Origin of the sequence: Pseudomonas sp. YQ_5, assembly GCF_043103305.1 — a bacterium.
Classification (GTDB): Bacteria; Pseudomonadota; Gammaproteobacteria; order Pseudomonadales; family Pseudomonadaceae; genus Aquipseudomonas; species Aquipseudomonas putida_Y.
Genome location: NZ_JBICJS010000083.1, coordinates 1 through 41696, shown reverse-complemented (window position 1 = coordinate 41696; position 41696 = coordinate 1). Strand labels below are relative to the sequence as shown.

The following is a 41696-nucleotide window of genomic DNA, read 5'->3' as shown; positions in this document are numbered from 1 at the left end:
GCAAGGCGGTCGCGCGCGCCTGCCACAGGCGTTACTGGCCAAAAACAAACGTAGGAGCGAGCGCAGCTCGCGATGCGCCGCGCGGGCGGCGCTCGATCTCACCATCAACACCGCTCTACCGCCATACCCTACCTCTACCATCAACACCACTCTACCGCCATACCCTACCTCTACCATCAACACCACTCTACCGTCATACCCTACCTCTACCATCATACCCTACGCGGCCCAAGAATCATCAAGGCCAACACCCCCGCCACAATCCCCCAGAACGCCGAACCAATCGAGAACAAGGTCAGCCCCGAAGCAGTCACCATGAAGGTGATCACCGCTGCCTCCCGCTCGCGCGCTTCGCTCATGGCCACGGTCAAACCGTTCATGATCGAACCAAACAGCGCCAGTGCCGCAATCGACAGCACCAGCTCTTTCGGCAATGCCGCGAACAGTGCCGCCAAGGTGGCTCCGAACACCCCGGCAATGCCGTAGAAAATCCCGCACCACACTGCTGCGGTGTAACGTTTGTTCGGGTCTTCATGGGCATGCGGTCCGGTGCAGATCGCCGCGCTGATCGCAGCCAGGTTGACCCCATGCGAGCCGAACGGCGCCAGCACCAGCGAGGCAAAGCCGGTGGCCGAGATCAGCGGCGAGGCCGGCACCTGGTAGCCGTCGGCACGCAGGACGGCCACGCCGGGCATGTTCTGTGAGGTCATGGCCACCACGAACAGCGGAATGCCGATGCTGATGGTTGCTGCCAGCGAGAAGCTTGGCGTGGTCCACACCGGCTTGGCCACTTCCAGGTGGAAGCCGCTGAAGTCCAGCAGGCCCAGTGCACCAGACAACGCAGTGCCCACCAGCAGTGCCGCCAGCACGCAATAACGCGGCGACAGGCGCTTGACCAGCAGGTAGCTGAAGAACATGCCCAGCACCAGCAGCGTGCGATGCTGCGCGGCCACGAAGATTTCGCTGCCAATCTTGAACAGGATGCCCGCCAGCAAGGCCGAGGCCAGCGAGGCCGGGATGCGTTTGACCAGGCGCTCGAAGCTGCCGGTCAGGCCGCACACCAGCACCAGCAAGGCGCAGGTAATGTAGGCACCAATGGCCTCGCCATAGCTGACCCCGCCCAGGCTGGTGATCAGCAGCGCCGCGCCAGGGGTGGACCAGGCGATGGTGATCGGTGTGCGGTAGCGTAGCGACAGGCCGATGCTGCACACCGCCATGCCAATCGACAGCGCCCAGATCCATGACGAAATCTGCGCGGTGGTCAGCCCGGCCGCCTGACCGGCCTGAAACATCAGCACCAGCGAACTGGTATAGCCGGTGAGCATGGCAATGAAGCCGGCGACCACCGCCGACGGGGAGGTGTCTGCCAGGGGCCGCAGGCGTGCGGAAGTGGCATCGGTCATGAACAAAATCCTTGTAAAGGTGTAAGCAGTTTTTTCAGACTACAGCGAGCAAGGTTGATCCTTGCCATACAGCGGCCATTGCTTTTAGCCGTACAGTCGCCAAATATTGGGCGCAATTGCGAAACTGCTTTGCAGGGAGGGTCGATGTACAAGGTCTATGGCGACTACCAGTCGGGTAACTGTTACAAGGTCAAGCTGATGTTGAGCCTGCTGGGCCGGCCATATGAATGGCACCCGGTGGACATTCTCAAGGGCGAGACCGAAACGCCCGAGTTTCTGGCGATGAACCCCAACGGCAAGGTACCGGTGCTGGAACTGGAAGACGGTAGCTACCTGTGGGAGTCCAACGCCATTCTCAACTACCTGGCCGATGGCAGCGAGTTCCTGCCCAGCGAGCCGCGTCTGCGTACCCAGGTGCTGCAGTGGCAGTTTTTCGAACAGTACAGCCATGAGCCGTACATTGCCGTGGCGCGGTTCATCCAGTTCTACCTGGGGCTGCCGGACGAGCGCCTGGACGAGTACCGCAAGTTGCACAAGGGCGGCTACAAGGCGCTGAGGGTGATGGAGCGACAGTTGCAGATGACGCCTTACCTGGTGGGTGAGCAGTACTCGATTGCCGATGTGGCGTTGTATGCCTACACCCATGTGGCGCAGCAGGGCGGGTTCGACCTGGCAGAGTACCCGGCGGTAAGGGCCTGGCTGGAGCGGGTCAGCAGCCACCCTCGGCATGTGCCGATGGTGGGTTGATCTTCATCCTGTAACGGCCCCTTCGCGGGCAAGCCCGCTCCCACAGGGATCGCGTATCGCAGGGACCGCGTTTTCCATGCGCTTGCGCAACCCTTGTGGGAGCGGGCGTGCCCGCGAACACGGGCGCAGCCCGTGCCAACCACCGCGGTGTCTGCTTCGCGGGCTCGCCCGCTCCCACAGGGATCTGCTGCGTCAGTCAGATGGCGGCAAACCGCTCATCCAGGTAAGCAATGATTGCCTTGGACTCATACATCCAGGTCACCTTACCGGCTTCTTCAATGCGCAGGCATGGCACTTTCACCCGGCCGCCACCTTCTTGCAGGGCCTGGCGGTGCAGCGGGTCGTTCTTGGCATCGCGCAGCGCCACCGGCACGTTCAACCGGTGCAGGGTGCGGCGGGTTTTGACGCAGAATGGGCAGGCGTGGAACTGGTACAGCGCCAGCCCCTTGGCTGCTTGCTCGATGCGGGCCTGGGCGGCGGCGTCGCGCTTGCGCTTGGCCGGGCGGCTGATCCAGTCACCGAACACGATGAGCTGGCCGAGGCCAACCCGCAGGGCTTTGACGATCATGGACAACTCCTGAAATGCAAAAGCCGACCCTGAGGGGTCGGCTTGGGGCCAGCAACCAATCACTTGATCAGGCTGAGGAACTCGCTACGGGTGGCGGCGTTATCGCGGAACTCACCCAGCATCACCGAGGTGATCATGGTGGAATTCTGCTTCTCGACACCGCGCATCATCATGCACATGTGCTTGGCTTCGACCACCACGGCCACGCCTGCGGCACCGGTTACCTGCTGCACGGCTTCGGCGATCTGGCGGCTGAGGTTTTCCTGGATCTGCAGGCGGCGGGCGTACATGTCGACGATACGTGCCACCTTCGACAGGCCCAGTACCTTGCCCTTTGGCAGGTAGGCAACGTGTGCCTTGCCAATGAACGGCAGCATGTGGTGTTCGCACATCGAATACAGTTCGATGTCCCGGACCAGCACCATTTCGCTGTTGTCAGAGCTGAACAAAGCGTTGTTGGTGACTTCTTCCAGTGTTTGCTCATAACCGCGGCAAAGGTACTTCATCGCCTTTGCAGCCCGCTTGGGCGTGTCGAGCAGGCCCTCACGGGAGACGTCCTCGCCAATCTGGCTGAGGATCTCGGTGTAGTTCTGTTCCAGGGACATGGATCTACCTGTGGGAAAAAATCGCAAAAACGAAGGGTACGGCGGTGAGGGCGGCGCTGCAAGCGCGGCGTTACTCGTCGCGCCCTTCGAGCATGGTTCGCTTCAGCATCACATACACAGCGCCAGTGCCGCCGTGGCGGGCACTGCACGAGGCAAAACCGAGCACTTGCGGGTGCTGGCGCAGCCAGGTGTTGACGTGGCTTTTGATCATTGGGCGCTTGCCGTCCAGGCGCGCGGCCTTGCCGTGGGTCACCCGCACGCAGCGCACCTCCAGTTTGGTGGCTTCGGCGATGAAGTCCCACAAGGTTTCGCGGGCCTTTTCCACCGTCATGCCGTGCAGGTCGAGGCTGCCCTCGAATGGAATCTGCCCCAGCTTCAGCTTGCGCAGCTGGCCTTCCTGCACGCCATCGCGGCGCCACATCAGCTCGTCTTCGGCGCCGACGTCGATGACGAACTGGTCGGACATGCCATCGATGACCAAAGCCTTGTCACTGCGCACGGTCGCTGCCTGGCGCAGGCCGGCCAGCTTCTGGCGGTCGGCCTTGGGCTTGCCGACGTCGGCACGGTCGTGGCTGATCGGCTTTACGCCGCGCACTTCGGCCTTGAACAGGGAAAAATCGTCGTCTTGCATGATGCCTCCACGTAGGCGACGTAGTTTACGCGACTGTGGGGCCGTGTGCAGCCTGTGCGGGCCTCTTCGCGGGTGAACCCGCTCCTGCAGGGATATCACAGAGCCTGAAGGCGGCCGGGCACCTGTAGGAGCGGGTTTACCCGCGATGAGGCCCGCACAGGTTACGCAAAACCATCAATCGTGCTTCTTCATCAGGTGCGGCGAAAGGTTCAGCTCCCGCCCGCGGCGCAAGCGGATACGGCTGCGCCGCCAGAAACGCACGCCCAGCCACAGCAGCAACAAGCCAGCCACGGTGAGGATGCTGGACAGTGGCTTGTTGGTGTTGAGTTCCTGCAGGGCAGGGTAGTTGCCCAGCAGGCCGGCGGCGCCGGCCATGGCCAGCAACACGCCCAGCGTCGCCAGCAGGGCCGACAGGCCGGCCGCCAGGCGGGCGCCCCAGTTACGCGGTTCGCGCGGGCGCAGGCGCTTGGCGTCGAAACTGCCTTTAAGCTTCATTCCGCTCTCCTCGGTGGATATCCGGAATTCGACCTGCTGCTGCCCATCGGGTTCCGCCCGGCTGCCGGGCGGTCCTGCAAGCCGCTCAGATGAGGCTGGCGGTGGGGGCCACGCAAGCGAAGTTGTCAGCCATCACGGCCATTTCGCACTGGTGAATCTGTGCGGCCGGAATGACACCGTCCTTGAATGCCAGGTCGCGGGTTGCCGACGCGTCTTCTACCAGGGTGCACCGATAACCATAGTCCTTGGCGCGGCGAACGGTGGTGCTGACGCTGGAGTGGCTCATGAAACCACAGACGATCAGGTCAAGGTGGCCCAGCTCCTGCAATGTTTCATGCAGCTTGGTGTTCTTGAACGCGTTGGGCATGCGCTTTTCGATGACGATTTCACCTTCCAGCGGCTCCAGCCCCGGAATGAACTCGCCAGCCGGCCCCTGGGGGTCGAAGCGGCCCCCGACAGTGCCCAGGTGGCGAACATGGATGATCGGACGGCCGCTTTTACGTGCGGCGTCGAGCAACCTGGCGATGTTGGCCACAGCCTCGTCCATGCCCGACAGCTTCAGGGGACCACTGAGGTACTCCTTTTGTGCATCGATGATGATCAGGCTGGCGTGGCTCAGCTTGGCCGGCGGATAGTCGCGGCCAGTGAGGCGAAACATCGTGGTTGGAACGGACATCAAGGGCTCCTTGGATAGGGCTTTTGTATACCTATTCTCCCCTGCCTTGGCGCCAATGGGAATGGTTGACAACGCAAGCGGCATGGTTACTGGCCTGTGGCTAGCCTTTGGGCAAGGCAAAGGAACAAATGTGCGGGTGGGGCTGTTAGACTTTTGTCCGGTCTGAAAATAGGAGTACCCCGTGATCACATCCCGTCTGCGCACGCTGCGCGACTACATCCGCTGGGCGGTCAGCCGCTTCCACGAGCATGACCTGTTCTTCGGTCACGGTGCCGACAACGCCTGGGACGAGGCCCGCATGCTGGTGCTCGGTGCCGTGCACTTGCCATGGGAGGTGGCCGACAGCTACCTGGACTGCATGCTCGAGGACGACGAGCGGGTACGCCTGCAGCACCTGCTCAAACGCCGTATCGAAGAGCGTGTGCCGGCCGCCTACCTGCTGGGCGAGGCCTGGTTCTGCGGCATGTCGTTCATCGTCGACGAACGGGTGTTGGTGCCGCGTTCGCCCATTGGCGAGCTGATCGAAAAACGTTTCGAGCCGTGGCTGGCCAGCGACCCGGCGCGCATTTTGGACCTGTGCACGGGGTCGGGCTGCATCGGCATCGTCGCCGCCGACGTGTTCCCCGAGGCCGAGGTGGTGTTGGCCGACCTGTCGTTCCAGGCCCTTGAAGTGGCCAACCAGAACATCGAGCGCCATGGCCTGGACGGTCGTGTGTACACCGTGCAGGGCGACGGCTTTGGCGGTTTGCCGGGGCAACGTTTCGACCTGATCCTGTCCAACCCGCCGTATGTCGATGCCGAAGACTTCGACGACATGCCGGCCGAGTACCACCATGAGCCCGAACTGGGCCTGGCCTGCGGCAGCGACGGCCTGGACCTGGTACGGCGGATGCTGGCCGAAGCGGCTGACCACCTGACCGAGAAAGGTTTGCTGATTGTCGAAGTGGGCAACAGCCAGGTGCATGTCGAGGCGTTGTACCCCGAGGTGGACTTTGCCTGGCTGGAATTCGAGCGTGGCGGGCACGGGGTGTTCATGCTCACGGCCGAGCAGTGCCGCCAGCATCAGGAATTGTTCAAGGCCCGCGTTTAGGCTATTTGCGGCTGCTTTGCAGCCCATCGCGACACAAGCGTGATCCCGTGTGGGAGCGGGTTTACCCGCGAAGAAGACACCGCGGTGGATGGCACGGGCTTTGCCCGTGTTCGCGGGCAAGCCCGCTCCCACAAGGATCGCGCCAGCTTTGGAAATTGAGCAATACCTCGTGGGGCCTTGTGTCGCGATGGGCCGCCAAGCGGCCCCAAACTCCACCGGCTGATGCGGTCTTAGCGGGTTGCAATCCAGATCAACAGCCCTGCCTGGAACACGGCAAACGCCACCAGGCAGGTAATGGTGAAACGCAATCCGCCGTCTTCGCGCTGGTATTTGGCCACGCGCTCATCGCGCTCGCGCAGTTGCCCTTCCTTTTCCTGCAGTTGCTGGTCCGCCTGCTGCAGCAGGTTGGCGGCATCCAGAATCTCTACCCGCTGCAGGCGCTCGCTGTTCCAGACAGCCTTGAGCTGGGCCACCGTCATGTCCGCGGTACGGCCTTTCAGATGCTGGTTTTCCTCGTACTCCACCTCGATACCGACCCCGCGCAAGCAGTGGTCACGGCGCAGGCGTGAGTCCTCGTTCAGGGCGTCCTTGCTAGGCAGCGCCATACCTTCCACCCGGTAGTGCGACCACTTGCGCTGCAACCACTGGGCGGCCTGGGCCAGCATGAAACGGCCGATACCGCGGTTCACGGGCTCCACTTGCAGGCCATGTTCATTGCCAATACGCACCAGACGCTCGGCATGGTCGACGCGGATGTCCAGGCGGTTCTGCTCTTTGTGCACCTTCTGGCCGGGCAACTGGATTTCCATGCGCAGCAGGCTGTGTGCCTTGTCATGGCGCTCGGCATAGCCGAACTGCACAAAACGCAGCGGCCGCGCGCCGGTGCTGCGGTCGGTCGGCAGTGCTGCCAGGCGTAGCAGCTGGAAATGTTCGGCGGTCAGCTCGGCCCAAGGCAGGGCGGGGATTTCCTGGGGTTCTTCGGCCGGCTCGACGGCGGTGGGGGCGGTGGTCATCAGGGCTTGTCCTCAGCTATGCCTGCTGTATCGGCAGGCATGCCCGAGACCTGAGCCTGTTTGACTTACGCCGCAGGCAAATGCTGGATGAATGTCACAATTCGCTCACCCAGTTCGCGCGCCAGCGGTAGCTCGGGGTTGAGGTAGCTGTCGCGCTGCTGGCTCATGCCCTTGGGGCTGATGCGCAGCATGTGGTTCATGCCATCGATCAGGACCAGTTGCGCATCTGGCTTGGCCGCTTTCAGCCGCTGGGCGTCGGCCACGTCCACCTGCACGTCATTGCGCCCCTGCACGATCAGTGCCGGCATGGGCAGGCGGGCAAAGGCGGCTGCCGGGTTTTGCTGGAACAGCGAAATCAGGTATGGCTGCACGCTGGGGCGAAACACCTGGCGCAGCGGCGCTGGCACATCCAGGCTGGTCTGCCCGGCCTGCAGGCGGTCGAGCAGGGCACTGCCACCGGCCAGTTGCGCCGGCGGCAGGCGCTTGGCCAGTTGTTCGCGCAGTACCTCGGCCAGCGGCCGGCCGCTGCCGGCCAGGGTGATGACCGCGCTGGCCCCTGCCTGCTCGGCGGCCAGGCTGGCAATCAGCGCGCCTTCGCTGTGGCCAATCAGGATCAGTGGGCCGAAGCGCGGGTCGGCTTTGAGCTTGCGGCTCCAGGCGACCACATCGGCCACATAGCGCTCCACGCTGAGGTCACGCTCGTCAGGCGTGGCCGGCTGGCTGGCGGCCACGCCGCGTTTGTCGTAACGCACGCTGGCAATGTGCTCGTTGGCCAGCAACAGGGCCAGGCGCTTGAGGTTGTCGACCTTGCCGGAGGCCGGGTTGTTGCCGTCGCGGTCGGTGGGGCCGGAGCCGGCAATGATCAGCACCACTGGCGGCGGGGTGGCCTGTTGCGGCAGCAGCAGGCTGCCATGCAGCACGCCCTGGCCGGTGTCCAGGTCGATCGGGCGTTGCAGCACAGTGGGGGCGGCGGCCTGGGCCAGGCCGGTGCACAGCAGGAAGAGCAAGGCGACGAGGCGCGACATCATGCGGTACTACCTGGGGAGATGTGGGTTTGACCCAATGTTTGCAGGAAGGTTCTGGGGGGCGAATTGCAGGTTCGGCCCTTTCGCGGGCACGCCCGCTCCCACAGGTATTTCACAGCATTTGGATCTGTGGTGATCCTGTGGGGGCGGGCGTGCCCGCGAAGAGGCCCGCACAGGCGATCAAACCATCTGTATACTGCTGCTTTCGTCCATTTCAGGCAGAACTCGCGGAGCGTCCATGTCCGGCAATACCTACGGCAAGCTGTTCACTGTCACCACCGCTGGCGAGAGCCATGGCCCGGCGTTGGTCGCCATTGTCGATGGATGCCCACCGGGCCTGGAAATCTCCCTCGCCGACCTGCAGCACGACCTTGACCGGCGCAAGCCCGGCACCAGCCGGCACACCACCCAGCGCCAGGAAGCCGACGAGGTAGAAATCCTTTCCGGCGTGTTCGAAGGCCGCACCACCGGCTGCTCGATCGGCCTGCTGATCCGCAACACCGACCAGAAGTCCAAGGACTACTCGGCCATCAAGGACCTGTTCCGCCCGGCCCACGCCGACTACACCTACCACCACAAGTATGGTATCCGCGACTACCGCGGCGGCGGCCGCAGCTCGGCCCGTGAAACCGCCATGCGCGTGGCTGCCGGTGCTATCGCCAAGAAGTTCCTGGCCACCCAGGGCATCACCGTGCGTGGCTACATGAGCCAGTTGGGCCCGATCGAAATCCCGTTCAAATCTTGGGAGTCGGTGGAGCAGAACGCCTTCTTCAGCCCCGACCCGGACAAACTACCTGAGCTGGAGGCCTACATGGACCAGCTGCGCCGCGACCAGGACTCGGTGGGCGCCAAGATCACCGTGGTTGCGGAAGGCGTGATGCCCGGCCTGGGCGAGCCGATCTTCGACCGCCTGGATGCAGAGCTGGCTCATGCGCTGATGAGCATCAACGCGGTCAAGGGCGTGGAGATCGGCGCCGGCTTCGCCAGTGTGGCCCAGCGCGGCACCGAGCACCGGGACGAACTGACCCCGGACGGCTTCCTCAGCAACAATGCAGGCGGCATTCTGGGCGGTATTTCCTCGGGCCAGCCGATCGTTGCCCACCTGGCACTGAAGCCCACTTCCAGCATCACCACCCCGGGCCGCTCGATTGATGTCGATGGCAACCCGGTGGACGTCATCACCAAAGGCCGCCACGACCCGTGCGTGGGCATCCGCGCCACACCGATTGCCGAGGCGATGATGGCCATCGCGTTGATGGACCACCTGCTGCGCCACCGCGCGCAGAATGCCGAGGTGAAGGTCGCTACCCCGGTGCTGGGCCAGCTCTGATTTGCCTGCGCCGGCCACTTCGCGGCTAAACCCGCGAAGCGGCCGGCACAGGTCCCACAAGGCCATCCCATGCAACCCATTCCCTACTGGCGCCTGTCCAGCTTCTACCTGTTCTACTTCGCCCTGCTGGGCTCCACCGCACCTTTCCTGGCGCTGTACTTCGACCACCTGGGCTTCTCCCCGGCGCGCATCGGCGAGCTGGTGGCCATTCCCATGCTGATGCGCTGCGTGGCCCCCAACCTGTGGGGCTGGCTGGGCGACCGCACGGGCCAGCGCCTGTTGATCGTACGCCTTGGCGCGCTGTGCACCCTGGCCACCTTCGCCCTGATTTTCTTCGGCAAAAGTTACGCCTGGCTGGCGCTGGTGATGGCCCTGCACGCGTTCTTCTGGCATGCGGTGCTGCCGCAGTTCGAGGTCATTACCCTGGCCCACCTGCACGGGCAGACGTCGCGCTACAGCCAGGTACGTCTGTGGGGTTCGATCGGTTTCATCCTCACCGTGGTCGGCCTGGGCCGCTTGTTCGAGTGGTTGAGCCTGGACATCTACCCCGTGGCACTGGTCACGATCATGGCCGGTATCGTCGCCGCCAGCCTGTGGGTGCCCAATGCGCAGCCGGTGGAAAAGGGCGGGCGCAGCGGCGCGGGGGGCTTCCTGCAGCAGTTGCGCGCCCCGGGGGTGATCGCGTTCTACGTGTGCGTGGCACTGATGCAGCTCAGCCACGGGCCGTACTACACCTTCCTTACCTTGCACCTGGAGCACTTGGGCTACACGCGCGGTGCCATCGGCCTGCTCTGGGCGCTTGGGGTGGTGGCCGAGGTGCTGATGTTCATGGTCATGAGCCGCCTGTTCGCCCGTTTCAGCGTGCAGCGTGTACTGTTGGTCAGCTTCCTGCTGGCAACATTGCGCTGGCTGCTGCTGGGCAACCTGGCCCAGGAGCCGACAGTACTGATCTTCGCCCAGCTGCTGCATGCGGCCACCTTCGGCTGCTTCCATGCCGCCAGCATCGCATTCGTCCAGGCCAGCTTCGGCGCCCGCCAGCAGGGCCAGGGCCAGGCGCTTTACGCAGCGCTGTCGGGTACCGGCGGTGCGCTGGGGGCGCTGTACTCAGGCTACAGCTGGAAGCTGCTGGGCCCCACCTTCACCTTTGGTATGGCCAGTGCCGCAGCCCTGGCCGCAGCCGTTATCATTGCCCTTTGTTCGCAACCGACCAGGACCCGCCCCTGATGAGCATTCTCAGCGTTTTCCACCCCGCCAGCCCGGAACTGCCGAACAAGGTGCTGACTCACCACGACGATATCGCTGCCACCTTGGCTGAACAGGGCGTGCGCTTTGTGCACGCCGAACCTGGCCTGCGGGTGCGCCCGGGCGCGGCCCAGGACGAGGTGCTGGATGCTTGCCGCGTGTATCTGGATGAGTTGATGACGGCGCATGGCAGCAAGGCCTTCGCGTTGCTCAACCGCGACGGTGAAGACCCGGCACAGGTCGATGTGCGTGATGAACATGTGCACGAGGCCGACGAGCTGTTCGCCGTGGTCAGCGGGCGGGCGCAGATTGGCCTGCGGTTGGGCGACTGGGTGTATTCGGTGCTGTGCGAGAAAGGTGACCAGCTGCTGGTGCCGGCCGGGACGCGGCGCTGGGTTGAGCTGGGGGATGCACCGTTTTGCCTGGCGTTTCGCTTGTACGGCAGCGAGCAGGGCATGCAGGCGCGGTTTACCGGGGATGTAACGGCGCGGGCGTTTCTGGGGATCGACGAGTTGTAATGGCATTGCCGGCCTCTTCGCGGGTGAACCCGCTCCTACAGCGGTGGCGCCGCCCTTAGGCATCGCACAGTCAATGTTGCGCCGCCCTTAGGCATCGCGCAGTCAATGTAGGAGCGGGTTCACCCGCGAAGAGGCCAGTTCAGGCAATACACCCCTCAGCGGTAAGTCGGCAAGGCAAACCGCTGCTGGCTCTGCAGCATCGAGATCACCGGCAACTCGCTGGCCTCTTCAGCCAGGTCACGACGGATGGCACTGATCGCCCAGGACAGCTGTTCGGCACTGTGCAGTTGCCCATAGGTCAGCACCCGGCGGGTAACCTTGCCATCCGCTGCGCGCAAGGTAAGCAGTACACCGCCATCGGGCCGGGCTTGGGTATTCACCTGATAGGCCGAAAATACCGAGGCGAACTTTTGCTGGATGAGGTCCATATCAACTCCTGGCTGGTGTGTGGCAGACATGAGTTGATGGTTGCAGTGACCGTGCCAGAATCCTGTTTGGCGAAAAATCCAATAAATACGGGCTGTTACGGAGAATTTGCAGAAGCGGTATCGTGCAAGCTGCATGGTCGTGCATTTTGCACAGTGCATTTTGCACGGGTCAGCCAGTGCCTATCGGCCCGATAGAATCTGAACCTTTGACCGCCCTGGCATGCCTGACGAACACTTGGTCCATCAATTATGCCAGGAGGTTCCCTATGCCCAGCCAGACCGCACCCGCTACCATGACCGATGACGAAACCGCCGCGTTCGCCGAGCAGGTGTTCGAGCGTGCCCGCCAGGGCGATGCCGACATGCTCGGGCGCCTGCTTGCCAGCGGCCTGCCGGCCAACCTGCGTAACCACAAGGGCGATACCTTGCTGATGCTGGCCAGCTACCACGGCCACCACGAGGCGGTGCGCGTGCTGCTGGCGCAAGGTGCCGACCCGCTGATTGCCAACGACAATGGCCAGTTGCCGATTGCCGGTGCCGCATTCAAAGGGGACCTGGCGATGATTCGCCTGTTGGTGGAGCATGGCGTGCCGGTGGATGCCGCCGCGCAGGACGGTCGCACCGCGCTGATGTTGGCGGCCATGTTCAATCGCAGCGAAATCCTCGACTACCTGCTGGCACAAGGGGCCAACCCGGCGCACCAGGATGCCCGCGGCATCACCGCCCTGATGGCGGCGCAAACCATGGGTGCAGCAGACACCGCCGCGCGCCTGCAAACGCTGGCCGGCTAACCGCCAGGGGGCATTTGCGGCTATCCTTGGCGACTTTTCACCCGTCGCAGGCCCCCATTCATGAAAACTCAGTTGCTCGAATTCATCAGCCTCATTGGCGCCGGCTGCATGCGTGAGGCAGACATCGAGCGTATTGCCGACGAGGCCGCCCAGGCCTACGCCGACCCTGTCGCCTTCCTGGCCGCCAACCCCGACATCAACTACGACGACACTTTCCCGATTCCCTTGGGCGAATGGGTGGTGCTCGGCAGCCTGCCGGATACCGTGGTGTTCCAGGCCGACAGCTACCAGGACCTGTTCCAGCAGATCAGCGACTCGTTCGACAACAGCGTGCCGTTTACCCTCAAGCCCAAGCAGTTGGCCCGTACCGAACCACTGACTGCGCTCAACCGCATTCAGGTGCAGATGGGCGCGCTGAACAAGGAGGCGGGTGGTTATGTGCTGCTCAACTTCAGCCAGTTGCTGGATGACGAACTGCAGATGGTCATGGTGGGGCAGCAGGACCTGGCGCGGGTAATGGAGCTGGGCGCAGAGCTGGGCATCAAGGTCGAGCCGGCGCTGGAGGCTTTGAAAGTCGCCGTCCACATCTGATACCAGTAATTGCTTGTTCGCGGGCATGCCCGCTCCCACAGGTACTCCACCGCATCAGGCCCTGTGATAACCCTGTGGGAGCGGGCGAGCCCGCGAAGAGGCCGGCTCACGAAACATCAATCTTCAGCCCAGCGCAGTGTCGAGAAACATCATCACCGCAAACCCGCCCATCAACCCCAGGGTCGCCGCTGTCTGGTGCCCATTGCGGTGGGTTTCGGGGATCACCTCGTGGCTGACCACAAAGATCATCGCCCCTGCCGCCAGCCCCATGCTGATCGGGTAGGCGAGGGCAAAGCCGGTAGAAATCCCCAGCCCGATCACCGCCCCTAGCGGCTCCATCAGGCCCGACCCAATCGCCACCAACGCCGCCTTGAGGTTCGAAAGCCCCGTGGCGCGCAAGGCCAGCGCCACGGCCAGCCCTTCGGGGATGTCCTGAATGGCGATGGCACTGGTCAGAGGCAGGCCGATGTTCATGTCGCCATTGGCAAAGCTCACGCCAATCGCCATGCCTTCAGGCAGGTTGTGCAGGGTTATCGCCAGCACGAACAACCACACCCGGCTGATGCGCTCGGCTTCGGGCCCGCACGGGCCGGTGCTTTCGTGTTCATGCGGGGTGAAGCGGTCCAGGCCCAGCATCAGCAGCACACCCAGGCCCATGCCCAGCACCACGGTAAACGCGGCGGCCGGGCCGTTGCCCGTGATCTCGCGGGCAGCCTCCAGGCCCGGCAGAATCAGCGAAAACGAGCTGGCGGCCAGCATCATGCCGGCAGCAAAGCCCAGCATCACGTCCTGGGTGCGCGCGTTGACATCGCGCAGCACCACTGCCAGCACCGCGCCCAGCGCAGTGGCGCCAAAGCCGGACAACCCGCCCAGCATGGCCAGGTGCAGGTTGTCGGCATGGTCGCCGTTCACCGCGTTCCAGAGGCTGGCGGCCAGCAGCACGCACACCGCCAGCAGGCTCAGCCCCAGGCCGGCGCTGAGCCAGGGGGTATCGGTGACCTGCTGGCGCCAGGCCTGCAGCAGTGAGGATGGGGCGGCGCTTTGGCTGTGGGCAGGGAGCATGCGAACCTCGAATCAATGAATGCAGTCAGTCTAACGAAGGACCCGCGACATCCGCCAAGGATTCCCTTCTATCGGCGCGATAGCTGACTATGCTGTGCAGCAAAGCCTCTGACAGGAATTCAGACATGGGATCTACCTTCAACAGCCTGGTCGGGCTGATCATTCTGGCACTGGATATCTGGGCCATTCTCAACGTGATCAAGAGTGGCAGCGAGGTGGGCATCAAGGTGTTGTGGATCTTGTTGATCGCACTGCTGCCGGTGGTGGGGTTGGTGATCTGGGCGATTGCCGGGCCGCGGGGGAATGTGCGGCTCTAGGCGCGTTACTGACATAGCCAGAAATAGGGCCGTGACAAAATTTTCACATGGGTTTAAACAGAATCCGCACCCGCATAATGCTGCGTTGGTCTAGCGCCATCGCCTCTTCGCAAACCGCAATCCTAGGACCTTCCCATTCATGGCTAACACGGACGCCTTGAAGCACCAGGGCGCGCGAACGTCGTTTTCGCCGACCCTGAAATCCCACCTGGCCTACACGCTGCTCAGCGGCCTGGTGATCATGCTGATGCTCAGCCTCGTGCGCCTGGCGCTGCTGGCCTACAACAACGACATGGTCGGCGATACCCCTTATGCGACTGTCGCCGAAGGCTTCCTCAACGGCTTGCGCTTCGACCTGCGGGTGGTGGTGTACATCAGCATCCCACTGCTGCTGGCCATGCTCAGCCCCTGGGCCATGGCCCGGCGTGGTGTGTTCCGTTTCTGGCTGACCCTCGCTTCGAGCGTGGTGATGTTCCTCGGCCTGATGGAAATGGACTTTTACCGCGAGTTCCACCAGCGCCTCAATGGCCTGGTGTTCCAGTACATCCAGGAAGACCCTAAAACCGTCATGAGCATGCTCTGGTACGGTTTCCCGGTGGTGCGCTACCTGCTGGCCTGGGCCCTCGGTACCTGGCTGCTGAGCCTGCTGTTCAAAGGTATCGATCGCGCTACCCGAGCCGAAGGCCTGTACCGCGTTGCCCCGTGGTACAAGCGCCTGGCGGTATTCATGGTGATCTTGCTGGTGGCCGTGGTCGCTGCCCGTGGCACCCTGCGCCAGGGCCCGCCGATGCGCTGGGGTGATGCCTTTACCACTGACTCCAACTTCGTCAACCAGCTGGGCCTGAACGGTACCCTGACCCTGATCGACGCCGCCAAGAGCCGCTTCAGCGAGGACCGTGCCAACATCTGGAAGCCAGTGCTGGAGCAGGACGTGGCCACGCAAAGTGTGCGTGAGCAACTGCTGACGGCCAACGACACACTGGTCGATGCCGACGAAGCCGCTATCCGTCGCGACTTTGTGCCGCCGGCTGACCGGACGCTGCCGATCAAGAACGTGGTGGTGATCCTGATGGAAAGCTTCGCCGGCCACTCGGTAGGTGCGCTGGGCAGCCCCAACAACATCACCCCGTACTTCGACAAGCTGGCCAAAGAAGGCCTGCTGTTCGACCGCTTCTTCTCCAACGGCACCCATACCCACCAGGGCATGTTCGCCACCATGGCCTGCTTCCCCAACCTGCCAGGTTTCGAATACCTGATGCAGACCCCGGAAGGCGGCCATAAGCTGTCGGGCCTGCCAGCCCTGCTCGGCGCCCGTGACTACGACGACGTGTATGTCTACAACGGCGACTTTGCCTGGGATAACCAGTCCGGGTTCTTTGGCAACCAGGGGATGACCACCTTCATCGGCCGTAATGACTTCGTCAACCCGGTGTTCTCCGACCCGACCTGGGGTGTGTCCGACCAGGACATGTTCGACCGCGGCAACGAAGAGTTGGCCAAACATGATGGCAAGAAGCCGATCTACGCGCTGCTGCAGACGCTGTCCAACCACACGCCATATGCGCTGCCGAAGGACTTGCCGGTAGAGAAGGTTACCGGCCAGGGCCGTCTGGACGAGCACCTGACCGCCATGCGTTATTCGGACTGGGCGCTGGGCCAGTTCTTCGAGAAGGCGCGTAAAGAGCCTTACTTCAAGGACACCCTGTTCGTCATCGTCGGTGACCATGGCTTTGGCAACCACCAGCAGGTTACCGAGCTGGACCTGGGCCGTTTCAACGTGCCGTTGCTGCTGATTGCCCCGGGCATTCAGGAGAAGTTCGGGGCGGTGAACCACACCGTGGGTACCCAGGTTGACATCGTGCCGACCATCATGGGGCGCCTGGGCGGCAAGACGCGCCATCAGTGCTGGGGGCGCGACCTGCTCAACCTGCCTGAGGGTGACCAGGGCGTGGGCATGATCAAGCCGTCGGGCAGCGAGCAGATCGTCGGGCTGGTGCAGGGTGACCGTATCCTGATCGAGTCCAAGGACATGAGCCCGCGGATGTACCGCTACCAGCTGGGCAGCGAGTTCAAGGCTGAGCTGATCGAAAGCCCGGACCAGCCGGAAATGCTCAAGAGGCTGGAAGCGTATATCCAGACTGCGACCAAGAGCCTGCTGGATAACACCGCTGGCGCAGTGCACAGCACGCAGAAGTAAACCGGGGCCGCGTTGCGGCCCCTTCGCAGGCTTGCCCGCTCTCACAGGCATTGCTCAGGGTTCGAACCTTGTGCTGGCCCTGTGGGAGTGGGCAAGCCCGCGAATGGGCCCCGCACAATCTTCCCGGACTGAACATTCTCCCCGCCCCAAGGTCAGTTATTCAGGCATCACACACCTGGTGTTCGTTGACTGAGAGGGTCCGTTCAATGAAAGAGTGGGAAGTCATCTTTGCTGACCAGAAGGGCGAACCGTCCGCATTGCTGTTGCATGCCGAGCATTGCCCCAGCGAGGAAGACGCTGCGCGGGCCATTCGCTCACACCTGTTTCCGGTGATGGACGAGCTGGACCTCAACGACTTCCAGGACCGTATCATCTCCCCGACTGCTCGCTGGCTCAAAGAGCACAGTGGTGTGACCATCACCAGCATTCACGAAGCACCCTGAACCACACGTTTGCGTGCTGCCTTGGCAGGCGCTACGCTGGTGGAGGGCCTGCCTGTTCTGCGGGTTGGCGCCGCCTCAATAATTCGCGTCTTGCATCAGCTCGAACTGCCCGGCCAATGCCGGCAGGTGCGTAGTGCACGGAAAGTCTATCCATTGCTTTATTCAGGAGGACGATTCATGAGCAGCCAGAACGACGATATCAGCAGCAACGTCCTGCGCCAGATGAAAGCAGGCGGTTTCGACTTCACCCAAATCCACCCCATCGAGTTCTATGCCGTATTCCCGGACGAAGCAGGGGCCCGTCGTGCCGCCGGGCAGTTTCGCGGGGAATCGCTCAATGCCCAGGTGAAGGAGCTGGGCGACGGTGCCTGGCACCTGGAACTGAGCAAGGTCATGTACGCCACCCATGGGGGGATTGGCGACTTTGAAGAGGCCTTCGAGCAGTTGGTGACACCGTATGGGGGTGAGGTGGAAGGGTGGGGCGTCAAGCACGAACGGCTCACGGCCTGACAGTTTTGTGTAGGCCCCTTCGCGGGTTTACCCGCGAAGAGGCCGTCAAGGCTTACGCGTTGCCATGTGCCCCAAATAGGCCAGCAGCGCATCCAGTTCCTGCTCATTCAACACACTTTCGGCAAACCCCGGCATCTTCGCCTGCGGCCACTGCCGCAGGCTCTGCGGGTCCCGTATCAACTTGCGCAAATAAACCGGCTGAAAATACTCGGTCGGGTTATGCGGCACATTCAAGTCCGGTCCCACCTGCCCATCTCCCGCACCGTTCAACCGGTGGCACACCAGGCAGTTCTGCTGGAACAGGGCAAAGCCCTGGTGCACCGGGCTGTCGGCCGGCAGCTTCGGGTCGGGCAGCAGTGCGGGAAACCGCTGGTGCACCGGGGCCAGCTTGCGAAGGGTGGCGATCTGGAAGGGCCACTGTTCAGGGCGGATGCCGCTGGCCTGCGGCGCAGTCCACACCAGGTAGAACGGCCCGGCACTTGGCTTGCCTTTACCCAGTGGCGGCCACGGTTTGCCTGAGTCTTCCACGGCCAACCAGGCCCTTGCCGGCCCTGGCTGCAGCAATGCCGCAGCGGGCATTTCGGCGGCAAAGCCATCCAGCGCCACGGCCTGCAGGTGATCGCTCGCGCTCACACCTTCCAGCAGCGTGGCCAGCGGCACCGCCCGGTAGCGCATAGGGCGTTTGTAGGAAACGTCCTGTTCGATGCTGATATCCTGGGCCTCAGGATGGCCAAGCAGTTCGGCGCTGCTCCACTGGCGCGGTGTAGCGCCCAGTTCAAGGTGCAGTTGCGCCGCCGACAATGGCAGGCTCAGGAGCAACGCTAGCAAGGCAAGGCAGTGGCGCATAGGCAATCTCCGACCATCAAGGCCAGCAGGTTACCTGTGCGTTGCCCCTTGGCGCCACTGCCGCCGTCAGCCAAACAAACGTGTAAGGTTCGGCAAGATCAATAGCAATGTAGTGGCGAATAGAATGAGCCCAGCTTGGCGAATTTTCGATTGTCTGAACATGGCGGACCGCCTTCTTGTTGTTATTCCTGAATACCCGTTGGCTTCCTTGTCGCGTTTCGGGTCGATCACAGTGGCGTTGCGTGGCGCCTGACTGCTTGCCTCTTGAAAGTGGATATACATCCAACAGTAGGGTGTGCGTTATCCATGCTTGAGAACCCTTTGTTCTAAATGCTTGGTAAAAACATTTCTTTTGGCTATGAGGCCAAGTGCCAGCCAGCTGGCATGCTCTATCTAGACACTGGCGCAAGTGCCAGGCACGCACCGACGAAATGTGACCGTTCGTCAGCGCAGCCTACTTGCTTGTACGTGCCTTTCGCGGCAGTCTCTACAGCAGATTCCCACCCATGTCGTTCAGGACTACCCCTATGTCGTTACGCATCTGCATCCTTGAAACCGATGTCCTGCGACCGGAGTTGACGGCGCAATATCAGGGCTACGGCAGGATGTTCGAGCAGCTCTTTTCGCGTCAGCCGATTGCCGCCGAATTTTGTGTTTACAACGTGATGCACGGCGACTATCCCGCCGACAGTGAAAAGTTCGATGCCTACCTTGTGACGGGCAGCAAGGCCGATTCGTTCGGTACCGATCCGTGGATCCAGACCCTCAAGGCCTACCTGCTCAAGTTGTACGAGCGTGGTGAGAAGCTGCTGGGCGTGTGTTTTGGCCATCAGTTGCTGGCCTTGACCCTGGGTGGCAAGGCCGAGCGGGCCGAGCAAGGCTGGGGCGTGGGTATCCATCGCTACTCGTTGGCGGCGCATGCGCCGTGGATGGACCCGGAGGTGTCGGAGCTGACCTTGCTGATCAGTCACCAGGACCAGGTGACCGAGCTGCCGGAAGGCGCCACGGTGATCGCCTCCAGCGATTTCTGCCCGAATGCGGCGTACCACATTCGCGACCAGGTGCTGTGCTTCCAGGGCCACCCGGAGTTCGTGCACGACTACTCCCGCGCACTGCTCGATGCGCGCCAGGAATACCTGGGTGACGAGGTGTACCACAAGGCCATAGCCAGCCTGGCCACCGAGCACCAGGGCGATCTGGTAGGGGAGTGGATGTTGCGGTTTATCCAGCAGCCGTCAAAGGCCGGCGACAGCGCCGCATAATCGGTTGCAACCCTTCGCGGGCACCCCCGCTCCCACAGGTTGCGCACAATGCTGAAAATTGTGAGCAACCTGTGGGAGCGGGCGCGCCCGCGAAGAGGCCATCAAAGCCAACCCGATTTCTTGAAGCTGGCATACAACCCGGCGCACCCCGTCGCAATCACCCCCAGTACCGCGAAGTAACCGTAGTGCCAGCTCAGCTCTGGCATGTTCTGGAAGTTCATACCGTACACCCCGGCAATCGCCGTAGGGAACGCCAGAATCGCCGCCCAGGCCGCGAATTTGCGCTGCACGATGCTTTGCCGTGACGACTCCAGCAGCATGCCGATCTCGATGGTCTGGCTGGCAATGTCGCGGATGCCGGCCAGGTCTTCCATCTGCCGTGTCACGTGAATCTGCACATCACGAAAGTACGGGCGCATGTTCTTGTCGATGAACGGGAAGCTCAGGCGCTGCAGTTCTTCGCTCACTTCAACCATGGGCGCCACGTAGCGGCGCAGGCGCAGGATGTCGCGGCGCAGGCTGTGCAGGCGGCGGATGTCGTCTTCCTGCAGCGAGCCGCCCAGTACGCTTTCCTCCAGCTCTTCGATCTCGCCATGAATGGCCTCGCTGACCGGCTGGTAGTTCTCGGTGACGAAGTCGAGCAGGGCGTACAGCACGAAGTCTTCGCCATGTTCCAGCAGCAGGGGCCGGGCCTCGCAGCGCTGGCGGACCATGGCGTAGGACTTGGAGTGGCCGTTGCGGCAGGTGATGATGTAGCCGTTGCCCGCGAAGATATGGGTTTCGATGAATTCCAGCTTGCCTTCGTGGCGCACGGGCGAGTAGGTGACGATGAACAACGCGTCACCGAAGGTTTCCAGCTTGGGCCGGCTGTGTTTTTCCAGGGCATCTTCGATGGCCAGTTCGTGCAGGTTGAACTGGGACTGCAGGTTGGCCAGTTCCTCGGCATTGGGCTCTTCCAGGCCGATCCACACGAAATGCCCCGGCTTGCGCGCCCACTCGCTGCCTTCGTCGATGCTGATGTTGGTGACCTTTCTGCCGGCGCTGTACACCGCCGATGCCACGACTCGACCCATGGTTGTCCGCTTATTCGGTTGAACACGGATACAGCTTGGGCTGTACCCGGCGCCAGAGCAACCCGGATCAGGCCAGTTCTTTTTCCATGCGGTCAATGCACTGCTGCATTTGCCCCCGGCACTGCTCGATCAGCGCTGGCAGATCCTGCGGCGTCATGCCCGTCGTGGCAATGGGTGGCAGCGAGCGCACTATCACCGTGCGCTGACGCCAGCTGTTCAGGCTCAGGCGCCTGGCATAGCGGCTGACGCAGACCGGCACGATCGGCACACCGGCTTCGATCGCCATATGAAATGCGCCTTTCTTGAACGCCAGCAAATGCTCGCCGGCATTGCGGGTGCCTTCGGGGAAAATCCAGATCGAGGTGTCGTCCTGCAGAACCCGGGTGGTCTTCTGTATGGCCTTGCGCGCCTGATAGGCATTCTTGCGGTCGACCAGCACGTTGCCCCCCAGCCAGAACAATTGGCCGAACAGCGGGATCCAGCCCAGGCTCTTCTTGCCGATGGCGACGGTGCGTTGTGGCACCACTTGGCCCAGCACGAACAGGTCGAAGTTGGACTGGTGGTTGGCCACGATCACACAGCCGGGCGGGTGGTCCCACAATGGGCCGACTTCGGCCTTGACCTTGATGCGCATCAGCCAGGTGGCCGGCAAGCTGTAGAGCCGGGCGAAAACGCGGCTGTTGTCAGGGTTGAAGGGGCGGCACAGGCCAATGATCAGGCCCACGACGCCAACGGCAAGAAAATGCAGCCCCAGCAGGAACATACGCAATGAATAAAGCATGGTACGACTCACACCAGACAGTCGCCGGGCAGTGTACGGGTGTGCACTGGTTGGGGCAAACCTTGGTGCAGGCCTGTTCCGGCCCTTTCGCGGGCAAGCCCGCTCCTGCACAGGTTGCGTATGCCCGTTGAATTACGGATTTCCCCGCGTAGAGGGCGGATGTGCAGGCGCGGGCTTGCCCGCGAAGGGGCCGTGCCGCTAGCCCATATGCTGCTGGTCCAGCTCGATCGCCTTGTCCAGCGCCTCCAGCAGCCCTTTGCGCACTTTCAGCTTAGTGTTCTTGTGCGCCAGCATGTTCAGCTTCTTCAGCTCCCGCGCTGCGGTCATTGCCGCTTCCTGCAACTGCTCGGCCGGTACCACCTTGTCGAGGAAGCCGGCATCCACTGCACCCTGCGGGTCAAACACTTCGGCGTTGATCACCGAGCGGTGGAAGGCCGAGCGTCGCAGGCGGTCGCGGGCCAGTTCAATACCGGCGTGGTGCATGGTCATGCCGATTTGCACTTCGTTCAGGCATACCTTGTACGGCCCTTCGACGCCAATGCGGTAGTCGGCCGACAGCAGCAGGAAGGCGCCCTTGGCCACGGCATTGCCCGGGCAGGCGACCACCACCGGGAACGGGTGCGACAGCAGCCGGCGGGCGAGGGTGGAGCCGGCGGTGACCAGGCTGATGGCCTCTTTGGGGCCGCTGGTCATTACCTTGAGGTCGTAACCGCCCGACAGAATGCCCGGCTGCCCGGTGATGATCACTACTGCACGCTCCTCGGTAGCGCGGTCCAGCGCTGCATTGAAGGCAGTGATGACGTCCGGCGAGATGGCATTGACCTTGCCGTTGTTCAGGGTAAGGGTGGCGATGCCGTCTTCGGCGTGGTAGGTAATCAGCTCGCTCATGGCAGAGTCCTTTTGTTGGCGTGGCGACGACGTTACCCAGCGCCAGGGGCGAGGTAAAGCAGCAAGGCTGACTGGTCGGTCAGCGCTCACGGCAGCCCAAGTGCAAATACATGAAAAAATTGAAAAAAATGCTTGCCAAAGGGAAAGTCTTTCACTAAATTAGCGCACCTCGACGGGCCGCAAGGCTTGAAGAGAAACGGTGAAGTGTCCGAGTGGTCGAAGGAGCACGCCTGGAAAGTGTGTATACGAGAAATCGTATCAAGGGTTCAAATCCCTTCTTCACCGCCACATTCTACGAAAAGCCTCCGCGCTGAAAAGCACGGGGGCTTTTTGTTTTCAAGGCCATTGGGGCTGCTGCGCAGCCCATCGCGACACAAGGCCGCTCCCACAGGCGTACCCGATTTCCTGTGGGGGCGGCCCCGGTAATCTAGAAGCTGATCGAAGCCGAAAGCCGAGCGGTACGCGGTGCCCCCTGGAACAGGTAGTTGTCCCCCAGGTAATCGCCCACATCGCGCCAGTATCGCTTGTCCAGCACGTTATCCACCGTCAGCCGCAGCACCGTGTCATACCCGGCAACACGGGTACTGTAGCGGCTGCCAAGGTCGAACACGGTATACCCGCCAACCTCCACATTGCCCGCCTGGCTCGCATACTTGCTGGCGCTATACCGCGCCCCGCCAAGCAGCGCCAGCCCCGGAACCGGCAGGGCATATTCCGCATGCAGCGCCGCCCGGAATTTAGGCACGTTGATCGCCTGGTGCCCTTCGTAGGCTTCGGTGCCGCTGTTCTGCACCCGCGCCCGAATGGCTGCCGCACTGGCCTGTACCTGCAGGTTCGGGGTCACCCGGCCGCTGGCACCCAGTTCCAGGCCGGTATTTTTCTGCTGGCCTTGCTGCACGTAGGTGAAGTTGCCGGTGCCGTCCGGGCGCGCGTACTGGTAAGCCTGGCGGATCTGGAACAGGGCGGCACTCAGGCTCAGGCCTTGCCAGTCGTGCTTGAGGCCAAGTTCAAGTTGGCGGGAGGTGGTGGGTGCAAGGATCTCGAATCTGTTCTCAGTGGAAAATGGTGCGGTACCGCCTGCAGACAGCCCTTTGGCGTAGCTCGCATATACAGTGGTGTTCGGCTGCAGCTTATAGATAACTGCAGCATTGGGCAGCAGCTCGTATTGGCGGGTATGGCGCCCGGCTATGCCGTTCTCGTCCCAGGTCTTTTCATCCAGGCGCACTTCACGGGCACCCAGCACGGTCTGCCATTTCTCGTTGAAGCTGATTCGATCGCTGACGAACAAGCCGTACTGACGGCTGTCCAGTCGGCGCTCGCTGGCGCCTACGGGTTTGTCGGACGGGTCGAATGCAGGGGCGCCGGTGTTGATGTTGCCGGTGCCGACCCATTCCATATAGCTGGGGCGCTGATCCAGTGTGCGTCGCTGCGCACTGGTACCCACGGTCAGCTCGTGCCCTACGCCCAGCGCATCGAAGTGCCCGTTGAGCATGGCCTGTGCCTCGTCGGTACGGCGGGTATCGTCGGGGCTGCGAAAGTCATAGATGTCGTAGTCACCATTGCTGCCGAAAAACGCCCCCTCGCTCGAACCCCAGGCAAACGCGCTGTAGTCGTCGATCACCACTTTGCTGCGGGAGGCGCTCAAGGTGCCGGTCCAGGTATCGTTGAAGCGGTATTCGAAGCGCCCGCCCAGGTTCAGCGAGTCGTTCTGCACGGGCTTTGCCCAATGCTGGTAGGCCAGGCGGTCTTTCGGGTCGATGCCGTGGGGCACTTCAGTGCCTCCGAGCAGCTGGTAACCCGGCACCGACGCCTGTTCGCGGTGCTGGTACTCGGCATCCAGCTGCAGCGTGGCATCCGGGTTGATCTGCCAGTCGAACGCCAGCGAGGCGAAGTCGCGCTTGCCGTCAGCGTGGTCGACGTAGGCGCGGATGTCTTCATGGGCCAGGTTGGCGCGCAGGCCGAACTGCTTTTCGCTGCCGAACCAGCCGCCAAGGTCGGTGGCCAGATAGCGTTCGCCCTGTTCGTTGGTCGATACCGTGACGCTGCGTATGTCTTCGGCGCGCTTGGTCACATAGTTGATCAAGCCGCCCGGCTCCGACATACCGCTCTGCAGCCCGGACAGGCCCTTGAGCAATTCCACCTGCTGCTTGTTCTCCAGGGCTACGTTCTGCTCTCCGGCAATGGTCTGGCCATTGATGCGATAGCTACTGGCGGCGTTCAGCTCGAAGCCGCGCACATTGAAGTTTTCGTAGTAGCCGATGGGCGCATAGCTTTCGCCGACCGAGGCATCGCTTTGCAACACTTCGCTAAGCGTGCGGACCTGGCGGTCTTCCAGTAGCTGCTGGCTGAACACGCTGACAGAGGCGGGGGTGTCGAGCAGCGGCGCGGGCTGGAAACCGCCCACAGCCGCCTGGCGTGCCTGGTAGCCATCACTGGCGAAGGTGTCGGAGACCTGCAAGGGGGCAAGCACCACGCTGTCTTCGGCAAGCACAGGCGGGCACTGCAGGGCCAGGCCCAGACTGAGCAGGCTCAGGGGCAGGCGGGGGTGATGCGGGGGCATGCGGTGGGGCTCCTGGATGCGCGATACCTGTACTGGCCCTTTCGCGGGTAAACCCGCTCCTACACCGGTTGGCGATACACCGGGTGGGGATACCCCAGGTGGTGATATCCCTGTAGGAGCGGGTTTACCCGCGAAGAGGCCGGTACAGGCCATGAAAAAGGCGGCATCTTACCAGCCGCCCTCTACATAAAACGATCCAGGCCCGGCGTATTCAGTCAGCCTGTCCTGATCGGCCGCTTGTGCTGCCGCCAGTTATCGTCGATCTTCGACCAGGTCTTGCCATCGGTAATGGCCATCAGCTTGCGTCCATCCTTGAATGTGGCCAGGAAGGTGGCTTCTTCTTCCTTGCCGCCCAGCCACAGCCCGGCCAGCAGCCCCACTGGCCCTGCCACCAGGGCGCCGGCCACGCCCCAGCCCAAGGCGCTGCCCAGGCTGCGGTTGGTTTCCAGGCTGGCCAGCCGCAAGTCGCTGATGCGTGCCAGGGAAATCCGTTCACCGGGTGAGGGGCTGCGCGCGGTCTTGAGTGTGAGCGATCCATTGCGATACTCGCCTTCACCTTGCAAGAAATCGCCGGATTGCACCGTGAGTCTTGTCATAAATTCATCCTGTGAGGGAAAGGGCATTCCAGCGCTTAATGAGCGCTGCCCCGGCAGGCAAGTCAACGGCATTGCGACGGAGGGTAGTGCGGTACTTTGTCGCCGTGGCTAATGGCCTCTTCGCGGGCGCTTCACAAACCTCAGGACCGTGATACGCCTGTGGGAGCGGGCGCGCCCGCGAAGAATCCAGTGGTCATTTATCAGGCCACCTGCAAGGTGTTCTTGCGCTTACGCTCGGCCAGGCCCCACACCAGCAATCCCAGCCCGCCAATCACCAGCCCGGCCACCACAATCCCCATCCAGCCCTGGCGCTGGAACAGCTGCGTGCCCAGCAACGACCCAAGCGCCCCGCCAATGAAATAGCAGGTGATATAACCGGCATTCAGCCGCGTACGTGCCTCCGGCCGCAGGGCGATCACCGCGTTCTGGTTGCTCACATGCACCAGCTGTACCGCCAGGTCGAGCATCAGCACGCCCAGCAGCAAGGCGAGCAGCGACTGTTCGGCAAACCCCAGCGGCACCCACGACAGCAGCAACACCACCAGGCCCACGGTGGTGCCCAGCGACCCCTTGCCACGGTCCGCCAGGCGTCCGGCCCAGTTGGCCGACAACGCACCCGCCGCACCGGCCAGGCCGAACAGGCCGATCACCGCATCCGAATAGTGATAGGGGCCTTTCGCCAGCAGAAACGCCAGGGGTGTCCAGAACAGGGCGAACAGGCTGAATGCCAACAGACCGAGCAGCGAGCGCAGGCGCAGCACGGGTTCTTCGATGAACAGGCGGAACACGGAGCCGATCAGTGCAGGGTATTTCAGCCCGGCGTGGCTGTGGTGCTGCGGCAGGCTGCGGTATAGCGCCAGCGCGGTAAGTGCCATCAGCACGGCGGCCAGCACGTAGATACTGCGCCAGCCACCCAGCTCGGCCATGAAGCCGGCAGCAGTACGCGCCAGCAGGATGCCCAGCAGCAGGCCGCTCATCAGCGTGCCGATCGCGCGCCCGCGCTGATGCGGCTCGCTCAGGGTCGCTGCCATCGGCACGAGGATCTGTGCCACCACCGAGAACAGCCCGGTCAGCGCCGTGCCGAGCAGCAGCCAGGGCAGGCTGGGTGCACAGGCGCTGATGACCAGGCCCAGGGTGGAGACAACGGTCATCACGGTAATCAGCCGGCGCTGCTCGAACAGGTCGCCCAGCGGTGCTAGCAGCAACAGGCCGGCGCCATAGCTGAGTTGCGCGGCAATCACGATGCTGCCGGCACTGGCGGTGCTCAAGCCAAATTGCTGGGCGATGCTGTGCAACAGCGGTTGGGCGTAGTAGTTGCTGGCCACGGCCAGGCCTGTGGCGGTAGCCATCAGCAGGATCAGGGCGCGGCTGAGAGTGGGGGTGTGCATGCAATTCTCGTGGGGGCAGTCGTGTGTGGTGATGATTATCAGCAAGTGTCAGGCATGACACCAATGTATAGTTTTCAACCTATTCATCTTGAAAGCAGATAGATCGATGAACCTCAAGCAGCTCGAATACGCCCTTGCCGTGGCCGACACCGGCAGTTTTACCCGCGCGGCGGAGCGTTGCCATGTGGTGCAGTCGGCCCTTAGCCATCAGGTGGCGCGGCTGGAGGCGCAACTGGGGGTGAGCCTGTTCGAGCGTAGTTCGCGACGGGTGCGCCTGACACCTGCGGGGGAAGCTTTTGTGCTCAGTGCACGGCCCGCGGTGGAGGCGGCCCGGCGCATTGCCGATGACGTTGCGGCGGCCTGCGGCCAGGTGCGCGGGCGGCTGGCGATTGGTGAAATCAGTTCGCTCACCGCGCTGGACCTGGTCGACCTGTTGGCGGTATTCCATGGTCGTTATCCGGATGTGGATGTGCGCTGGCTCACGGCCAAGAGCGAATTGCTGATCGCTGACGTACTCGAGCGGCGCCTGGACGTGGGCTTTATCGGGCTGTGGCAGGGCGAGGTGGTGCAGGGGGTGCAGCATCGGTTGCTGGCGAGGGAAGAACTGGTGGCTGTGTTGCCATTGGCGCACCGCCTGGCGGGCATGGCACAGCTGGCGCTGGCTGACCTGGCAGGCGAAGTGTTGGTGGATTTCCCCGAAGGCACTGGGGCGCGACGACAGACCGACGAGGCGTTTCAGGCGGTGGGGTTGCAGCGTCGGGTGCAGTTCGAGATAGGGCATGTTCGTCTGGTGGAGAAATTCGTGCAGCGGGGCATGGCCGTTGGCCTGGTGCCTGAGCGGGTAGCTCAGGGCATTGAAGGGGTGGCAGTGGCGCGGTTGGTGGATGCGCCGGTGCGGCACTTGTATGCGGTGTGGTCGTCCAGCCCCACACCGGCTGCCCGGGCTTTTCTGGACGTGATGGAACAGTGCCTGGGGGCAAAGAAAGGCTAAGCCTGTGCCGGCGCTGTCGCGGCACAGGCAACCTTTCAATCAGGCTGCAAACCCACCGTCCACCGTCAGGCTGGCCCCGGTGATATACCCGGCTTCAGGCCCTGCCAGGTAAGCCACGAAGCTGGCAATCTCCTCCGGTTCGCCATACCGCCCAATGGCCATCAGCGGAATCAGGCTCTCGGCGAACTCGCCACTGGCCGGGTTCATGTCGGTGTCCACCGGCCCGGGCTGCACGTTGTTCACGGTAATGCCCTGCGGCCCGAGGTCGCGTGCCATGCCGCGGGTCAGGCCAACCAGTGCCGACTTGCTCATGGCGTACGGTGCACCGCCGGCAAACGGCATGCGCTCGGCGTTGGTGCTGCCAATGTTGATGATACGACCCCCCTGGCCCATGTAGCGTGCCGCGGCCTGGCTGGCTACAAATACGCTGCGTACGTTTACGGCCAGCATGTGATCGAAGTCGGCCAGGTCGAACTCGGTCACCGGGGCCACTGCCAGCACACCGGCGTTGTTGACCAGGATATCCAGCCGGCCGAAGGCCTTCACGGTGTCATCCACCGCCAGTTGCACAGCTGCCGCATCAGCGCTGTCAGCCCGCAGGGCCAAGGCTTTGCCGCCGTTCTCGGTAATTTCCCGAGCCAGTTCTTCAGCCGGGCCGGCAGAGCTGACATAGGTGAAGGCCACTTGCGCGCCTTCGCGGGCCAGGCGCCGCACGATGGCTGCGCCAATGCCTCGGGAGCCGCCCTGAACCAGGGCTACCTTGCCTTCGAGTGTAAGTTGCTTGGACATGCTGTTCTCCTGCTGGAAGCCAGGCCGAAATGCCTTGGATGGGGCACAGTATCGGCGCTCGATTACCTACTGATAAGATGGCAATCACTATCAGCAGAGTAAACCTTTGGTTGTTAATCATGGCCATGGAATCGTTCAGCGCGTTGGAATGCTTTATCCGCAGTGCCGAGGTTGGCAGTTTTGCCGAAGCCGCCAGGCGCCTGAGCCTTACCCCGGCTGCTGTGGGCAAGCACGTTGCGCAGCTGGAAGCGCGCCTGGGTGTGCGGTTGTTCCAGCGTAGTACCCGCAAGCTGACCTTGACCGAAGCGGGGCAGCGTTTTCTCGGCGAGGTCAGTGACAGCTTTCGCACCATTCAGTACGCCGTGGCCAACCTGGCCAGTGCCGAAGGCCAGCCAGCCGGGTCGTTACGGGTGAGCATGGGCACGGTGTTCGGGCGTTTGTATGTGCTGCCGTTGCTGGGGGAATTCTTGCGCCGCTACCCGGCGATTACCCCGGATTGGCATTTCGACAACCGCCAGGTCGACCTGATCGGCCAGGGCTTCGATGCAGCGATTGGTGGTGGTTTTGAACTGCCACCGGGGGTGGTGGCGCGCAAGCTGACCCCGGCGCACCGGGTGTTGGTGGCGGCGCCGGCCTATCTGCAGCAGCACGCGCCGATAGAAGATCCGCAGGTGCTGCAACGCCATGACGGTATCCTGGTCCGGTCACCGCAGACCGGTCGGGTGCGCTCGTGGCCGCTGACCAGCCGTTGGCAGGTGCAGCAGCCGCTGCAATTGCGCCAGGCGATGACCATGAGCGATTCGGACGCGGCATGCGCGGTGGCCGAGCAGGGGCTGGGCATTGCCCTGGTGAGCCTGCCGTTTGCCGTGCCCTACCTGCTGGCCGGGCGGCTGCTGCGGGTGTTACCGGACTGGTATGTGGACGATGGGCATATCAGCCTGTATTTCGCCGAGCACAAGCTGTTGCCGGGCAAGACCCGGGCGTTCGTCGATTTTGTGGTGGAGCAGTTTGCCGAGCAGGGGCTGGCGGGGCGGTTCGATGCCTTGCAGGCCCTTTAGAGAATTATTGCCTGTGCCGGCCCTTTCGCGGGCCCGCCCGCTCCCACAGGGATATCACAGCCCTGAAGACAGTGGGCCCCTTGTGGGAGCGGCCGGTTCAGACAACATCGACAATGAACGATACCTGCGCCCCCAGGCTCACCTCGTCATCCACCCGCTTGCCCAGCAACAGCTGCCCCAGCGGCGAACGCGGGGTAATCACCGTCACCAACCCGCTGCCTTCGCCAATCTTCAAACCCGCTGCCTCAGGCCCCAGAAACAGCCGGCGCTGCCCGCCATCTTCATCCTCCAGGGTCACCAGGTTGCTTACCTGTACGCCGCGCGCCGGGTCGTAGTCACGCAGCAGCAACTGCTGGTAGATCACCAGCGCCTGGCGGATCTCGGCACTGCGGCGGGCCTGGCCGGTGGCCAGGTACGAGGCCTCCAGGCCCAGCGTGTCATACTTGTTCTCGGCAATGTTCTCTTCGGCGGTGGCGGCCTCGTAGGCGGTTTGCGCCGCGCGGGTCAGCACGTCCAGGTCATGCTCGAGGGTGGCGACAATCAGCGCCAGCAGGTGGGGCTTGTCCATGGTCAGTAACAGAACTCCAGCACGTTGGCCTGGCTTTTTTCGGTGGGCGCGGTACGGTTTTGCTGTAGCCAGAACTGGCACTTGGGGCTGTTGAGGTTGCGCGGATTGCCCTGTGCGGCATCGGCGGCCTGTTGCAGCTCCTGTTTGTGCAGGATGTCCTTGTAGCGTTCGAACATCTCGGCCTGGCCATCCTGGGCAGTGGTCGGCGCGGGTGTTGAAGTGGGTCGGTAGGCGTGGGGGGCCACAATCTGGGCCAGCGGTTGCACCTGCTGTGGCCACAACTGCTGGGCCAGCCACAGGCTCACGGCAATGGCCATGGCGCCCAGCCATAGGCCCAAGGCTACGCACATGATCAACGGCAACGGCTTGAGGGTGATCTTCAGTTCACGGTGGCGCGGCATGTCAGCCTCCTGGCAGCGTGGTAGAGGGGCATTGTCGCATGCGCTTGGGCATTTTTCTGCGCAGGTGCTTTTGTCAGCGCCAATTTATGCGCAGAATTCGCGGTTTTTGCACCAGCACGGGAGGGGCGCATGAAAGCCACCTGGGACATCTTCTGCAGCGTCGTCGACAACTACGGCGATATCGGCGTGACCTGGCGCCTGTCCCGGCAGTTGGTGGCCGAGCACGGCCTGGCGGTGCGCCTGTGGGTGGATGACCTCAACGCTTTCACGCCCATGTGCCCTGGCGCCGATGCCACGGCGGCGCAACAGTGGCAGCACGGTGTGGATGTGCGTCACTGGCCGGCAGCGTGGTTGCCGGTGGCCCCCGCCGACGTGGTGATCGGCGCGTTCGCCTGCCAGTTGCCGGCGGCGTATGTCGAGGCCATGCGTGCCCGTCCGCAGCCGCCGCTCTGGCTCAACCTCGAGTACCTGAGTGCCGAGGACTGGGTGGAGGGTTGCCATGGGTTGCCTTCGCCGCAGCCCAATGGTTTGCGCAAGGTTTTTTTCTTCCCGGGCTTTACCGACAAAACGGGCGGTTTGCTGCGCGAGGGTTCGCTGCTGGCCCGGCGTGATGCGTTCCAGCAGTCGGCGGATGCGCGCCGTGCCTTCTTGCTGGGGCTTGGTGTAGACCCTGTGCCGGGTGCGCTGCTGATCTCGCTGTTCGCCTATGAAAACCCACAGCTGGGCAACTGGCTTGATGCCCTGGCCACGGCTGACCAGGCCTGCCACCTGTTGGTCCCGCAGGGGCGCATCGTCGCGGGGCTCAGCCAGTGGCTGGGCGAGGGGCCGCTGCACGTGGGTGATGTGCGCACGCGTGGGGCGCTGACCGTTCAGGTGCTGCCATTCGTCAGCCAGGATGACTTCGACCGGCTGTTATGGAGCTGCGATTTCAATGCCGTGCGTGGCGAAGACTCGTTCGTGCGTGCGCAGTGGGCGGGGCAGCCGATGCTGTGGCACATCTATGTGCAGGACGAGAATGCCCATTGGGAAAAACTCGAAGCGTTCCTCGCGCATTATCGCTGCGGCCTGTCAGACGATGCCGATGCAGCCCTGCTGGGCCTGTGGCGTGCCTGGAACATGGATTTCGACATGGGCCAGGCCTGGCGGGCGGCCCGCCAGCATTGGCCGGAACTGCAGCAGCATGCCCGCCGTTGGGGGGCGCGACAGGCCGCTCAGCCGGACCTTGCCGAAGCGCTAGTACACTTTTACCGAAATTCGCTATGATACGCGGCCTCGATTTTTATAAATCCATCCAGATTCGGATACTTCGTAATGAAAACTGGTAAAGAACTGAAACCCGGTACCGTACTGCGGATCGACAACGACCCGTGGCTGGTTCAAAAAGCTGAGTTCACCAAGTCGGGCCGTAACAGCGCGATCATGAAGACCAAGCTGAAGAACCTGCTGACCGGCTACAAGACCGAAACCGTATACGGTGCGGACGACAAGCTGGACGACGTGATCCTGGATCGCAAAGAAGCGACCCTGTCGTTCATCAATGGTGACGAGTACACCTTCATGGACACCACCGACTACACCATGTACGAGCTGAACGCCGAAGACATCGAAGCCGTTCTGCCGTACATCGAAGAAGGCATGGAAGACGTCTGCGAAGCCGTGTTCTTCGAAGGCCGTCTGGTGTCGGTTGAACTGCCGACCACCATCAGCCGTAAAGTTGTCTACACCGAGAACGCTGCTCGCGGTGACACCTCCGGCAAAGTCATGAAGCCTGCCAAGCTGGCGAACGGTACCGAGATCTCGGTTGCCGACTTCATCCAGATCGACGAGTGGATCGACATCGACACTCGCGACAACAGCTTCAAAGGCCGTTCCAAGAAGTAATGCTTCTTGCGAGACGCAAAAAACCCGGCGCAAGCCGGGTTTTTTTATGCCTGTGTGCTCGTGCTTTTGTGGGTGCAACTGTCGTGCTCAATTTTTAAAAGCTGGCGCAGATCCGTGTGGGAGCGGGCTTGCCCGCGAACACGGGCGAAGCCTGTGCCATCCACCGCGGTGTTTTCTTCACGGGTAAACCCGCTCCTACAGGGCATTGCGCAAGCCTTTGCGCCTTAGACGGTTACGTGCAGGCGCACATCCACATTACCACGGGTGGCATTGGAGTACGGGCACACCTGATGCGCCTTTTCCACCAGCCCTTCGGCATCGGCCTGGGCCAGGCCCGGCAGGCTGATATGCAGGTCGATGTCCAGGCCGAAACCGCCCGGGATCTGGCCGATGCCCACCTTGGCGGTGATCGAGGTATCTGCCGGCAGGGCTTTCTTCTCTTGCCCGGCCACGAATTTCAAGGCGCCGATGAAGCAGGCCGAGTAACCGGCGGCGAACATCTGCTCGGGGTTGGTGCCGTCACCGCCCGCGCCGCCCAGTTCCTTGGGGGTGCTCAGGCTGACGACGAGCTTGCCGTCGCTGGAGCGGGATTTGCCGTCGCGCCCACCGGTGGAGGTAGCTTCTGCGATGTACAGCGGAGTGACCTTTTGCATCTTGAGCCTCGCTAATGTGCTGTGCACTCCCGTTTGCAGGAGGGCGGGGTTGGTGTGGGATTTAAATTAGCGCGCAATTAATTAGCGCGCAAGATAAATCATCACCGTTCATCGGAACGGCCATTTCACAGCATAGCGTTCAGAGGTTTTTTTGCAGGTTGTCGCGCAGGTTCAGCAGGTCGGCTTGCAGTTGCTGCAGCTGCTCCAGGCTGCGCCCGCTGGCCTTGAGAATGCACTGCGGCACCGCTTTGGCCTGCTGTTGCAGGGCGCGGCCCTTGTCGGTCAGTTGCACCATCACTACCCGTTCATCTTCGCGGCTGCGGTTGCGCTGCAACAGGCCTTCGCTTTCCAGGCGTTTGAGCAGCGGGGTCAACGAGCCTGGGTCGGTCAGCAGGTGCTGGCTGATTTCGCCCACGGTCAGGCCGTCACGCTCCCAGAGCACCAGCATGGCAAGGTATTGCGGGTAGGTCAGGCCCAGCGCCTGCAGCAGCGGTTTGTAGACCTTGGTCATCAGCAACGAGGTGGAGTGCAGGGCGAAACAGACCTGGTTGTCCAGCAGCAGCTCGTCACAGGAGGCTTGGGTGTCGGCGTTCATGCAGGTCCTTGAAAGTGATCAATGGAAAATTCTGGCACGCTGATCATCAGTGCGCGAATTAATCGCGCAATTCACTGCGCAAGGCCAGGTCCCAGGGTGGAATCGGGCTGAAGCGGCTCTTGAGGAATTCGAGCAGCAAACGGCTGCGAGAGTTCGTTTCATGTGCCAGGCGTAGCGCGTAAATGCCGCTGGTCTCAGCTTCAGGCAAGCCACCGTCGCAGAACAACGGGATAAGCTCGCCGCGCAGCAGGTATTCACTGATCAGCCAAGTGGGAAGGTGGGCTATCCCCAGGCCGGCGAGGGCACCGAACAGCAGGGTTTCGGCATTGTTGGCGGCCATGCGCATGCGCGCGGGGCGGTACAGGCGGGTGTGCCCGGCCACACTGAAGCGCCAGGCGAACGGCGGCGCCAGGCCATCCCAGTCCAGCCCGTCATGCCCGGGCAGTTCGCTGGGGCAGGTGGGGATGCCGCGGCTGGCCAGGTAGGCGGGGCTGGCGCAGGCGATGCGCACCATGTAGGCGAGTGGTGTGGCGACCAGACGGGTGTCGGCCAGGGGGCCGGCGCGCAGCACCAGGTCGACCTCGCCCAGGTGGCTGCCCTGCAGGTCGACGAAGCTGTCGATCAACCGCAGTTGCACGTCCAGGCCCGGGTAGGCCACCAGGAAGTCGGCAATGGCCGGGGCCAGGTGGCGGCGGCCAAACGCGGCAGGTGCGTCGATGCGGATCAGGCCTTCCGGGGCATTGCTCAGTGACACCGCTTCGGCCCGGGCCAGGCGCAACTCCTCGATGATGCGCTTGGCCCGCTCGGCAAAGGCGTTGCCTGCAGGCGTGGCCCGCACCGCGTGGGTGCTGCGGGTGAACAGGCGGCTGCCGACGGCGCTTTCCAGGTTGTCGATGCGCCGTGCTACCGCAGACGGGGTCAGCGGGTGGCGACGGGCGGCGGCAGAAAAGCTGCCGGTTTCCAGCACATCAAGGAACAGGCTCAATTGGTCGGTCAGGGTATCGGGGCTCATGGCTGCCTTGCTTTTGCGAAAAACGCACAGCCATTGTGCGCTGCTGTGCGTTTCCCCGCCAGCGCACAATCGTTAGCATGCTCGCATTATTGGTACAGGCGGACGAGGCCCTGATGATCGAGTGGTTGTTGTATATCGTGCTGGGCGCTGCCCTGGGCACCATGGGGGGCTTGTTTGGCATTGGTGGCGGGCTGATCGCGATTCCGGCGTTGGGTGTGCTGTTTGGCCTGGACCAGCAGTTGGCGCAGGGGACCGCGTTGGTGATGGTGGTGCCGAACGTGCTGCTGGCGCTGTGGCGGTATCACCAGCGCAACCGCATCGCGTTGCGCCATGCACTGCCGCTGTCGGCGTGCAGCTTCCTGTTCGCCTGGTTGGGGTCGATCTGGGCGGTGGGGCTTGATGCGCATTCCATGCGCCTGGGTTTTGTCGGCTTCCTGGTAGCGCTGGCGGCGTGGAACGTGGTGCGGATGTTCATGAAGGTGTCGCCGCCGAGTGCCGAGCTGCGTCATGCCTGGCCGTGGCTGGGTGTGCTGGGCAGCTTTGCCGGCACCATGGGCGGCTTGTTCGGGGTGGGTGGGGCCGTGGTGGCCACGCCGGTCCTGACCAGTGTGTTCGGCGCCACCCAGGTGGTGGCGCAGGGGCTGTCACTGGCGCTGGCGGCGCCGAGTACCTTGGTCACACTGGTGACCTATGGCGTGCACCATAGCGTTGACTGGGGGGTTGGGATTCCCTTGGCGGTGGGTGGCTTGCTCAGCATCAGCTGGGGCGTGAAGCTGGCCCACGCGTTGCCGGAGAAGGTATTGCGGGCAATGTTCTGTGTGTTTCTGGTGGTCTGTGCGGTGATGCTGGGGTTTGAGCTTTGAGATGTTGGGGCCGTTTTTCGGCCCCCGATCACTTGAAACCCTCAATGATGTAGTCGGCCATGCAGTCGGTGATTGGCGAGGGGGTCTGCGTACTGCGCACCAGCATTACATTGGCCATGGGCAACTGTGGCAGCCCTTCGCTTTCACCCAGTATGCGGATGTTGCCCCCGATCAGGCTCTGCAGCTGCGCGGTCACTGCCAGCCCGGCGGTGACGATGGCAAAGATCGCTGCCAGGCTCGGGCTGGTGTAGGCAATACGGTAATCGATGCCCTGTGCCTCCAGCGCATTGCAGGTCCAGGCGCGACAGAAACAGTCGGTGTTGAACAGCGCCACCGGCATCGGCCGCTGTTCGTGCGGGCAAAAGCCTTCTGCCGCGGCCCACACCAGGCGTTCCTGGCGCAGCAACTGGCCAATCTCGTTGCCGGGCTCGCGGGTGACGATGGTCAGGTCCAGATCCTGGCGCAGCATCAAGTGCTTGGACGAATCGCAATGCACTTCCACCTGCACCAGCGGGTAGGCCTGGGCAAAGCTCGACAGGATGGTCGGCAGGAAGCGCATGGCGTAGTCGTCCGGTGTGCCAATGCGCACCAGGCCAACCATGTGCGGCATGCGCAGGGTGTTGAACACTTCGCCATGCAACTTGAGAATGCGTCGGGCATATCCCAGCAGGACCTGACCTTCGGCGGTCAGCCGCACCTGACGGCCATCACGTTCGAAGAGCTGGCGCTGCAGAACGTCTTCTTCCAGGCGTTTCATCTGCATACTGACTGCTGACTGGGTGCGGTTGACCACTTCGCCTGCTCGGGTAAAGCCGCCTTGCTCGGCAATGGCTACGAAGGTGCGCAGGACGTCCGCGTCGAGGCTTTGGTACTGGGACATTGCATCAATCTCCGAGATGCATCGCATCAGAAACATTCGTTGGATTGATCTTATGCCTGGCGTGAGACTGAGGCCATCAACACGGAGGGCTTCACGATGAAAGGTCATGTCAGCAGCATCCAGCAACCAGCCTTTTCCCTGAGCTACCTGTGGCACGCGGCTCTGCAGCGTCCGGCGCGTTGGCTGGAGCTGTACCGTCAGCGTCAGGAGTTGGCCAGTCTCAGTGATGCAACCTTGCGCGACTTGGGGTTGAGTCGGGCGGATATCCAGCAAGAGGCCGAGCGGCATTTCTGGGATGATCCACTGAGGAAGTGAGTTGGGTCCAAGCGCCTGGCTTCAGCTTTTCAGCGTCCGGGAGATCGAGCGCCGCCCGCGCGGCGCATCGCGAGCAAAGCTCGCTCCTACATTTGTTTCGGGCCAGTTACGCCTGTGACAGGCGCGCGCGACCGCCTTGTTAGTTCGACGTGATGTCGCGCCATGCGCCAAGGCGTTCGCGCACAAATGCCACAGGAAAAATTGGCCCGAAACAGATGTAGGAGCGAGCTTTGCTCGCGATGCGCCGCGCGGGCGGCGCTCGATCTCCCAGGCGCCACAAAACTCAAGGCATGCGCCCCAGCCTCACCGCCGCACCTGCTTGAGGGTTTCGGCAATCAGGAACGCCAACTCCAGCGACTGATCGGCATTCATCCGCGGATCACAATGGGTGTGATACCGGTCAGACAACGCATCCTCGGTGATCGGCCGGGCACCGCCAATGCATTCGGTGACGTTCTGCCCGGTCATCTCAATATGGATACCGCCAGCATGGCTGCCCTCGGCCTGGTGTACCTGGAAGAACTGCTTCACCTCATCCAGAATCTGCGCAAAATCGCGGGTCTTGTAACCGCTGCTGGCCTTGATGGTATTGCCGTGCATCGGATCTGAACTCCACAGCACCTTGCGCCCCTCGCGCTCGACCGTGCGGATCAGCCCCGGCAAGTGGTCGCCAACCTTGCTCGCGCCCATGCGCACGATCAGGTTCAGACGCCCCGGGTCGTTGGCCGGGTTGAGCGTGTCGATCAGGCGGATCAGCTCTTCGGGGTTCATGCTTGGGCCAACCTTGACCCCGATGGGGTTGTGCACGCCACGCAGGAACTCGACATGGGCCCCATCGAGCTGGCGGGTGCGGTCGCCGATCCACAGCATGTGCGCCGAGCAGTCGTAGTAGTCGCCGGTCAGGCTGTCCTGGCGCACGAAGGCTTCTTCATAGTTCAACAGCAGCGCCTCGTGGGCCGTGAAGAAGCTGGTTTCGCGCAGTTGCGGCGCACTGTCCAGGCCACAGGCACGCATGAACGCCAGGGTTTCATCGATGCGATTGGCCAACTGGTGGTACTTGTCGGCCAGCGCCGAGTTGGCGATGAAGTCCAGGTTCCACTTGTGCACCTGGTGCAGGTCGGCAAACCCGCCCTGGGCGAACGCGCGCAGCAGGTTGAGGCTGGCGGTGGCCTGGTGGTAGGCCTGCAGCAGGCGCTCCGGGTCCGGAATACGGCTTTTGGCGTCGAAGCTGATGCCGTTGACGATGTCGCCGCGGTAGGCGGGGAGGGTGACGTCGCCGATGGTTTCATCGCCAGATGAGCGCGGTTTGGCGAACTGCCCGGCCATACGCCCCACTTTCACCACCGGGCAGCCAGCGGCAAAGGTCATGACAATGGCCATTTGCAGCAACACCTTGAAGGTGTCGCGGATTTTTGCGGCCGAGAACTCGGCGAAGCTCTCGGCGCAATCGCCGCCCTGAAGCAGGAAGGCACGGCCTTCAGTGACTTCGGCAAACTGCCGACGCAGCTCGCGCGCCTCACCCGCGAACACCAGCGGCGGGTAGCTGGCCAGGGTCTGTTCAACCTTCAGCAGGCGCGCGGCATCGGGGTAGGTCGGTTGCTGCTGGATCGGCAGGGCGCGCCAGCTGTCGGGGCTCCACGGTTGGTTCATCTTGGGCTCGGTCTTGTCGGTTGTAGGCTATGGGCCATGGTAACAGTTGGCGCTGCGCTTGTTGCATCCAGGGTGTTGGCGGACAATGCGCGTTTTTGCGCAGGCGGGTGGTGGACATGACGGCGGAACGGCAAGAGCGGCTGCTGGCACGGGTGGAAGATGCGTTTGGCGTCATCAGCGTGTACGAAGTAGACGACTACCGCTTTCTGGAATTCGGCGATGCGATCGAGCAAAGCTGCGTGTTCACCGCCGACCCCAGCTGGCTGGAGTACGACTACACCCGCGCCATGCTGGTGGGGGCGCTGTGCCACGAACTGCCTGAGAGTGCACTGTTTCTGGGCCTGGGCGCCGGCACGCTGACCCAGGCCTGCATGAAGTTCCTGCCGCTGGAAGACATCGAGGCCATCGAGCTGCGCCCGGATGTGCCGCGCCTGGCCATGGATTACCTGGGCCTGGACGACGACCCGCGGCTGTATGTGCGCATCGGCGATGCCCTGGAGCTGCTGCCCACGGCAGAGAAGGCCGACCTGCTGTTCGTTGACTTGTACACCGATCATGGCCCTGGGGTCGGGCACCTGGCGTGGAACTTTCTGGAGAACTGCCAGCAACACCTGAACCCAGGCGGCTGGTTGGTGATCAACCAGTGGGCCACCGATGATGGCAGGCCGCTGGGCGCGGCGTTGCTGCGCGGGTTGTACCACCGGCATTACTGGGAACTGCCTGTGAAGGAGGGCAATGTGATTCTGCTGGTGCCGGCAGACCTGGAGCAGTCGCTGGACCTGGACGGTTTGAGAGCCCGGGCCGAGGCGCTGGCGCCGCGTTTGGGGTACAGCCTCGATGGGCTGATCCGCGAGATTCGGCCGGCTACCTGAATGGCTGACGCGCGCCGACACCGAGCAAGTAAGGCTTCAGGGGATTATCGATTCAGCCTGTCGTGCGCGATGGCCCGATACTGGCCCTGCCTCCATGAAAATTTTCCTCACGTACGCGACTATTTCAGGTATAGTACGCGCCGGTCTTTTAGCGGACCTCAAAATCAGGTGGTGCAAATCCTCCGAGTCCAGCTTCGGCTGCGCGTCCGCTAGGCGGACCTTCCCAAGTTTTCTTTTTCAATCGTTTTCGCAAATCCCCGCCGCCAAAGCTGCCTGGGTGACCTTACGGTCTTTCAAGGCATGTGCAGCTTTGGAGCATGGGTCTTTGCGGATGCACCTAGAGGCAGACCCATGACCCAGGAAACCGGCGGCTTCGCCGCTCTCGATCTTAATCCGAACATTGTTGCTGCCGTTGTGGCTACCGGCTACGAAGAGCCGTCCGCCATTCAGCAACAATCGATCCCGATCATCCTCGCCGGTCACGACATGATCGGCCAGGCGCAGACTGGCACCGGCAAAACCGCTGCCTTCGCCCTGCCGATCCTGAACAAGATCGATGTGAGCAAGCGCGAACCGCAAGCCCTGATCCTGGCGCCAACCCGTGAGTTGGCGCTGCAAGTTGCTACCGCTTTCGAAACCTACGCCAAGCAGATGCCGGGCGTGAACGTTGTCGCCGTCTACGGTGGTGCCCCGATGGGCCCACAGCTGCGTGCGATCCGCAACGGCGCGCAAATCGTCGTGGCCACCCCGGGCCGTCTGTGCGACCACCTGCGTCGTGACGAAAAAGTCTTGTCGACCGTACAGTACCTGGTACTGGACGAAGCCGACGAGATGCTGAAGCTGGGCTTCATGGACGACCTCGAAGTGATCTTCGACGCAATCCCGGCTACCCGTCAGACCGTGCTGTTCTCCGCAACCCTGCCGTCGTCGATCCGTTCGATCGCCGAGCGCCACCTGCGCGAACCCAAGCACGTCAAGATCCAGACCAAGACCCAGACCGTTACCGCGATCGAGCAGGCCCACCTGATGGTCCACGCGGACCAGAAGATCCCGGCTGTGCTGCGTCTGCTGGAAGTGGAAGAGTTCGACGCGCTGATCGCCTTCGTGCGTACCAAGCAAGCCACCCTGGACCTGGCCGCCGCGCTGGAAGCCAAGGGCTACAAGGCTGCTGCGCTGAACGGCGACATCGCCCAGAACCAGCGTGAGCGCGTGATCGACTCGCTCAAGGATGGCCGCCTGGACATCGTCGTCGCCACCGACGTCGCTGCCCGTGGCCTGGACGTACCGCGCATCACTCACGTATTCAACGTTGACATGCCGTACGACCCGGAGTCCTACGTACACCGTATCGGCCGTACTGGCCGTGCCGGTCGCGATGGCCGTGCACTGTTGCTGGTTACCCCGCGTGAGCGCCGCATGCTGCAGGTGATCGAGCGTGTTACCGGGCAGAAGGTTGCCGAAGCGCGCCTGCCGAATGCCCAGGCCGTGCTGGATGCCCGCATCAAGAAGCTGACCTCGAGTCTGGCGCCGCTGGTAGCCGAAGCAGAAGCCACCCACGGCGAACTGTTCGACCGCCTGACCACCGACCTGGGTTGCAGCGCGCGTGCCTTGGCTTCGGCCCTGCTGCGCAAGGCCACCAATGGCCAGGCGCTGGACCTGGCGGCGGTAGAGCGCGAGCAGCCGCTGGTGCCGAGCTTCGCCCCGCGTGGTGAACGTACCGAGCGCGGTGAGCGTGGCGAGCGTCCTGACCGTGGTGATCGTGAGCGCCGTGCGCCGCTGCCGTTGGCCGAAGGCCGCGTGCGTTGCCGTACCGCCCTGGGTGCCCGTGATGGCATCGCTGCCAAGAACCTGTTGGGGGCGATCCTCAACGAAGGTGGCCTGGCGCGTGACGCTATCGGCCGCATCCAGGTGCGCGACAGCTTCAGCCTGGTCGAGCTGCCGGAAGACGGCCTCGAGAAGCTGCTGTCCAAGCTCAAGGACACCCGCGTGGCTGGCAAGCAGTTGAAGCTGCGTCGCTACCGCGAGGATTGATCCTGGCGTAACGAAAAAATCCCCGGCTTAGGTCGGGGATTTTTTTTGCCTTTACCGGCCC

44 protein-coding genes, 1 tRNA gene and 1 pseudogene are annotated in these 41696 nt (G+C 62.9%); 21 read left to right on the top strand and 25 right to left on the bottom strand.

The window, feature by feature from the left end; translation table 11 throughout:
- Positions 1-212: 212 nt before the first annotated feature.
- Positions 213-1403, bottom strand: a complete 1191-nt coding sequence (locus tag ACF8EA_RS19455; protein WP_021783079.1) for a benzoate/H(+) symporter BenE family transporter — start codon at positions 1401-1403, stop codon at positions 213-215.
- Between the two features lie 144 nt (positions 1404-1547).
- Here ACF8EA_RS19455 and ACF8EA_RS19450 point away from each other — a divergent pair, with 144 nt between their 5' ends.
- On the top strand, positions 1548-2150 hold the full coding sequence (locus ACF8EA_RS19450) for a glutathione S-transferase family protein (protein WP_021783080.1): 603 nt from the start codon (positions 1548-1550) through the stop codon (positions 2148-2150).
- 196 nt (positions 2151-2346) lie between these two features.
- Here ACF8EA_RS19450 and ACF8EA_RS19445 read toward each other — a convergent pair whose 3' ends face one another.
- The 5 genes from ACF8EA_RS19445 to ACF8EA_RS19425 form a co-directional block, all read right to left on the bottom strand.
- On the bottom strand, positions 2347-2718 hold the full coding sequence (locus ACF8EA_RS19445; protein ID WP_021783081.1) for a glutaredoxin: 372 nt from the start codon (positions 2716-2718) through the stop codon (positions 2347-2349).
- A gap of 59 nt (positions 2719-2777) precedes the next feature.
- Positions 2778-3323 (bottom strand): GTP cyclohydrolase I FolE, encoded by a 546-nt coding sequence (gene folE, locus ACF8EA_RS19440; RefSeq protein WP_003252789.1) that lies wholly within the window; start codon positions 3321-3323, stop codon positions 2778-2780.
- A gap of 70 nt (positions 3324-3393) precedes the next feature.
- Positions 3394-3954 (bottom strand): Smr/MutS family protein, encoded by a 561-nt coding sequence (locus tag ACF8EA_RS19435; RefSeq protein WP_003252791.1) that lies wholly within the window; start codon positions 3952-3954, stop codon positions 3394-3396.
- Positions 3955-4128: 174 nt separating this feature from the next.
- A complete protein-coding gene (locus tag ACF8EA_RS19430) occupies positions 4129-4449 on the bottom strand; it encodes a hypothetical protein (RefSeq protein WP_021783083.1) in 321 nt (106 codons plus the stop codon).
- An 85-nt stretch (positions 4450-4534) separates the two neighbouring features.
- On the bottom strand, positions 4535-5125 hold the full coding sequence (locus tag ACF8EA_RS19425) for a cysteine hydrolase family protein (protein ID WP_021783084.1): 591 nt from the start codon (positions 5123-5125) through the stop codon (positions 4535-4537).
- 181 nt (positions 5126-5306) lie between these two features.
- Here ACF8EA_RS19425 and prmB point away from each other — a divergent pair, with 181 nt between their 5' ends.
- On the top strand, positions 5307-6215 hold the full coding sequence (prmB, locus tag ACF8EA_RS19420) for a 50S ribosomal protein L3 N(5)-glutamine methyltransferase (protein WP_021783085.1): 909 nt from the start codon (positions 5307-5309) through the stop codon (positions 6213-6215).
- Positions 6216-6445: 230 nt separating this feature from the next.
- Here prmB and ACF8EA_RS19415 read toward each other — a convergent pair whose 3' ends face one another.
- The gene (locus ACF8EA_RS19415; protein ID WP_021783086.1) at positions 6446-7228 is read right to left on the bottom strand and encodes a hypothetical protein; all 783 of its coding nucleotides are present in this window, start codon (positions 7226-7228) and stop codon (positions 6446-6448) included.
- Between the two features lie 65 nt (positions 7229-7293).
- Positions 7294-8256, bottom strand: a complete 963-nt coding sequence (locus tag ACF8EA_RS19410; protein ID WP_053870500.1) for an alpha/beta hydrolase — start codon at positions 8254-8256, stop codon at positions 7294-7296.
- A 235-nt stretch (positions 8257-8491) separates the two neighbouring features.
- On the opposite strand from ACF8EA_RS19410, the gene aroC reads away from it, so the two are divergent.
- The 3 genes from aroC to ACF8EA_RS19395 all read left to right on the top strand — a co-directional run bounded on the left by aroC (position 8492) and on the right by ACF8EA_RS19395 (position 11343).
- The gene (aroC, locus tag ACF8EA_RS19405) at positions 8492-9583 is read left to right on the top strand and encodes a chorismate synthase (RefSeq protein WP_392523001.1); all 1092 of its coding nucleotides are present in this window, start codon (positions 8492-8494) and stop codon (positions 9581-9583) included.
- 69 nt (positions 9584-9652) lie between these two features.
- On the top strand, positions 9653-10807 hold the full coding sequence (locus ACF8EA_RS19400) for an MFS transporter (RefSeq protein ID WP_392523000.1): 1155 nt from the start codon (positions 9653-9655) through the stop codon (positions 10805-10807).
- A complete protein-coding gene (locus ACF8EA_RS19395) occupies positions 10807-11343 on the top strand; it encodes an oxidase (RefSeq protein WP_392522998.1) in 537 nt (178 codons plus the stop codon). Before ACF8EA_RS19400 ends, ACF8EA_RS19395 begins: the two co-directional genes overlap by 1 nt.
- Before the next feature lie 155 nt (positions 11344-11498).
- Here the strand turns inward: ACF8EA_RS19395 and ACF8EA_RS19390 are convergent, their stop codons facing one another.
- Positions 11499-11771, bottom strand: coding sequence for a DUF3509 domain-containing protein (locus ACF8EA_RS19390; protein ID WP_021783091.1), 273 nt, complete (start codon positions 11769-11771; stop codon positions 11499-11501).
- A gap of 266 nt (positions 11772-12037) precedes the next feature.
- Here ACF8EA_RS19390 and ACF8EA_RS19385 point away from each other — a divergent pair, with 266 nt between their 5' ends.
- Together ACF8EA_RS19385 and ACF8EA_RS19380 are read left to right on the top strand one after the other, a co-directional pair.
- On the top strand, positions 12038-12562 hold the full coding sequence (locus ACF8EA_RS19385) for an ankyrin repeat domain-containing protein (protein WP_021783092.1): 525 nt from the start codon (positions 12038-12040) through the stop codon (positions 12560-12562).
- Positions 12563-12622: 60 nt separating this feature from the next.
- On the top strand, positions 12623-13153 hold the full coding sequence (locus ACF8EA_RS19380) for a hypothetical protein (protein WP_028698247.1): 531 nt from the start codon (positions 12623-12625) through the stop codon (positions 13151-13153).
- A 123-nt stretch (positions 13154-13276) separates the two neighbouring features.
- Here the strand turns inward: ACF8EA_RS19380 and ACF8EA_RS19375 are convergent, their stop codons facing one another.
- Positions 13277-14215 carry a ZIP family metal transporter gene (locus ACF8EA_RS19375; RefSeq protein WP_392522996.1) on the bottom strand — a complete coding sequence of 313 codons (939 nt, stop codon included), beginning with the start codon at positions 14213-14215 and terminating at the stop codon, positions 13277-13279.
- 125 nt (positions 14216-14340) lie between these two features.
- Between ACF8EA_RS19375 and ACF8EA_RS19370 the strand changes: the two genes are divergently transcribed.
- The 4 genes from ACF8EA_RS19370 (at position 14341) to ACF8EA_RS19355 (ending at position 17682) form a co-directional block, all read left to right on the top strand.
- Positions 14341-14532: a PLDc N-terminal domain-containing protein gene (locus ACF8EA_RS19370; RefSeq protein WP_003252818.1), complete on the top strand. Its 192-nt coding sequence runs from the start codon at positions 14341-14343 to the stop codon at positions 14530-14532.
- A 139-nt stretch (positions 14533-14671) separates the two neighbouring features.
- The gene (locus ACF8EA_RS19365) at positions 14672-16729 is read left to right on the top strand and encodes an LTA synthase family protein (RefSeq protein ID WP_103469284.1); all 2058 of its coding nucleotides are present in this window, start codon (positions 14672-14674) and stop codon (positions 16727-16729) included.
- Positions 16730-16935: 206 nt separating this feature from the next.
- A complete protein-coding gene (locus ACF8EA_RS19360; RefSeq protein ID WP_021783096.1) occupies positions 16936-17172 on the top strand; it encodes a hypothetical protein in 237 nt (78 codons plus the stop codon).
- 177 nt (positions 17173-17349) lie between these two features.
- Complete coding sequence (locus tag ACF8EA_RS19355; RefSeq protein WP_003252824.1) at positions 17350-17682, top strand: ribonuclease E inhibitor RraB; 333 nt, start codon at positions 17350-17352, stop codon at positions 17680-17682.
- A gap of 45 nt (positions 17683-17727) precedes the next feature.
- On the opposite strand, the gene ACF8EA_RS19350 is transcribed toward ACF8EA_RS19355, so the two are convergent.
- Positions 17728-18528 (bottom strand): c-type cytochrome, encoded by an 801-nt coding sequence (locus tag ACF8EA_RS19350; RefSeq protein WP_392522994.1) that lies wholly within the window; start codon positions 18526-18528, stop codon positions 17728-17730.
- Between the two features lie 527 nt (positions 18529-19055).
- Between ACF8EA_RS19350 and ACF8EA_RS19345 the strand changes: the two genes are divergently transcribed.
- On the top strand, positions 19056-19790 hold the full coding sequence (locus ACF8EA_RS19345; protein ID WP_135192782.1) for an amidotransferase: 735 nt from the start codon (positions 19056-19058) through the stop codon (positions 19788-19790).
- A 101-nt stretch (positions 19791-19891) separates the two neighbouring features.
- Here ACF8EA_RS19345 and ACF8EA_RS19340 read toward each other — a convergent pair whose 3' ends face one another.
- The 3 genes from ACF8EA_RS19340 to ACF8EA_RS19330 all read right to left on the bottom strand — a co-directional run bounded on the left by ACF8EA_RS19340 (position 19892) and on the right by ACF8EA_RS19330 (position 22532).
- On the bottom strand, positions 19892-20863 hold the full coding sequence (locus ACF8EA_RS19340) for a magnesium and cobalt transport protein CorA (RefSeq protein ID WP_084852262.1): 972 nt from the start codon (positions 20861-20863) through the stop codon (positions 19892-19894).
- 67 nt (positions 20864-20930) lie between these two features.
- Positions 20931-21644, bottom strand: a complete 714-nt coding sequence (locus tag ACF8EA_RS19335; RefSeq protein WP_021783099.1) for a 1-acyl-sn-glycerol-3-phosphate acyltransferase — start codon at positions 21642-21644, stop codon at positions 20931-20933.
- Positions 21645-21842: 198 nt separating this feature from the next.
- Positions 21843-22532: a crotonase/enoyl-CoA hydratase family protein gene (locus ACF8EA_RS19330; protein ID WP_028698250.1), complete on the bottom strand. Its 690-nt coding sequence runs from the start codon at positions 22530-22532 to the stop codon at positions 21843-21845.
- A gap of 198 nt (positions 22533-22730) precedes the next feature.
- Here ACF8EA_RS19330 and ACF8EA_RS19325 point away from each other — a divergent pair.
- A tRNA-Ser gene (locus ACF8EA_RS19325) sits at positions 22731-22820 on the top strand.
- A gap of 139 nt (positions 22821-22959) precedes the next feature.
- Here ACF8EA_RS19325 and ACF8EA_RS19320 read toward each other — a convergent pair.
- From ACF8EA_RS19320 to ACF8EA_RS19310, 3 genes are all read right to left on the bottom strand, one after another.
- Entirely contained in the window at positions 22960-25092 is a 2133-nt protein-coding gene (locus ACF8EA_RS19320; RefSeq protein ID WP_392522993.1) for a TonB-dependent siderophore receptor, read from the bottom strand.
- Positions 25093-25307: 215 nt separating this feature from the next.
- Complete coding sequence (locus tag ACF8EA_RS19315; RefSeq protein WP_012053335.1) at positions 25308-25688, bottom strand: hypothetical protein; 381 nt, start codon at positions 25686-25688, stop codon at positions 25308-25310.
- A 200-nt stretch (positions 25689-25888) separates the two neighbouring features.
- Positions 25889-27076, bottom strand: coding sequence for an MFS transporter (locus ACF8EA_RS19310; protein WP_084852258.1), 1188 nt, complete (start codon positions 27074-27076; stop codon positions 25889-25891).
- A gap of 106 nt (positions 27077-27182) precedes the next feature.
- Between ACF8EA_RS19310 and ACF8EA_RS19305 the strand changes: the two genes are divergently transcribed.
- The gene (locus tag ACF8EA_RS19305) at positions 27183-28067 is read left to right on the top strand and encodes a LysR family transcriptional regulator (protein WP_135192784.1); all 885 of its coding nucleotides are present in this window, start codon (positions 27183-27185) and stop codon (positions 28065-28067) included.
- 39 nt (positions 28068-28106) lie between these two features.
- Here ACF8EA_RS19305 and ACF8EA_RS19300 read toward each other — a convergent pair whose 3' ends face one another.
- Positions 28107-28856, bottom strand: a complete 750-nt coding sequence (locus tag ACF8EA_RS19300) for a 3-oxoacyl-ACP reductase family protein (RefSeq protein WP_021783104.1) — start codon at positions 28854-28856, stop codon at positions 28107-28109.
- Positions 28857-28975: 119 nt separating this feature from the next.
- Here ACF8EA_RS19300 and ACF8EA_RS19295 point away from each other — a divergent pair, with 119 nt between their 5' ends.
- Positions 28976-29914 (top strand): LysR family transcriptional regulator, encoded by a 939-nt coding sequence (locus ACF8EA_RS19295; RefSeq protein ID WP_392522991.1) that lies wholly within the window; start codon positions 28976-28978, stop codon positions 29912-29914.
- 97 nt (positions 29915-30011) lie between these two features.
- On the opposite strand, the gene ACF8EA_RS19290 is transcribed toward ACF8EA_RS19295, so the two are convergent.
- Together ACF8EA_RS19290 and ACF8EA_RS19285 are read right to left on the bottom strand one after the other, a co-directional pair.
- Positions 30012-30482: a transcription elongation factor GreAB gene (locus ACF8EA_RS19290; protein ID WP_392522989.1), complete on the bottom strand. Its 471-nt coding sequence runs from the start codon at positions 30480-30482 to the stop codon at positions 30012-30014.
- A 2-nt stretch (positions 30483-30484) separates the two neighbouring features.
- A complete protein-coding gene (locus ACF8EA_RS19285; protein ID WP_392522987.1) occupies positions 30485-30883 on the bottom strand; it encodes a hypothetical protein in 399 nt (132 codons plus the stop codon).
- A 129-nt stretch (positions 30884-31012) separates the two neighbouring features.
- Here ACF8EA_RS19285 and earP point away from each other — a divergent pair, with 129 nt between their 5' ends.
- Complete coding sequence (gene earP / locus ACF8EA_RS19280) at positions 31013-32146, top strand: elongation factor P maturation arginine rhamnosyltransferase EarP (protein ID WP_392522986.1); 1134 nt, start codon at positions 31013-31015, stop codon at positions 32144-32146.
- 48 nt (positions 32147-32194) lie between these two features.
- Entirely contained in the window at positions 32195-32764 is a 570-nt protein-coding gene (gene efp / locus ACF8EA_RS19275) for an elongation factor P (protein WP_003252871.1), read from the top strand.
- 224 nt (positions 32765-32988) lie between these two features.
- Here efp and ACF8EA_RS19270 read toward each other — a convergent pair whose 3' ends face one another.
- The 3 genes from ACF8EA_RS19270 to ACF8EA_RS19260 form a co-directional block, all read right to left on the bottom strand.
- Positions 32989-33417, bottom strand: a complete 429-nt coding sequence (locus ACF8EA_RS19270) for an organic hydroperoxide resistance protein (protein WP_101195952.1) — start codon at positions 33415-33417, stop codon at positions 32989-32991.
- 139 nt (positions 33418-33556) lie between these two features.
- Positions 33557-34012: a MarR family winged helix-turn-helix transcriptional regulator gene (locus ACF8EA_RS19265; RefSeq protein WP_392487623.1), complete on the bottom strand. Its 456-nt coding sequence runs from the start codon at positions 34010-34012 to the stop codon at positions 33557-33559.
- A gap of 58 nt (positions 34013-34070) precedes the next feature.
- Positions 34071-35024 (bottom strand): LysR family transcriptional regulator, encoded by a 954-nt coding sequence (locus ACF8EA_RS19260; RefSeq protein WP_392522984.1) that lies wholly within the window; start codon positions 35022-35024, stop codon positions 34071-34073.
- A 113-nt stretch (positions 35025-35137) separates the two neighbouring features.
- On the opposite strand from ACF8EA_RS19260, the gene ACF8EA_RS19255 reads away from it, so the two are divergent.
- Positions 35138-35887, top strand: coding sequence for a sulfite exporter TauE/SafE family protein (locus tag ACF8EA_RS19255; protein WP_392523003.1), 750 nt, complete (start codon positions 35138-35140; stop codon positions 35885-35887).
- Positions 35888-35915: 28 nt separating this feature from the next.
- Here the strand turns inward: ACF8EA_RS19255 and ACF8EA_RS19250 are convergent, their stop codons facing one another.
- On the bottom strand, positions 35916-36767 hold the full coding sequence (locus tag ACF8EA_RS19250) for a LysR substrate-binding domain-containing protein (RefSeq protein WP_392522982.1): 852 nt from the start codon (positions 36765-36767) through the stop codon (positions 35916-35918).
- A gap of 96 nt (positions 36768-36863) precedes the next feature.
- Here ACF8EA_RS19250 and ACF8EA_RS19245 point away from each other — a divergent pair, with 96 nt between their 5' ends.
- Entirely contained in the window at positions 36864-37082 is a 219-nt protein-coding gene (locus ACF8EA_RS19245; protein WP_014591954.1) for a DUF1127 domain-containing protein, read from the top strand.
- A 303-nt stretch (positions 37083-37385) separates the two neighbouring features.
- Here the strand turns inward: ACF8EA_RS19245 and ACF8EA_RS19240 are convergent, their stop codons facing one another.
- Entirely contained in the window at positions 37386-38732 is a 1347-nt protein-coding gene (locus ACF8EA_RS19240; protein ID WP_392522980.1) for a class II 3-deoxy-7-phosphoheptulonate synthase, read from the bottom strand.
- 116 nt (positions 38733-38848) lie between these two features.
- On the opposite strand from ACF8EA_RS19240, the gene ACF8EA_RS19235 reads away from it, so the two are divergent.
- Complete coding sequence (locus tag ACF8EA_RS19235) at positions 38849-39604, top strand: spermidine synthase (protein WP_021783115.1); 756 nt, start codon at positions 38849-38851, stop codon at positions 39602-39604.
- 317 nt (positions 39605-39921) lie between these two features.
- Positions 39922-41635, top strand: a pseudogene (locus ACF8EA_RS19230) (DEAD/DEAH box helicase).
- Positions 41636-41696 lie beyond the last annotated feature (61 nt).

Excerpts from the sequence above, each read along its gene's own strand:
- ACF8EA_RS19245 (WP_014591954.1), top strand. The coding sequence starts at position 36,864 with ATGAAAGGTCATGTCAGCAGCATCCAGCAACCAGCCTTTTCCCTGAGC.
- folE (WP_003252789.1), bottom strand. The coding sequence starts at position 3,323 with ATGTCCCTGGAACAGAACTACACCGAGATCCTCAGCCAGATTGGCGAG.
- ACF8EA_RS19335 (WP_021783099.1), bottom strand. The coding sequence starts at position 21,644 with ATGCTTTATTCATTGCGTATGTTCCTGCTGGGGCTGCATTTTCTTGCC.
- ACF8EA_RS19455 (WP_021783079.1), bottom strand. The coding sequence starts at position 1,403 with ATGACCGATGCCACTTCCGCACGCCTGCGGCCCCTGGCAGACACCTCC.
- ACF8EA_RS19260 (WP_392522984.1), bottom strand. The coding sequence starts at position 35,024 with ATGAGCCCCGATACCCTGACCGACCAATTGAGCCTGTTCCTTGATGTG.
- ACF8EA_RS19355 (WP_003252824.1), top strand. The coding sequence starts at position 17,350 with ATGAGCAGCCAGAACGACGATATCAGCAGCAACGTCCTGCGCCAGATG.
- ACF8EA_RS19270 (WP_101195952.1), bottom strand. The coding sequence starts at position 33,417 with ATGCAAAAGGTCACTCCGCTGTACATCGCAGAAGCTACCTCCACCGGT.
- ACF8EA_RS19250 (WP_392522982.1), bottom strand. The coding sequence starts at position 36,767 with ATGTCCCAGTACCAAAGCCTCGACGCGGACGTCCTGCGCACCTTCGTA.
- ACF8EA_RS19400 (WP_392523000.1), top strand. The coding sequence starts at position 9,653 with ATGCAACCCATTCCCTACTGGCGCCTGTCCAGCTTCTACCTGTTCTAC.
- ACF8EA_RS19305 (WP_135192784.1), top strand. The coding sequence starts at position 27,183 with ATGAACCTCAAGCAGCTCGAATACGCCCTTGCCGTGGCCGACACCGGC.
- ACF8EA_RS19345 (WP_135192782.1), top strand. The coding sequence starts at position 19,056 with ATGTCGTTACGCATCTGCATCCTTGAAACCGATGTCCTGCGACCGGAG.
- ACF8EA_RS19290 (WP_392522989.1), bottom strand. The coding sequence starts at position 30,482 with ATGGACAAGCCCCACCTGCTGGCGCTGATTGTCGCCACCCTCGAGCAT.
- ACF8EA_RS19360 (WP_021783096.1), top strand. The coding sequence starts at position 16,936 with ATGAAAGAGTGGGAAGTCATCTTTGCTGACCAGAAGGGCGAACCGTCC.
- ACF8EA_RS19370 (WP_003252818.1), top strand. The coding sequence starts at position 14,341 with ATGGGATCTACCTTCAACAGCCTGGTCGGGCTGATCATTCTGGCACTG.
- ACF8EA_RS19310 (WP_084852258.1), bottom strand. The coding sequence starts at position 27,076 with ATGCACACCCCCACTCTCAGCCGCGCCCTGATCCTGCTGATGGCTACC.
- ACF8EA_RS19320 (WP_392522993.1), bottom strand. The coding sequence starts at position 25,092 with ATGCCCCCGCATCACCCCCGCCTGCCCCTGAGCCTGCTCAGTCTGGGC.
- ACF8EA_RS19315 (WP_012053335.1), bottom strand. The coding sequence starts at position 25,688 with ATGACAAGACTCACGGTGCAATCCGGCGATTTCTTGCAAGGTGAAGGC.
- ACF8EA_RS19330 (WP_028698250.1), bottom strand. The coding sequence starts at position 22,532 with ATGAGCGAGCTGATTACCTACCACGCCGAAGACGGCATCGCCACCCTT.
- ACF8EA_RS19425 (WP_021783084.1), bottom strand. The coding sequence starts at position 5,125 with ATGTCCGTTCCAACCACGATGTTTCGCCTCACTGGCCGCGACTATCCG.
- efp (WP_003252871.1), top strand. The coding sequence starts at position 32,195 with ATGAAAACTGGTAAAGAACTGAAACCCGGTACCGTACTGCGGATCGAC.
- ACF8EA_RS19350 (WP_392522994.1), bottom strand. The coding sequence starts at position 18,528 with ATGCGCCACTGCCTTGCCTTGCTAGCGTTGCTCCTGAGCCTGCCATTG.
- ACF8EA_RS19385 (WP_021783092.1), top strand. The coding sequence starts at position 12,038 with ATGCCCAGCCAGACCGCACCCGCTACCATGACCGATGACGAAACCGCC.
- ACF8EA_RS19365 (WP_103469284.1), top strand. The coding sequence starts at position 14,672 with ATGGCTAACACGGACGCCTTGAAGCACCAGGGCGCGCGAACGTCGTTT.
- aroC (WP_392523001.1), top strand. The coding sequence starts at position 8,492 with ATGTCCGGCAATACCTACGGCAAGCTGTTCACTGTCACCACCGCTGGC.
- ACF8EA_RS19450 (WP_021783080.1), top strand. The coding sequence starts at position 1,548 with ATGTACAAGGTCTATGGCGACTACCAGTCGGGTAACTGTTACAAGGTC.
- ACF8EA_RS19390 (WP_021783091.1), bottom strand. The coding sequence starts at position 11,771 with ATGGACCTCATCCAGCAAAAGTTCGCCTCGGTATTTTCGGCCTATCAG.
- ACF8EA_RS19435 (WP_003252791.1), bottom strand. The coding sequence starts at position 3,954 with ATGCAAGACGACGATTTTTCCCTGTTCAAGGCCGAAGTGCGCGGCGTA.
- ACF8EA_RS19285 (WP_392522987.1), bottom strand. The coding sequence starts at position 30,883 with ATGCCGCGCCACCGTGAACTGAAGATCACCCTCAAGCCGTTGCCGTTG.
- ACF8EA_RS19300 (WP_021783104.1), bottom strand. The coding sequence starts at position 28,856 with ATGTCCAAGCAACTTACACTCGAAGGCAAGGTAGCCCTGGTTCAGGGC.
- ACF8EA_RS19395 (WP_392522998.1), top strand. The coding sequence starts at position 10,807 with ATGAGCATTCTCAGCGTTTTCCACCCCGCCAGCCCGGAACTGCCGAAC.
- earP (WP_392522986.1), top strand. The coding sequence starts at position 31,013 with ATGAAAGCCACCTGGGACATCTTCTGCAGCGTCGTCGACAACTACGGC.
- ACF8EA_RS19265 (WP_392487623.1), bottom strand. The coding sequence starts at position 34,012 with ATGAACGCCGACACCCAAGCCTCCTGTGACGAGCTGCTGCTGGACAAC.
- ACF8EA_RS19410 (WP_053870500.1), bottom strand. The coding sequence starts at position 8,256 with ATGATGTCGCGCCTCGTCGCCTTGCTCTTCCTGCTGTGCACCGGCCTG.
- ACF8EA_RS19255 (WP_392523003.1), top strand. The coding sequence starts at position 35,138 with ATGATCGAGTGGTTGTTGTATATCGTGCTGGGCGCTGCCCTGGGCACC.
- ACF8EA_RS19380 (WP_028698247.1), top strand. The coding sequence starts at position 12,623 with ATGAAAACTCAGTTGCTCGAATTCATCAGCCTCATTGGCGCCGGCTGC.
- ACF8EA_RS19375 (WP_392522996.1), bottom strand. The coding sequence starts at position 14,215 with ATGCTCCCTGCCCACAGCCAAAGCGCCGCCCCATCCTCACTGCTGCAG.
- ACF8EA_RS19415 (WP_021783086.1), bottom strand. The coding sequence starts at position 7,228 with ATGACCACCGCCCCCACCGCCGTCGAGCCGGCCGAAGAACCCCAGGAA.
- ACF8EA_RS19235 (WP_021783115.1), top strand. The coding sequence starts at position 38,849 with ATGACGGCGGAACGGCAAGAGCGGCTGCTGGCACGGGTGGAAGATGCG.
- ACF8EA_RS19340 (WP_084852262.1), bottom strand. The coding sequence starts at position 20,863 with ATGGGTCGAGTCGTGGCATCGGCGGTGTACAGCGCCGGCAGAAAGGTC.
- ACF8EA_RS19430 (WP_021783083.1), bottom strand. The coding sequence starts at position 4,449 with ATGAAGCTTAAAGGCAGTTTCGACGCCAAGCGCCTGCGCCCGCGCGAA.
- ACF8EA_RS19240 (WP_392522980.1), bottom strand. The coding sequence starts at position 38,732 with ATGAACCAACCGTGGAGCCCCGACAGCTGGCGCGCCCTGCCGATCCAG.
- ACF8EA_RS19445 (WP_021783081.1), bottom strand. The coding sequence starts at position 2,718 with ATGATCGTCAAAGCCCTGCGGGTTGGCCTCGGCCAGCTCATCGTGTTC.
- ACF8EA_RS19295 (WP_392522991.1), top strand. The coding sequence starts at position 28,976 with ATGGCCATGGAATCGTTCAGCGCGTTGGAATGCTTTATCCGCAGTGCC.